52 protein-coding genes and 1 riboswitch (2 of these 53 cut by a window edge) are annotated in these 57,671 nt (G+C 62.4%); of the genes, 14 read left to right on the top strand and 38 right to left on the bottom strand.

The annotated features are described in order from the left end of the window. From hflX to C9990_RS28730, 7 genes are all read right to left on the bottom strand, one after another. On the bottom strand, positions 1-1,219 hold the 5' portion of the coding sequence (hflX, locus tag C9990_RS28700) for a ribosome rescue GTPase HflX (protein ID WP_065900120.1). 83 nt of this gene lie to the left of the window's left edge; only the first 1,219 of its 1,302 coding nucleotides appear in the window; it begins with the start codon at positions 1,217-1,219; the stop codon falls past the left edge of the window. Positions 1,220-1,231: 12 nt separating this feature from the next. Beyond that, positions 1,232-1,492 (bottom strand): RNA chaperone Hfq, encoded by a 261-nt coding sequence (hfq, locus tag C9990_RS28705; RefSeq protein WP_003188059.1) that lies wholly within the window; start codon positions 1,490-1,492, stop codon positions 1,232-1,234. A 93-nt stretch (positions 1,493-1,585) separates the two neighbouring features. Further along, positions 1,586-2,557 carry a tRNA (adenosine(37)-N6)-dimethylallyltransferase MiaA gene (gene miaA, locus C9990_RS28710; RefSeq protein WP_065900118.1) on the bottom strand — a complete coding sequence of 324 codons (972 nt, stop codon included), beginning with the start codon at positions 2,555-2,557 and terminating at the stop codon, positions 1,586-1,588. Then, a complete protein-coding gene (mutL, locus tag C9990_RS28715; RefSeq protein WP_065900116.1) occupies positions 2,557-4,470 on the bottom strand; it encodes a DNA mismatch repair endonuclease MutL in 1,914 nt (637 codons plus the stop codon). Before mutL ends, miaA begins: the two co-directional genes overlap by 1 nt. After that, complete coding sequence (locus C9990_RS28720; protein ID WP_201143427.1) at positions 4,470-5,903, bottom strand: N-acetylmuramoyl-L-alanine amidase; 1,434 nt, start codon at positions 5,901-5,903, stop codon at positions 4,470-4,472. The genes mutL and C9990_RS28720 overlap by 1 nt, the downstream gene beginning before the upstream one ends. A 3-nt stretch (positions 5,904-5,906) precedes the next feature. Then, positions 5,907-6,377, bottom strand: a complete 471-nt coding sequence (tsaE, locus tag C9990_RS28725) for a tRNA (adenosine(37)-N6)-threonylcarbamoyltransferase complex ATPase subunit type 1 TsaE (protein WP_065900112.1) — start codon at positions 6,375-6,377, stop codon at positions 5,907-5,909. After that, on the bottom strand, positions 6,365-7,225 hold the full coding sequence (locus C9990_RS28730; RefSeq protein ID WP_106805319.1) for an NAD(P)H-hydrate dehydratase: 861 nt from the start codon (positions 7,223-7,225) through the stop codon (positions 6,365-6,367). Before C9990_RS28730 ends, tsaE begins: the two co-directional genes overlap by 13 nt. Before the next feature lie 63 nt (positions 7,226-7,288). Between C9990_RS28730 and queG the strand changes: the two genes are divergently transcribed. Beyond that, complete coding sequence (queG, locus tag C9990_RS28735) at positions 7,289-8,353, top strand: tRNA epoxyqueuosine(34) reductase QueG (protein WP_106805320.1); 1,065 nt, start codon at positions 7,289-7,291, stop codon at positions 8,351-8,353. Here queG and C9990_RS28740 read toward each other — a convergent pair. Beyond that, positions 8,350-8,967: a trimeric intracellular cation channel family protein gene (locus C9990_RS28740; RefSeq protein ID WP_174555870.1), complete on the bottom strand. Its 618-nt coding sequence runs from the start codon at positions 8,965-8,967 to the stop codon at positions 8,350-8,352. The two genes, queG and C9990_RS28740, sit on opposite strands and share 4 nt — an antisense overlap. Positions 8,968-9,158: 191 nt before the next feature. Continuing rightward, positions 9,159-9,701, bottom strand: coding sequence for an oligoribonuclease (gene orn, locus C9990_RS28745; RefSeq protein WP_010213620.1), 543 nt, complete (start codon positions 9,699-9,701; stop codon positions 9,159-9,161). A gap of 108 nt (positions 9,702-9,809) precedes the next feature. On the opposite strand from orn, the gene rsgA reads away from it, so the two are divergent. Then, positions 9,810-10,841, top strand: a complete 1,032-nt coding sequence (gene rsgA, locus C9990_RS28750; protein ID WP_065900107.1) for a small ribosomal subunit biogenesis GTPase RsgA — start codon at positions 9,810-9,812, stop codon at positions 10,839-10,841. 600 nt (positions 10,842-11,441) lie between these two features. On the opposite strand, the gene motB is transcribed toward rsgA, so the two are convergent. Together motB and motA are read right to left on the bottom strand one after the other, a co-directional pair. Continuing rightward, positions 11,442-12,464, bottom strand: a complete 1,023-nt coding sequence (motB, locus tag C9990_RS28760; RefSeq protein ID WP_065900105.1) for a flagellar motor protein MotB — start codon at positions 12,462-12,464, stop codon at positions 11,442-11,444. Positions 12,465-12,467: 3 nt separating this feature from the next. Beyond that, positions 12,468-13,319, bottom strand: coding sequence for a flagellar motor stator protein MotA (gene motA / locus C9990_RS28765; RefSeq protein ID WP_065900103.1), 852 nt, complete (start codon positions 13,317-13,319; stop codon positions 12,468-12,470). Between the two features lie 167 nt (positions 13,320-13,486). On the opposite strand from motA, the gene C9990_RS28770 reads away from it, so the two are divergent. From C9990_RS28770 to asd, 3 genes are read left to right on the top strand one after another with little or no spacing between them, the layout of a single operon-like run. Next, positions 13,487-15,022 carry an HDOD domain-containing protein gene (locus C9990_RS28770; RefSeq protein ID WP_106805321.1) on the top strand — a complete coding sequence of 512 codons (1,536 nt, stop codon included), beginning with the start codon at positions 13,487-13,489 and terminating at the stop codon, positions 15,020-15,022. Between the two features lie 57 nt (positions 15,023-15,079). Then, positions 15,080-15,895 carry a rhodanese-like domain-containing protein gene (locus C9990_RS28775; protein WP_065900099.1) on the top strand — a complete coding sequence of 272 codons (816 nt, stop codon included), beginning with the start codon at positions 15,080-15,082 and terminating at the stop codon, positions 15,893-15,895. Positions 15,896-15,911: 16 nt separating this feature from the next. Further along, on the top strand, positions 15,912-16,772 hold the full coding sequence (asd, locus tag C9990_RS28780) for an archaetidylserine decarboxylase (protein ID WP_065900098.1): 861 nt from the start codon (positions 15,912-15,914) through the stop codon (positions 16,770-16,772). 142 nt (positions 16,773-16,914) lie between these two features. Here asd and serB read toward each other — a convergent pair whose 3' ends face one another. Beyond that, positions 16,915-18,129, bottom strand: a complete 1,215-nt coding sequence (serB, locus tag C9990_RS28785) for a phosphoserine phosphatase SerB (protein WP_065900097.1) — start codon at positions 18,127-18,129, stop codon at positions 16,915-16,917. Between the two features lie 133 nt (positions 18,130-18,262). On the opposite strand from serB, the gene C9990_RS28790 reads away from it, so the two are divergent. After that, positions 18,263-19,789 carry an AhpA/YtjB family protein gene (locus tag C9990_RS28790; protein WP_106805322.1) on the top strand — a complete coding sequence of 509 codons (1,527 nt, stop codon included), beginning with the start codon at positions 18,263-18,265 and terminating at the stop codon, positions 19,787-19,789. A 206-nt stretch (positions 19,790-19,995) separates the two neighbouring features. On the opposite strand, the gene C9990_RS28795 is transcribed toward C9990_RS28790, so the two are convergent. From C9990_RS28795 to C9990_RS28830, 8 genes are all read right to left on the bottom strand, one after another. After that, positions 19,996-20,703, bottom strand: coding sequence for a membrane integrity-associated transporter subunit PqiC (locus tag C9990_RS28795; protein ID WP_065900095.1), 708 nt, complete (start codon positions 20,701-20,703; stop codon positions 19,996-19,998). Between the two features lie 177 nt (positions 20,704-20,880). Continuing rightward, complete coding sequence (parC, locus tag C9990_RS28800) at positions 20,881-23,145, bottom strand: DNA topoisomerase IV subunit A (protein WP_106805323.1); 2,265 nt, start codon at positions 23,143-23,145, stop codon at positions 20,881-20,883. Between the two features lie 73 nt (positions 23,146-23,218). Then, a complete protein-coding gene (locus tag C9990_RS28805) occupies positions 23,219-24,214 on the bottom strand; it encodes an esterase-like activity of phytase family protein (RefSeq protein WP_106805324.1) in 996 nt (331 codons plus the stop codon). Beyond that, positions 24,214-26,121, bottom strand: coding sequence for a DNA topoisomerase IV subunit B (gene parE / locus C9990_RS28810; protein WP_065900089.1), 1,908 nt, complete (start codon positions 26,119-26,121; stop codon positions 24,214-24,216). The genes C9990_RS28805 and parE overlap by 1 nt, the downstream gene beginning before the upstream one ends. Before the next feature lie 44 nt (positions 26,122-26,165). Beyond that, entirely contained in the window at positions 26,166-26,774 is a 609-nt protein-coding gene (locus C9990_RS28815) for a YqiA/YcfP family alpha/beta fold hydrolase (RefSeq protein ID WP_065900087.1), read from the bottom strand. A 135-nt stretch (positions 26,775-26,909) separates the two neighbouring features. Then, positions 26,910-27,725: a 3',5'-cyclic-AMP phosphodiesterase gene (gene cpdA / locus C9990_RS28820; protein WP_106805325.1), complete on the bottom strand. Its 816-nt coding sequence runs from the start codon at positions 27,723-27,725 to the stop codon at positions 26,910-26,912. A 98-nt stretch (positions 27,726-27,823) separates the two neighbouring features. Continuing rightward, positions 27,824-28,273 carry a DUF1249 domain-containing protein gene (locus C9990_RS28825; RefSeq protein ID WP_017526444.1) on the bottom strand — a complete coding sequence of 150 codons (450 nt, stop codon included), beginning with the start codon at positions 28,271-28,273 and terminating at the stop codon, positions 27,824-27,826. Next, entirely contained in the window at positions 28,264-28,881 is a 618-nt protein-coding gene (locus tag C9990_RS28830) for an NUDIX domain-containing protein (protein WP_065900083.1), read from the bottom strand. Before C9990_RS28830 ends, C9990_RS28825 begins: the two co-directional genes overlap by 10 nt. 193 nt (positions 28,882-29,074) lie before the next feature. Here C9990_RS28830 and C9990_RS28835 point away from each other — a divergent pair, with 193 nt between their 5' ends. Then, a complete protein-coding gene (locus C9990_RS28835) occupies positions 29,075-29,821 on the top strand; it encodes an RsiV family protein (RefSeq protein ID WP_106805326.1) in 747 nt (248 codons plus the stop codon). Here the strand turns inward: C9990_RS28835 and cytX are convergent. After that, positions 29,790-31,079 (bottom strand): putative hydroxymethylpyrimidine transporter CytX, encoded by a 1,290-nt coding sequence (gene cytX, locus C9990_RS28840; protein ID WP_106805327.1) that lies wholly within the window; start codon positions 31,077-31,079, stop codon positions 29,790-29,792. The genes C9990_RS28835 and cytX overlap by 32 nt on opposite strands. A 165-nt stretch (positions 31,080-31,244) precedes the next feature. Continuing rightward, positions 31,245-33,149, bottom strand: coding sequence for a phosphomethylpyrimidine synthase ThiC (gene thiC / locus C9990_RS28845; protein WP_106805328.1), 1,905 nt, complete (start codon positions 33,147-33,149; stop codon positions 31,245-31,247). 148 nt (positions 33,150-33,297) lie between these two features. Continuing rightward, positions 33,298-33,403, bottom strand: a riboswitch (TPP riboswitch). A gap of 196 nt (positions 33,404-33,599) precedes the next feature. Between thiC and C9990_RS28850 the strand changes: the two genes are divergently transcribed. Further along, the gene (locus C9990_RS28850) at positions 33,600-35,039 is read left to right on the top strand and encodes a TolC family outer membrane protein (RefSeq protein WP_065900078.1); all 1,440 of its coding nucleotides are present in this window, start codon (positions 33,600-33,602) and stop codon (positions 35,037-35,039) included. A gap of 59 nt (positions 35,040-35,098) precedes the next feature. On the opposite strand, the gene waaA is transcribed toward C9990_RS28850, so the two are convergent. Together waaA and C9990_RS28860 are read right to left on the bottom strand one after the other, a co-directional pair. Further along, positions 35,099-36,376 (bottom strand): lipid IV(A) 3-deoxy-D-manno-octulosonic acid transferase, encoded by a 1,278-nt coding sequence (waaA, locus tag C9990_RS28855; protein WP_106805329.1) that lies wholly within the window; start codon positions 36,374-36,376, stop codon positions 35,099-35,101. A gap of 23 nt (positions 36,377-36,399) precedes the next feature. Beyond that, a complete protein-coding gene (locus C9990_RS28860; protein ID WP_106805330.1) occupies positions 36,400-37,290 on the bottom strand; it encodes a LysR family transcriptional regulator in 891 nt (296 codons plus the stop codon). Positions 37,291-37,413: 123 nt separating this feature from the next. Here C9990_RS28860 and C9990_RS28865 point away from each other — a divergent pair, with 123 nt between their 5' ends. From C9990_RS28865 to C9990_RS28880, 4 genes are all read left to right on the top strand, one after another. Then, complete coding sequence (locus C9990_RS28865) at positions 37,414-37,749, top strand: multidrug efflux SMR transporter (protein ID WP_065900074.1); 336 nt, start codon at positions 37,414-37,416, stop codon at positions 37,747-37,749. A gap of 66 nt (positions 37,750-37,815) precedes the next feature. Then, entirely contained in the window at positions 37,816-38,991 is a 1,176-nt protein-coding gene (locus C9990_RS28870) for an FAD-binding oxidoreductase (RefSeq protein ID WP_106805331.1), read from the top strand. After that, complete coding sequence (locus C9990_RS28875) at positions 38,988-39,800, top strand: aldo/keto reductase (protein ID WP_106805332.1); 813 nt, start codon at positions 38,988-38,990, stop codon at positions 39,798-39,800. Before C9990_RS28870 ends, C9990_RS28875 begins: the two co-directional genes overlap by 4 nt. A gap of 41 nt (positions 39,801-39,841) precedes the next feature. Next, a complete protein-coding gene (locus C9990_RS28880; protein ID WP_065900069.1) occupies positions 39,842-40,801 on the top strand; it encodes a metal ABC transporter ATPase in 960 nt (319 codons plus the stop codon). 108 nt (positions 40,802-40,909) lie between these two features. On the opposite strand, the gene C9990_RS28885 is transcribed toward C9990_RS28880, so the two are convergent. From C9990_RS28885 to C9990_RS28910, 6 genes are all read right to left on the bottom strand, one after another. After that, a complete protein-coding gene (locus C9990_RS28885; protein ID WP_106805333.1) occupies positions 40,910-41,845 on the bottom strand; it encodes an NAD-dependent epimerase/dehydratase family protein in 936 nt (311 codons plus the stop codon). Next, on the bottom strand, positions 41,838-43,262 hold the full coding sequence (hldE, locus tag C9990_RS28890) for a bifunctional D-glycero-beta-D-manno-heptose-7-phosphate kinase/D-glycero-beta-D-manno-heptose 1-phosphate adenylyltransferase HldE (RefSeq protein WP_065900067.1): 1,425 nt from the start codon (positions 43,260-43,262) through the stop codon (positions 41,838-41,840). The genes C9990_RS28885 and hldE overlap by 8 nt, the downstream gene beginning before the upstream one ends. Positions 43,263-43,365: 103 nt before the next feature. Continuing rightward, positions 43,366-43,974 carry an adenylyl-sulfate kinase gene (cysC, locus tag C9990_RS28895; protein ID WP_106805334.1) on the bottom strand — a complete coding sequence of 203 codons (609 nt, stop codon included), beginning with the start codon at positions 43,972-43,974 and terminating at the stop codon, positions 43,366-43,368. Then, positions 43,967-44,671, bottom strand: coding sequence for a sulfotransferase family 2 domain-containing protein (locus C9990_RS28900; RefSeq protein ID WP_065900063.1), 705 nt, complete (start codon positions 44,669-44,671; stop codon positions 43,967-43,969). Before C9990_RS28900 ends, cysC begins: the two co-directional genes overlap by 8 nt. 152 nt (positions 44,672-44,823) lie before the next feature. Continuing rightward, entirely contained in the window at positions 44,824-46,632 is a 1,809-nt protein-coding gene (gene msbA, locus C9990_RS28905) for a lipid A export permease/ATP-binding protein MsbA (protein WP_106805335.1), read from the bottom strand. 9 nt (positions 46,633-46,641) lie between these two features. Beyond that, positions 46,642-47,820 carry an O-antigen ligase gene (locus C9990_RS28910; RefSeq protein ID WP_106805336.1) on the bottom strand — a complete coding sequence of 393 codons (1,179 nt, stop codon included), beginning with the start codon at positions 47,818-47,820 and terminating at the stop codon, positions 46,642-46,644. A gap of 149 nt (positions 47,821-47,969) precedes the next feature. Between C9990_RS28910 and C9990_RS28915 the strand changes: the two genes are divergently transcribed. Further along, positions 47,970-48,536 carry a toluene tolerance protein gene (locus C9990_RS28915; protein ID WP_177343918.1) on the top strand — a complete coding sequence of 189 codons (567 nt, stop codon included), beginning with the start codon at positions 47,970-47,972 and terminating at the stop codon, positions 48,534-48,536. On the opposite strand, the gene C9990_RS28920 is transcribed toward C9990_RS28915, so the two are convergent. From C9990_RS28920 to C9990_RS28955, 8 genes are all read right to left on the bottom strand, one after another. After that, a complete protein-coding gene (locus C9990_RS28920; protein ID WP_106805337.1) occupies positions 48,525-49,610 on the bottom strand; it encodes a glycosyltransferase in 1,086 nt (361 codons plus the stop codon). The two genes, C9990_RS28915 and C9990_RS28920, sit on opposite strands and share 12 nt — an antisense overlap. A 43-nt stretch (positions 49,611-49,653) precedes the next feature. Then, positions 49,654-50,418, bottom strand: coding sequence for a glycosyltransferase family 2 protein (locus tag C9990_RS28925; protein WP_106805338.1), 765 nt, complete (start codon positions 50,416-50,418; stop codon positions 49,654-49,656). Positions 50,419-50,469: 51 nt separating this feature from the next. Beyond that, positions 50,470-51,426, bottom strand: coding sequence for a glycosyltransferase (locus C9990_RS28930; protein WP_106805339.1), 957 nt, complete (start codon positions 51,424-51,426; stop codon positions 50,470-50,472). Positions 51,427-51,437: 11 nt separating this feature from the next. Next, a complete protein-coding gene (locus C9990_RS28935) occupies positions 51,438-52,835 on the bottom strand; it encodes a PIG-L deacetylase family protein (RefSeq protein ID WP_106805340.1) in 1,398 nt (465 codons plus the stop codon). Further along, positions 52,832-53,728, bottom strand: coding sequence for an antimicrobial resistance protein Mig-14 (locus C9990_RS28940; RefSeq protein WP_106805341.1), 897 nt, complete (start codon positions 53,726-53,728; stop codon positions 52,832-52,834). The genes C9990_RS28935 and C9990_RS28940 overlap by 4 nt, the downstream gene beginning before the upstream one ends. Next, a complete protein-coding gene (locus C9990_RS28945; protein ID WP_106805342.1) occupies positions 53,728-54,858 on the bottom strand; it encodes a glycosyltransferase in 1,131 nt (376 codons plus the stop codon). The genes C9990_RS28940 and C9990_RS28945 overlap by 1 nt, the downstream gene beginning before the upstream one ends. Then, positions 54,842-56,599, bottom strand: a complete 1,758-nt coding sequence (locus C9990_RS28950; RefSeq protein WP_065900046.1) for a carbamoyltransferase — start codon at positions 56,597-56,599, stop codon at positions 54,842-54,844. Before C9990_RS28950 ends, C9990_RS28945 begins: the two co-directional genes overlap by 17 nt. 142 nt (positions 56,600-56,741) lie before the next feature. After that, complete coding sequence (locus tag C9990_RS28955) at positions 56,742-57,119, bottom strand: YceK/YidQ family lipoprotein (RefSeq protein ID WP_106805343.1); 378 nt, start codon at positions 57,117-57,119, stop codon at positions 56,742-56,744. A gap of 175 nt (positions 57,120-57,294) precedes the next feature. Between C9990_RS28955 and C9990_RS28960 the strand changes: the two genes are divergently transcribed. Next, positions 57,295-57,671 carry the beginning of a TonB-dependent receptor gene (locus C9990_RS28960; protein WP_106805344.1) on the top strand. It continues 1,708 nt past the right edge of the window, so only the first 377 of its 2,085 coding nucleotides appear in the window; its start codon is at positions 57,295-57,297; the stop codon falls past the right edge of the window.

Below are 57,671 nucleotides of genomic sequence, written 5' to 3' on the forward strand. Positions count from 1 at the left end.
ATCGAACGGCCAGCAAGCTGACACCTTCTTCGTCGTGTTCTTCTTTCTGTACCGCGCCCAACTCGAAAAACTGTGCACGCAGTCGAGCAAAACGCTGAGGCAAGCGCAAGGTGCCGACGAACAAATCGCTGCCGAGCAGTTCGGCAATCGCTTGTTCAAGCAGCTCCAGCCCCGTGCCATCTCGCGCCGACAGCCAGACCCGCTGGGGTTTGCCGTTCTCGTCGCGCTGGATTTGTGGCTCTACGCCTTCAAGCAAATCGAGTTTGTTATAGACCTCGAGGATCGGCAAGTCCTGGGCACCAATCTCGCCCAGCACCACCATCACCTGTTCAATCTGCAGCATGCGATCCGGTTCAGCCGCATCGATCACGTGCAACAACAGGTCGGAATTGCTCGACTCTTCGAGCGTAGACCGAAATGCCTCGACCAGCTTGTGGGGCAAGTGACGAATGAACCCCACGGTGTCGGCCAGGACAATCGGCCCCAGGTCGTCCAGGTCCAGACGGCGCAAGGTCGGGTCGAGGGTGGCGAACAGTTGGTCAGCGGCGTACACGTCCGACTTGGTCACGTTGTTGAACAGCGTGGATTTGCCGGCGTTGGTATAGCCCACCAGGGACACGGTAGGGATATCCGCGCGCGAACGGCCACGACGCGATTGCTCGCGCTGGCTACGGACTTTCTCGAGACGCCCCTTGATCTGGCGCAGGCGTACCCGCAACAGGCGTCGGTCGGTTTCCAACTGGGTTTCACCCGGGCCACGCATGCCGATACCCCCCCCTTGACGCTCAAGGTGAGTCCAGCCACGCACCAGGCGGGTGCTCATGTGGTCAAGCTGGGCCAGTTCGACCTGGAGCTTGCCTTCATGGGTACGGGCGCGTTGGGCGAAAATATCGAGAATCAGACCGGTGCGGTCGATCACGCGACACTCGAAGACACGTTCGAGGTTACGTTCCTGACTGGGCGTGAGGGTGTGATTGAAGATCACCAGATCGGCTTCTTCGGCGTGAACCAGGTCGCGCAACTCCTCGACCTTGCCGCTGCCAATCAGGAATTTGGCGGTTGGCCGATGACGCGGTACGTTAAAAAACGCAACGGTCTCGGCGCCGGCCGAATTTGCCAACTCCTGAAACTCCTGCGGATCTTCGCGCGCCTCAGGGTCCTGTCCATCCAAGTGAACGAGGATTACCCGTTCACCACCACCGTGGCGCTCAAAGAACAAAGGAGACTCCTATCAGGCGTTACCTGGCTCAGCGTCACCCTGTTCGTCACCCGCTGCGCTAGGCAGGCGGATCGGACGTACTGGCACTACTGTCGAGATAGCGTGTTTGTAAACCATCTGGCTGACGGTGTTCTTCAGCAGGATCACGAACTGGTCGAACGACTCGATCGTGCCTTGCAGCTTGATACCGTTGACCAGGTAGATGGAAACCCCCACTTTCTCTTTACGTAAAGTATTCAAGTAAGGGTCTTGTAGCGAATGCCCTTTTGACATGTGCCGCACTCCTTTAAGGATCAATAATAAAAATCGGAAAATAGATAGCTCATGGCCGTCACACCCCCAAGGATAGACGGCAATTGCAAGGACTCAGCTCAATATGGAGACCGTTCCCAAGTATTTCAAGGCGCGTGACAGATTGTCGCTGTCCAGGCTGTCCAACCAGTGCAAATCGCTCCAGCTGCGCAGCCAGGTGAACTGGCGCTTCGCCAATTGCCGCGTGGCAATGATGCCGCGCTCCTGCATTTCGGCTGACGTCAGCTTTCCATCCAGATGATCCCAGACTTGGCGGTAGCCTACAGCACGTATCGAAGGCAACCCCGGATGCAGGTCACCTCTGGAACGCAGTGCTACGACCTCCTCTACAAACCCCTGTTCCAACATAATTGTGAATCTTTGTGCAATTCGTTCATGCAGCACCTGGCGATTTGCCGGAGCGATGGCCAGATTCGCCACAGTATAGGGCAATTGTGACTGACCAGATGCGCCTGCATCAGCACTTTGCGCAGTTTGTTTCAGCCGATGTTCAGTCATGGTCTGGCCGCTGACCCTCCAGACTTCCAGCGCGCGAGTGAGCCGCTGGGGGTCATTCGGATGAATGCGCGCCGCCGACACCGGATCCACCGCCGCCAATTGGTCGTGCAGGGCTTGCCAGCCGTGGCGTGCAGCCTCGTCTTCAAGCTCGGCGCGGACCTGGGCGTCGGCGGGCGGCATATCGGCCAGGCCTTCCTGCAAAGCCTTGTAGTAGAGCATCGTACCGCCCACCAGCAGCGGGATATTGCCCCGCGCGGTGATCTCGGCCATGGCCGCCAACGCGTCGGTACGGAAATCTGCCGCCGAATAGCTCATCGCCGGGTCAATAATGTCGATCAACCGATGCGGATACTGTGCCAACAGCGCCTTTGAAGGCTTGGCCGTACCAATGTCCATGTCCCGGTAAACCAGGGCAGAGTCGACACTGATCAGCTCGCACGGCAGCACCTTGGTCAGCTCGATGGCCAGGTCGGTCTTGCCGGCTGCAGTAGGACCCATCAGGAAGATGGCGGGGGGCAAGGCACTCATCAACGGCCGCGCAAAAACAGTTTGTCCAGGTCGTCCAGGCCCATTTGGGTCCAGGTCGGCCGGCCATGGTTGCATTGCCCGCTGCGCTCGGTGTTTTCCATGTCGCGCAGCAAACCGTTCATTTCCGGCAGGGCCAGGCGGCGGTTGGCGCGGATGGCACCGTGGCAGGCCATGGTGCCGAGCAACTCGTTGATGTGCGCCTGGATGCGGTCGCTGGTGCCGTACTCCATCAGGTCAGCGAGTACGTCGGCAACCAGGCGATTGGCCTCGGCCTGCTTGAGCAGCGCGGGAATCTGGCGGATCGCCAGGGTTTCCGGGCCCAGGCGTTGCAGTTCGAAGCCCAGCTTCTGGAACACCGCGTGGTGCTCTTCGGCGCAATCGGCCTCGCGCTGGCTCACGGCCAGGGATTCCGGCACCAGCAACGGCTGGCCGCTGAGGCCTTCGCTGGCCATGGCGATTTTCAGGCGTTCGTACATGATCCGCTCGTGAGCGGCGTGCATGTCCACCAGCACCAGGCCATGGGCGTTTTCCGCGAGGATGTAGATACCCTTGAGCTGTGCCAATGCGTAGCCCAGCGGCGGGATATCTCCTCCCCCTTCCGGCAGGGCAACGGCGCCTGGCTCGGCACCCGGCAGCGGCGCGAAAAACTCGCGATAGGCCGCCTGTGCCTCGGCCACCGGCACCGCGGATTGCGGACGCGGCGTGTATTGATACTGATAACCCGCCCCCGACCCCGCGCCCGGCGCGGTGTAGCTCGGCTGCGGTTGCGACGATTGCAGCAGGTTGCCGGCCAGGCTCATCTCGCCCTGAGGGCCGAACTCCCCGGCTTCCGGTCCGCTTGGCCGTACTACAGCGGTCACAATTGGCGCGGACAGCTGGTCGTCCGGGCGTACATCGCCCAAGGCGCGGTGCAGGGTGCCGTAGAGGAAGTCATGCACCATGCGCCCATCGCGAAAACGCACTTCGTGCTTGGTCGGGTGCACATTGACGTCGACCACCGACGGGTCGACCTCGAAAAACAGCACAAACGTCGGATGACGGCCGTTGAACAACACATCGCGATACGCCTGGCGCACCGCGTGAGCCACCAGCTTGTCGCGTACCGCGCGGCCGTTCACAAAGAAGTACTGCAAGTCCGCCTGGCTGCGGGAGAACGTCGGCAGACCGACCCAGCCCCACAGGCGCAAGCCATTGCGCTCGACTTCGATCGGCAGCGCCTGCTCCAGGAACCCACCACCACACACCGCCGACACCCGCCGGGCGCGCGCGGCGTCGTCATTGGCTTCGTGCAGGCTGAGGATGGTCTTGCCGTTGTGGCGCAAGTGGAACGCCACATCAAAACGCGCTAAAGCCAAGCGCTTGATGACTTCTTGCAGGTGATCGAATTCGGTTTTTTCGGCCTTGAGGAATTTGCGCCGCGCCGGGGTGTTGAAGAACAGGTCACGCACTTCCACCGAAGTGCCCACCGGGTGCGCAGCTGGCTGGACCCGCGGCGCCATGTCACGGCCTTCGGTTTCAACCTGCCAGGCCTGCTCGGCGCCGCGCGTGCGTGAGGTCAGGGTCAGGCGGGCCACCGAGCTGATGGAAGCCAGGGCCTCACCCCGAAACCCCAGGCTCATGACTCGTTCGAGGTCTTCCAGGTCGCGGATCTTGCTGGTGGCGTGACGGGCCAGGGCCAGCGGCAGATCATCCGAGGAGATGCCGCTGCCATCGTCACGCACGCGCAGCAGCTTGACGCCGCCCTGTTCCACGTCGACATCAATGCGCTTGGCGCCGGAGTCGATGCTGTTTTCCAGCAACTCCTTGATCACCGAGGCCGGGCGTTCAACCACCTCGCCCGCCGCAATCTGGTTGGCAAGGCGCGGGCTGAGCAGCTCGATGCGCGAACCACTGTTCAAGACTGATTCGCTCATTACTGTGCCGCCAGTTCAGTGCCGGGGATGGTCAACACCTGGCCGACTTTCAGCTCGTCGGTCTTCAGGTTGTTGGCGCTGCGCAAGGTCGCTGCCGACACCTGGAAGCGCACGGCCAGCATGGCCAGCGTGTCGCCAGGCTGCACGCGATGATCACGCGGGCCCTGGGCGATTTTCCCGGAGTCGCGCAGCCAGGCGATATACGTGCCCGGCGGCGGGTTCTGCTGGAAGAATTGGCGCACGCCGGCGCTGATCGAACGCGCCAGTGCCTGCTGGTGGCTGGCACTGGCCAGCTTCGACGCCTCGTTGGAGTTGGAGATAAACCCGGTTTCCACCAGGATCGACGGGATATCCGGCGACTTCAACACCATGAACCCGGCCTGTTCCACCCGCTGTTTGTGCAGCGAAGTCACCCGGCCGATATTGCTCAAGACCTTCTGCCCGACGTTCAGGCTGGAGGTCAGCGAGGCGGTCATCGACAGGTCGAGCAGCACGCCAGCGAGCATCTTGTCCTTGTCGTCGAGAGACACGTTGCCGGCCCCGCCGATCAAGTCGGAACGGTTTTCGCTGTCGGCCAGCCAACGCGCAGTCTCGGACGTAGCGCCGCGATCCGACAAGGCAAACACCGAGGCGCCGAAGGCCGCCGCTGAAGGGGCGGCGTCGGCGTGGATCGAGACGAACAGGTCGGCGCCCTTCTTGCGTGCGATTTCGGTACGGCCGCGCAACGGGATGAAGTAGTCGCCGGTACGGGTCAATTCAGCGCGATAGCCTTTCATGCCGTTGATCTGGCGCTGCAGCTCACGGGCGATGGCGAGTACCACGTCTTTTTCATGCTGGCCGCGCGAGCCGGAAGCGCCCGGGTCTTCGCCGCCGTGGCCGGCGTCGATCACCACGATAATGTCACGCTTGCCAGCCGGGGCTGGCGGCGGCGGTGGCAGCTTGACCTGCGGTTGCGACGGGTTGACCGGCACCGCCGGCACCGTGGCTACGCTTGGCGTCGGCGCCGGTGGAGGCGCAGCATCGGCGGCGTTGTCGAACAGGTCGACCACCAGTCGGTTCCCGTACTGGGCATTCGGGGCCAGGGAGAAACTTTTAGGCGTCACGACTTTTTTCAGGTCGATGACCACGCGCAGGTCGGTCGGCGTGCGTTGAGCCGAGCGCATGGCGGTAATCGGGGTATTGGCGGTAGAGACTTTCAGCGGCGCGGCCAGGGTCGCTCCGTTGATATCGATCACCAGGCGATCAGGCGACGTCAGGGTAAAGACACTGTGCTGGACCGGGCCAGACAGGTCGAACACCAGTCGCGTGTTATCCGGCGCTCGCCACAGGCGCACACTTTTCACCTGTGAAGCCGCCAGAGCATTGACAGTCATTGCCGCAAGCAACACCCCTACGACACTAACCAACGCGCGAAAGCGCATACCTAACCCCATCAATTATTTGAATTCCAATGCCAAAGCGGCGCACCACGACTGGCCGCGCGCGCTCTGGGGCAACAACTTCAGCTGACGTCCATGCTCATGCGGCGTAATGGTAATGGTCAGGTCCGGCTTTGGCAAAAAGCCTGTGCCTTTATCTGGCCACTCGATCAGGCACAACGCATCTTCATCGAAGTAATCACGGATACCCATGTACTCCAGCTCTTCGGGGTCCACCAGGCGATAGAGATCGAAGTGGAACGCGCGAATCGCGCCGATCTCGTATGGCTCGACCAGGGTGAATGTCGGGCTCTTGACCGCGCCCGTGTGGCCCAGGCCACGAATAATCCCACGCGACAAGGTAGTCTTGCCCGCCCCCAGGTCGCCCTCGAGAAAGATCAACCCGGCCCCGGCCGTGACCTGGGCGATGCGCTGACCGAAAGCAACCATGGCCTCTTCATCGGCCAGGAAAAGGATTACTTCAGACACGGCGACTGTTCCTCCAGCAATTGACGAATGGCAGGGATCAGGTCGCTGGCAGCCAGCCCCCGACCAAAGGTGCCCTGGCGATCCCCCGCCGTGGCATGCAGCCAGACGGCCAGGCAGCTGGCTTCATAAGCCGGCATGCCCTGGGCCAGCAGAGCGCCGACCAGGCCGGCGAGTACATCCCCCAGGCCCGCCGTCGCCATGGCCGGGTGACCTTGATCGCAGCGCGACACACGCCCGTCCGGACTGGCGATCAAACTGCCACCCCCCTTGAGGATAGCCACTGCATTGAATTTCTGGCTCAACGCGCGCGCCACCTTAAGACGATCGGCCTGAACCTCGGCTGTCGAAATGCCCATCAAGCGGGCCGCTTCGCCAGGGTGCGGAGTGATCACGCAGTTGGCCGGCAGGCTGATGCTACCGGTGGCCAGCTGATTGAGCGCATCGGCGTCCCAGACCTGCGGCAGCCGGGCATTCGCCGCGACTGACAACAGGCTTTTGCCCCAGGACGCCTCGCCCAGCCCCGGTCCAATGACGATCACCGAGATTTTTTCCAGCAAGCCCATCAATTGGTTGGCCGAACTGACGCCGACGGTCATGACTTCCGGCAAGCGCGCCAGTGCGGCGGGCACGTGCTCCAGGCGAGTCGCCAGGGACACCATGCCCGCGCCGCTGCGCAGGGCACTTTCGGCGCTCAGCAAGGCAGCGCCGCCAAAACCGCGGTCGCCACCGATCATCAGCAGGTGGCCGAACTGGCCTTTATGGGCGTCAGGGGACCGTGCAGCCAGTTGCGGCAATTGGCCGTGCAACAGCGGCTGAACGTCGGTTATTTCGTGTTTTGTCTGCGGCATGCGTCTTCAAGCTCCGATGTCTGGCAGAATTATACCCATCTAACCCGTGGTTTCCCGTGTCTCATGCCTGCTATTACCTCCGATCTGCCCGCCCTCGCCCAATCGATCAAAGACTGGGGCCGCGAGCTGGGCTTTCAACAAGTCGGCATCAGCGGCCTGGACCTGGCCGAGCATGAGCAGCACCTGCAACGCTGGCTCGACGCGGGCTATCACGGCGAGATGGAGTACATGGCCGCCCATGGCAGCAAACGCTCCCATCCCGATGAACTGGTGCCCGGCACCTTGCGCGTGGTGTCGCTGCGCATGGATTACCTGCCCGGCGACACCCAGATGGCGCAACTGCTGGCCAAGCCGGAAAAAGCCTACATCTCGCGCTACGCCCTGGGCCGCGACTACCACAAGCTGATCCGCAAACGCGTGCAGCAACTGGCCGACCGCATTCAGGCGCAGATCGGCCCGTTCGGCTTTCGCGCCTTTGTCGACAGCGCGCCGGTGCTGGAAAAAGCCATCGCCGAGAAGGCCGGCCTCGGCTGGATCGGCAAGAACACCCTGGTACTCAACCGCAAGGCCGGCAGCTATTTCTTCTTGAGCGAACTGTTTGTCGATCTGCCGCTCCCCGTGGACCCGCCGCACAGCACCGAGCACTGCGGGCGCTGCACGGCGTGCCTGGACATCTGCCCCACCAATGCCTTCGTCGAGCCCTATGTGCTGGACGCCCGGCGGTGCATTTCCTACCTGACCATCGAACTCAAGAGCGCGATCCCTGAGGATCTGCGCCCGCTGATCGGCAACCGGGTATTCGGCTGCGATGACTGTCAGATCGTTTGCCCATGGAATCGTTTCGCCCGCTCCACCGCCGAAAGTGATTTCAAGCCACGGCACAACCTGGACAACGCCGAGCTGGCCGAGCTGTTTATGTGGGATGAAGATAAATTCCTCAGCAGCACCGAAGGCTCGCCGCTACGCCGCGCCGGTTACGAACGCTGGCTGCGCAACCTGGCCGTCGGCCTGGGCAACGCACCGTCGAGCATTCCGGTACTGGAAGCCCTGAAGGCGCGCCGTGACTACCCCTCGGACCTGGTGCGCGAACACGTGGAATGGGCGCTCAAGCAGCACGCCGAGCGCTAGTGCACGTCGTCGTTGTAGACGAACTTGGGCATTTCCCAGTGAAAACGGATCGCCAGCAGGCGCAATAGAAAGCCGCTGAACAGGGTCAGCAGAATCGCCTGCTCGCTCGGCAGCTCCAGGTAGAGGCAGAGCATGTAGAACCAGGCGGCGAGGAACGACACGCTGGCGTACAGCTCCCGGCGGAAGATCAGCGGGATGTCGTTGCAGAAGATATCCCGCAGGATGCCGCCGAACACGCCGGTGATCACCCCGCTGACCGACGCCACCAGCATGCCGTGGCCCATTTCCAGGGCGGTCATGCAGCCAATCAGGGTAAAGGCCACCAGGCCGACGGCATCCAGCGCCAGGAACAGCGAGCGCAGGTGGCGCATCAGCGGCGCGATAAAGATCGTCACCAGTGCGGCGACGGAGGTCAGCACCAGGTATTCGGGATGCTTGACCCAAGTCAGCGGGTAGTGGCCGAGCAGCACATCGCGCACCGAGCCGCCCCCCAGCGCCGTCACGCATGCGATCAACACCACGCCAAACCAGTCCATGCCGCGCCGACCGGCAGACAGCGCACCGGTCATGGCTTCGGCGGTGATGGCGATGAGGTAGAGCATCAGCAGCATGATGGCGATCCTTGCAGAGAGGCCGGCAGTCTAATCATTTGCTGATGGCACCAAAAGAGGGCGCGTGGCGAAAGACCGCGTCGCGCCCTTCGCGAGCAAGCCCGCCCTCACATTTAACCGAGTTCCACCTTTGGAATGCAGTCGAATGTGGGAGCGGGCTTGCTCGCGAAGGCGCCGGGCCAGGCGCCACAGATTCAGGCCTTGATGAAGTGTTTGCGGTAATGCTGCAGCTCGGCGATCGACTCGCGGATATCGTCCAGCGCCAGGTGCGTGCTGCCTTTGTGGAAGCTGTCCTTGACTTCCGGCGCCCAGCGTGCGGCCAACTCTTTCAGGGTCGACACGTCCAGGTTGCGGTAGTGGAAGTAGCTTTCCAGCGCCTTCATGTGGGTATACAGGAAGCGACGATCTTGGCAGATGCTGTTACCGCAGATCGGCGACTTGCCCTTGGGCACCCATTTTTCCAGGAAGGCGATGGTTTCGGCCTCGGCCTCGGCCATGCTGATGCGGCTGTCGCGCACGCGCTGGGTCAGGCCGGAGTTGCCGTGGGTGCGGGTGTTCCATTCATCCATGGTGGCGAGCACGGCATCGCTGTGGTGGATGGCGATCACCGGACCTTCGGCCAAGGTGTTGAGGTTGCTGTCGGTGACAATGGTGGCCATCTCGATGATGACGTCGGTGTCGGGGTTCAGACCGGTCATTTCCAGATCGATCCAAATCAGGTTCTGTGGGTTTTGCATGGCTTGATTCTCTTGGCACCTTGGCGTAGCTGCGCAGTTTAGCAGGCAGGGGCGTGCTAGACTCGCGACCGTTTTACCCAACCTTTGCATTATCGACACGGAACACCAATGGCCAAACGCCAGCTCAATCGTCGCCAAAACTGGCGCATCGAAAAGATTCAAGGCGAACGCGCCGCCCGCGCCGCCAAACGTGAATCCTCCGCCGTGGAAGCGCTCGAGGGCGGCGACCTGGGCCCCGAACAGACAGGCCTGGTGATCGCACACTTTGGCGTGCAGGTCGAAGTCGAGGCGCTGGAAGGCGAACTCGCCGGCCAGGTGTTCCGTTGCCACTTGCGCGCCAACCTGCCTGCGCTGGTGACCGGCGACCAGGTCGTGTGGCGCGCCGGCAACCAGGGCATCGGCGTGATCGTCGCCCAGTTGCCGCGTACCACCGAGCTACGTCGCCCTGACAGCCGTGGCCAGCTCAAGCCGGTGGCGGCCAACGTCGACATGATCGTCATCGTGTTCGCGCCGCTGCCCGAGCCCCATGCCAACCTGATCGACCGTTATCTGGTTGCCGCCGAACACGCCGGCATTCGCCCGCTGTTGCTGCTGAACAAGTTCGACCTGATCGACGAGCAGAACGCGCCTGCGCTCAATGCGCTGCTGGCGGTCTACCGCACCCTGGGTTACCCGGTACTGGAAGTGTCGGCGCATCACGGCGATGGCATGGAACAGCTGCAACAGCAGCTGGACGGCCGCATCAGCGTGTTCGTCGGCCAGTCGGGCGTGGGCAAATCGTCGCTGGTCAACAGCCTGCTGCCGGAAGTCGACACCCGGGTCGGCCCGTTGTCGGAGCTGTCCGGCCAAGGCACCCACACCACCACCACCGCGCGATTGTTCCACTTCCCCGGCGGCGGCGAACTGATCGACTCCCCCGGCATCCGTGAATTCGGCCTCGGCCACGTCAGCCGCAGCGATGTGGAAGCGGGCTTTATCGAATTCAACGACCTGATCGGCACTTGCCGCTTCCGCGATTGCAAGCACGACCGCGAGCCGGGTTGCGCCCTGCTCAAGGCCCTGGAAGATGGGCGCGTGCAGCAGCAAAGAATGAACAGCTATCGGTCGATTATTGCGAGCTTGCCCGAGAGCAGTTATTGAGGGGCCATTTCTTTATACCTATAAATGGCAGCACCAAGCACCCTAGCCCATTGATTTAAAGGGTGCTGGCATCAAGAATCCGTGCAACTGGGTGGCCAATCGATGCAAGCCAGCTTGAATTCGAAATTCCTGATGCCCATCATCGCTCCGTCGCCAGCGCAAGCTGGCAGGAGCCTGGATCCTTTTCGGGGTTGATCCAGCGGCGCAGAAGGGGCGAAGCAAGCTCCACTGCGCGTCGAATGAAGCCGCCTTCGGGCGGCTTTGCTTTTTGTGGGGCATTTACGATTGACTCTCTACTATCACCCCAAGCAAGGCGACGTTCTTCTTTGCGATTTCACACGAGGCTTCGTTGCCCCTGAAATGCTACAAAGAGCTGTGGGTGAAGTGCGACATGATTTACACCGTCAGCTTCGAGCGCCTGGACAAGCTCCATAGAAAGACTCGAGCAAAAGGTCGAGAATATTTCGTGCCCCGGCTGGACACCAACGACATGCGAGGTGTTATCAGTGGAGTCAAAGCCTATCTCCCTCTTTGATAAGAAATGAAAAACGCCCCGATCAATCGGGGCGTTTTTCATTGTTGAGGTGGGCTGCTTGCAGCCTAGGAGCCCGTTGCAGGCGCCGTAGGATCCTTCACCCCGCCATCATCGAACAGGTTCAACTTCTGGCGCAGCTCATGCGCCGGCAACGGCTCCTGGCCGGGCGGGATGGCGTTCGGGTCGGCCGGTACTTCACCGGGCGCACCGTCGCCTGGGGTCGGAACCGGTGGCGCGGCGTGCTGGTCGCCTTCGATCGCACGCTGGGCCTTCTTGGTCAGCACGACGATGTCGATGCGGCGGTTGATCGGGTTGAACGGGTCCTTGGGATCAAACAGCTGCGAGGAGGCAAACCCCACCACGCGCGCCACTTGCGGGTCCGGATAGCTGCCGGCGACCAGGGCGCGACGCGCCGCGTTGGCACGGTTGGCCGAGAGTTCCCAGTTGCCGAAGTCACCCTGGCCCGCGTACGGCTTGGCGTCGGTATGACCGCTGATGCTGATCTTGTTCGGTACCGCCTTGATGGTGTCGGCCATCGCCAGCAGGATGTCTTCAAAGTACGGCTTCAACCGCGCGCTGCCCGAGTCGAACATCGGCCGATTGGCCGCGTCGGTGATCTGGATGCGCAAACCGTCCGGCGTAATCTCGAACGAAATCTGATCCTTGAATTTGAGCAACTGCGGGTTTTCCTCGACCTTGGTCTGCAGTTCTTGCAGCAACAGCTCAAGGCGTTCCTGCTCGACTTGCTCAGCCATGGCCTCGACGGTATCGCGCTCGATCGGGATTTTTTCCTGAGGCGATTCGGTCTTGATTTCCGGGTTGATGGTGCGCTCCGGCGCCAACTGCGGCGAGCCGCCCAGGTCGATCACGAAGGGCGTACCGCTTTCCGAGAAACCAATGGGGTCCTTGAAGTAGCCGGCGATGGCGATCTTCTGTTCGGGCGTGGCGGTGGACATCAGCCACAGCACCAGGAAGAACGCCATCATCGCCGTCGCGAAGTCGGCGAAGGCGATTTTCCAGGCGCCGCCATGGTGCCCCGCAGCGAAGCGCTTGACGCGCTTGATGATTATCGGCTGGTTGTTTTCCATGGCTTAGCGACCGCGAACCGCTTGTTCCAACTCGGCGAAACTTGGGCGATGTTTCGGGTACAGCACCTTGCGACCGAACTCCACCGCCAACGACGGCGGCATGCCCGACGCCGAAGCCACCAGGCACGCCTTGATCGCTTCGTAGAGGTTCACCTCTTCCTTGGCATCGTGGGCCAGGGAGGTAGCCAGCGGGCCGAAGAAACCGTAGGCCGCGAGAATACCGAAGAAGGTACCGACCAGGGCCGCACCCACGTGCATGCCGATGGCCTTCTGGTCGCCTTCGCCGAGGGACGCCATGGTCACCACGATACCGAGTACCGCCGCGACAATACCGAAACCGGGCATGCCGTCGGCGATGCCGGTCACGGCGTGGGAAGGATGTTCCAGCTCTTCCTTGAGGCTGAACAGCTCCATGTCGAACAGGCCTTCCAGCTCATGGGGCGCCATGTTGCCGGAGGACATGATGCGCAGGTAATCGCAGATGTAGGCGGTCATGCGCTCGTCTTTGAGCACGGCCGGGTACTTGGCGAAAATCGGGCTGGCCGCAGCGTCTTCGATGTCGGCTTCGATGGCCATCATGCCTTCGCGGCGGCTCTTGTTGAGGATCTCGTAGACCAGGCCCAGCACGTCCAGATAGAAAGAGTGGGTGAAGCGCGAGCCGAACATGCCCAGCGACTTCTTGATCACGTGCAGGGTCATGTAGCCGGGGTTGGCCTGCAGGAAGGCGCCAAACGCTGCACCGCCGATAATCAGCACTTCGAAAGGCTGGATCAGCGCGGCAATTTTACCGTGGGAGAGGACGTACCCGCCGAGCACACTTGCGATGACGACGATGATGCCGATAATTTTAGCCATAGGAGATGAGTACTTGCGCCGTCAGGTTCATGGACATATTTGGAGGAACTGAAAAACTCTTGTTCTACTTATCGGCAAAACTGCGCCAGACTATAGCCCGTTAAGGCGAAAAGCCAGTTCGGCCCGTTCCGGGCGTGTTGACCGCAAGTGATGATCGCGCCCCAATCATGGCTAATGAAACGACAGTCCCAACTGCAAAACCCAACTCCCTCGCTGCTTGGATCAAGCGCCTGGACGACGTGCTGCTGCCTGTTCCCCAGGCCAGCCACGAACGCGTGTGCAAAGCCATCCGCGATAGCCGCAGTTCGTTGCGAGACATTGCCGAACTGATGCAGAACAGCCCGGCCCTCGTGCTCAGCGTGATGCGCGAGGCTAATAGCCACACACATGGCAGCATGACGGCACCGGCGGAAAACCTTGAAGTGGCGCTCAATCGCCTGGGCCTCAAGCGCGCCGAAGAGTTGCTGGCACGCCTGCCCTCGGTCCCCGCCCAAGAGATTCCGGTGGCGTTGCGCCAATTGCTGCTGGTCAGCCAGCACGCCTCGCAGCAAGCCAACGGCTTGTTCGGCAGCCGCCTGGCGCGGTTGTGGCAAGACATTCACTGGGGCAGCCTGCTATTCCTGTCGCCGCTGTGGCCGATGGCGGTGGCCTACCCCAAGCTCCTCGAAGAGTGGGAGCTGCGGGTTATCCACAAAGGCCAATCGGCGCGTGCAGTCGAGCAGGAATTGTTCGGCGTGCGCCTGCTGGACCTGTGCCTCGGCCTGACCGAAACGTGGCACCTGCCGATCTGGGTATCCCAGGGCTATACCCTGCTGCGGAACGAGCAACGCCTGCTGGTCAAGGCGTTGCATATCGCCCGCGAAGATGACCCGTTGCGCCACCAGCAATTGCTGGATGCCGACCCCAACCTGCGGCGCTGGCTGAATCAGCCGGCCAATACGGTACTGCTGGCCAACGGCCTGGCGATGTCGGCCCAGGAGTCCTGGACCTGTCCGCACACCCTGCGCTGGCAATACCTGACCGCGCTGTACCTGCAACAGCCTTTGGGCGACGTGCAGCAACAGGTGCACCAGCAAGCCGTCACCAGTGCGCGCACTACCTTGATGCCGGACCTCTGGCACCCGGCGCTGTCGCTGATCTGGCCATGGCATGTGCAGAAGATCCACCGCGGCCTCCTGCCGGCCCCGCCGCCGACCGCCGAGGCCCTGGCGGTGTGGCGCAAGCGCTGCACCGAATTGCTGGTGGAACCGAGCCGCTTCGCCAACGCCATGCACCTGACCACCTGCGCCAAGGAGGCCCTGTCGGCCAGCGGCATGCAGCGGGTCATGCTGCTGATGACCGACCGCGCCCAGAGCACCTTGCGTGTGCACCAGGTCGACGGCCTGCCCAAGGACGCCGCCAACCTGAGCCTCGATGTGGTCCACAGCACGCTGCTGCAGCGCTTGCTGGAAAAGTCCGCCCAGGTGCGCCTCACGCCTGACAACCACGCGCAATTCTCGGCTCTGCTGCCGCCGATCCTGCGGCGCCTGTTCACCGGCGAGCACCTGCTGCTGCGCTCCCTGAGCTGCAATGGCAAGGTCGTGATGCTGATGGTCGCCGACCAGGGCGGTGGGCCGTTCTCGGAAACCACCGTGCAGGCCTTCGGCAAAACCGCCCAATGCATCGAGAAAGCGCTGCACAGCTTTACCAACCGCAGCGTCTGATGCTTGCGCTACAATCGCCCTCTTTTATCGCCAACATTTGTGCCCAGGAGACCTCACATGCCTGACTTCTCTGGCTTGCCGCTGGTGATCGAGTCCAGCGACCTGCTCGGTCGACTGGATGCCGAACAGCTGATTCTGGTGGACCTCACCAGTGCCGCCCGCTACGCCGAAGGGCACATCCCCGGCGCGCATTTCGTTGACCCCAAGCGCACCCAGCTGGGCCAGCCGCCGGCGCCCGGCCTGCTGCCCCACAAGGCCGACCTGGAAAAACTCTTCGGCGAACTGGGCCACACCCCGGACGCCACCTACGTGGTCTATGACGACGAAGGCGGCGGTTGGGCCGGACGCTTTATCTGGATGCTCGACGTGATCGGCCATCAGAAATATCACTACCTGGACGGCGGCCTGCTGGCGTGGCTGGCGGAACAACACCCGCTGTCGACCGAGGTCCCGCCAGCGGTCGGCGGCCCGGTCAGCCTCACGCTGCACGAGGGCCCCACCGCCACCCGCGAATACCTGCAAAGCCGCCTCGGCGCGGCCGACCTGGGGATCTGGGATGCGCGCGGCCCGCTGGAATACTCCGGCGAAAAAGTGCTCGCGGCCAAAGGCGGGCACATCCCCGGCGCGGTGAATTTCGAATGGACGGCCGGCATGGACAAGGCGCGCAACCTGCGGATCCGCCGCGACATGCCGCAGATCCTCGAAGACCTCGGGCTGACCAGAGATAAAGAGATCATCACCCATTGCCAGACTCACCACCGCTCTGGCTTCACCTACCTGGTGGCCAAGGCGCTCGGTTATCCGCGAGTCAAAGGTTATGCCGGTTCCTGGGGCGAATGGGGCAACCACCCCGACACCCCCGTCGAGATTTAAGAGTTAAGGACAGTTAATGAAAAAGCAGTTGTTTATCCTCAGCCAGTACCTGCTGCCGCACCACCTGCTGTCGCGGTTGGCCGGCTGCATCGCCGAATGCCGCGTGCGCTGGTTCAAGAATGCCTTCACCCGCTGGTTCGCCAAGCGCTATCAAGTGGACATGTCCCAGGCCCTGGTGGAAGACGTGACTGCTTATGAGCATTTCAACGCCTTCTTCACCCGCGCCTTGAAAGATGGCGCGCGCCCGCTGGATCAAACCCCAGGCGCAGTGCTGAGCCCTGCCGATGGCGCGGTCAGCCAACTGGGTCCGATTGAGCACGGCCGTGTGTTCCAGGCCAAGGGCCACAGCTTCAGCGTGCTGGAACTGCTGGGCGGAGATGCAGCCGTGGCGGCGCCGTTCATGGGCGGTGATTTCGCCACCATCTACCTGTCGCCGAAAGACTACCACCGCGTGCACATGCCACTGGCCGGCACCCTGCGGGAAATGGTCTACGTGCCGGGGCGGATTTTCTCGGTCAACCAGACCACCGCCGAAAACGTGCCGGAGCTGTTTGCGCGCAACGAGCGTGTTGTCTGCCTGTTCGATACCGAGCGTGGCCCGATGGCCGTGGTACTGGTGGGCGCGATGATCGTGGCATCGATTGAAACCGTGTGGGCCGGCCTGGTCACGCCGCCGAAGCGCGAGCTGAAAACCTTCCGCTACGACGAAGCCGCACGGGCGCCGATCCACCTGGAAAAAGGCGCGGAATTGGGTCGCTTCAAGCTGGGCTCCACCGCGATCGTGCTGTTCGGGCCGGATCAGGTGAAGTGGGCAGAAGAACTGGTGGCAGGTTCGCCGGTGCAGATGGGCCAGGGTATCGCACTGCCGAAAGCCTGATCTGAATCTGACGAAAATCAACATGCAGGAGCCGGGCTTGCCCGCGATGGCGGTGTTTCAGTCAACCCATCTGTGACTGAAGTACCGCCATCGCGGGCAAGCCCGGCTCCCACAGTGACCGCATTCCTGCAGTTGAATCAGCTTATAGCTGACCGTCGCGATCACGGAAACCCAACAGGTACAGCACCCCGTCCAGCCCCAGCGTCGAGATCGCCTGCTTGGCCGATTGCTTGACCAACGGCTTGGCCCGGAACGCCACACCCAGGCCGGCAATCGCCAGCATCGGCAAGTCATTGGCGCCGTCGCCGACCGCAATGGTCTGCTCCAGGCGCAAACCTTCCTTGTGAGCCAATTCCTTCAGCAGATCGGCCTTGCGCTGCGCGTCGACAATCGGCTCCACCGCCACGCCAGTCACCTTGCCATCCACCACTTCCAGCTCGTTGGCGAACACATAGTCGATGCCCAGCTTGGCCTGCAATTGCTTGGCGAAGTAGGTGAAGCCGCCGGACAGGATCGCGGTTTTGTAGCCCAGGCGCTTGAGCTCGGCGAACAGGGTTTCGGCGCCTTCAGTCAGGCGCAGCGATGCACCGATGGCGTCCAGCACGCTCACATCCAGGCCCTTGAGCAGCGCCAGGCGCTCCTTGAAGCTGGCACGAAAATCCAGCTCGCCGGCCATGGCCCGCTCGGTGATCGCGGATACTTGCTCGCCGACGCCGGCCGCCTTGGCCAGTTCGTCGATGACTTCAGCTTCGATCAGCGTGGAATCCATGTCGAACACCGCCAGGCGGCGGTTGCGCCGGAACAGCGAGTCTTCCTGGAAGGCGATATCGACATTCAGCTCCTGGGCGACGCTAAGAAATTCGGCGCGCAGGGCCTGCGGATCGGCCGGCTCGCCGCGCACGGAGAACTCGATGCAGCCCTTGCCCTGGTCGGCTGGGGTGTCCAATGGCATGCGACCCGACAGACGGTCGATATGGTCGATATTCAAGCCGTACTGCGCGGTGATGGAGCTGACACGCTGCAATTGCTCGGCCGTGACCTTGCGGGTCAGCAGGGTAACGATGTGGCGTTTCTTACCCTGGCCGGCCACCCAGTGCTGGTAATCGGCTTCGGACACCGGGGTAAAACGCACCTGCTGATCGAGCTTATAGGCCGTAAACAGGATGTCCTTGAGCACCGAGGACGCCTGTTCATTGCTCGGGATCTCCACCAGGATGCCGAACGACAAAGTGTCGTGGATCACCGCCTGGCCGATGTCGAGAATGTTCACACCACCCTGGGCCAGAACACCGGTAATGGCTGCGGTGAGACCCGGTCGGTCTTCACCGGTGATGTTTATCAGGACAATTTCGCGCAAGGCGCACCCCCAGGCTGGAAAAAAACCGCATTCTACCCACTTTCAGTGACCATCGGGCACAGCCAGCGCTTTGCCGGTCTTGGGCCTGTCGCTATACTGCGCGTCAACTTCACGGACCAAGAGCCGAGCTCAAGTGAACCGGCCCACGCCAGTAAAAACCGACAACTTCTTCCTGCTGATCTTCCGGGCACTGCGCCACCGCCGTGTACCGATCGCATTACGCATCGCCAGCCATAACGTGATCCTGGTCGCTCTGGCCCTGGTGATCTACGCCTGCGTGATGGGTTTGCAGTTCAAGCAGGCCATGCACGAGCAAGCCGACGCCCTGGGCGAAAGCTTGACCACCCAGACCGCCACCTCGGCGACTGAGCTGCTGGTGTCCAACGACATCCTCAGCCTCAACGTGCTGCTCAACAACCTGACCAAGAACCCGCTGGTGGCCCACGCCGCCATCTACAGCGTGGACAACCGGATCATGGCCGAAGCCGGGCAACGCCCGAAGAACGGCCTGCTGGGTGAAGCGGAAGGCCTGTACCAGAGCAATATTACCTTTCAGGATGTGAAGGCCGGCCAACTGCGCATCAGCCTCGACATGCAACAGTTCCAGCAGCCGATGACCATCAGCCTGCAGAGCATGGGTATCCTCAGCGCGATCCTGCTGGCATTGGCCCTGGCCTTGAGCCTGCGCCTGGGTCGGCATATCTCCACGCCGCTGATGCAACTGCGTATCTGGCTGCGGGATATCGACGAACACACCCCGGCCACCGACCGCCAGGACGAAATCGGCGACCTCGCCCGCCAACTGCACGCCAGCTTCGCCCCGGAACCGGTGGTACCCGAGGTCGAGCCCGAGCCGGAATACGACGACACCGACTACGACGACGAACCCGAGTTCGAAGTGCGCGACCTGCGTGACCCAGGCTTTGACGAAAGCGCCCCGGTAGCGGGCTTGAAGCCGGCGACACGCCAGGCCTTCAAGGCCGAAGAAGACGAACTGGACGACGAAGACCCGTTCGCCGACCTGCGCGATACCACCTCGGCCACCACCGCGCTCAAGCCGGCGCCGGTGCGCAGCAGCGAACCCCAATACAGCGCCGTACTGGCCGTGCAACTGGGCGCCCAGGACCAACTGCGTCGCCTCCCCCGCGCTCGCCTGACCGAGTTGCTGGAACGCTACCGCGACTGCCTGGACCAGGCCGCCTCGCTGTACCAGAGCGAACTGCACACCCTGAACGATGGCAGCACGCTGATGCTGTTCCACAGCGAAGACAGCGGCGAAGACTACCTGACCAACGCCATTTGCTGCGGCGAGCTGCTGCGCGCCCTCGGCCATGAGTTGCAGATCGAAGTGGCTGACAGCGGCATCACCCTGCAACTGCAGCTGGGCCTGACTGTCGGCGATGATCTGTTCGGCATGAGCCAGATCGACCTGCTGCTGACAGAAATCGCCCAGGACGCACTGGCCCTGTCCCAGCACAGCCGCAACCTGCTGCTGGTGGAACGCAAGATCAGCGAAGACACGCTGATCCGTCAGCGCGCGCGCATCCGTCCGATTGCCAGCCCTGAAGGGGCAAGCTGTGTGGAGCGCTTGATGGAGCCGTATCCGTCGATGCTGGAGCGGCAGTTGGCACGGATGCATGAGACCCGCGCGAAGGGCTGAAGAACAGCGCTTGGCCGACTGTAGGAACGGGGCTGTGTGGGAGCGGGCTTGCTCGCGAATGCAAAGGATCAGCCAATCAATTCGTTGACTGACACACCGCTTTCGCGAGCAAGCCCGCTCCCACATTGAGTCCACGGCGTGACTCAAATCGCAGACAAAAAAAAGGCCCGCTGAATCAGCGGGCCTTTTTTTGTCTGCGGTTCAGATCAGAACCTGAACACTTCCATATCCGTACGAATCGGCGTAGCCATCGGCATCTTCGGTTTTTCCGGCGCTGCCGGCTTGGCCTGTACCGGGGCTTGCTTGCGCGGGGCCTCGGCAATCGGCGGCTGGTTGGCCAATGGCTTGAGGGCCACCGACAACTGCTGTGCCAGATGCTGCAGCAACACGCCCTGGGCCTGGACCTGGGACGCGGTGGTGCCGGTGTGCTCTTCCTGCAGGTGCACGATGCGGTTATCGCGCACCTGGCCACGACGGTCGATCAAGCGCCATTGCGCATCGAGGATCGCCGGCTGCGAAGCGCCGGAGTCGAGCCGGGTGATGGTCAGCAGGACCTGCACATCCGGGGTGAAGCCGGTTGGCGCGGGCGCGAGCACCACACGCTGGCTGTCCAGGTGACCCGCGACCTGGCGCAACATGAGCTGGTTGATATCGGAGGACAAACTGCCCGCCCAACGACCATCGGTGGAACCTTGCAGGCTGCCGTCGTTCTGACGTTGCAGCAGGGTTTCACGTTGCAGGTAGTCAGCCACGACCACCGGACCCAGCAAAACCGCCATGCCAGCGGTTTGCGCTGGCTGCGCCGGACTTCCGCTGTCCAGCTGGTACAGCGACACCGGCTGGTGTGTGCTGCAACCCGCCAGCCCCAAAAGGCCAGCGAGCATGAAAATAAAAGGAAGGCGTGGAGCAGTCATCATCCCATCCAGGTGGCTGCCACAAGGCGAACCACAATGTAATACTTAAAAATAACCTAAACACGCTCGGCCACGCCGGCGCTGGAAAGGCCATATCATCCGTGAATATGCGCCATGACTCCAGCGCCAAAGCGTCGATCTACGCGTTAAATCGTAGATCGAGGGCTCTAAACCACCTTAAACAGGTGTTTCCACCAACAAAGCATCCACCCGCTGGAAGCCACGCGGCAGTTTGTTGCCACGACGGCCACGCTCGCCCTTGTAATGCTCGAGGTCGTCTGGGCGCAATGACAATGTGCGCTTGCCGGCCTGGAGGACCAGGGTGGCACCTTCCGGGATCACCGCGATGTCGGTCACGTACTCTTCGCGACTGGCCACCCGCTCACCGGGAATACCAATGATCTTGTTGCCCTTGCCTTTGCCCAACTGCGGCAGATCGCTGATCTTGAACACCAGCAGGCGCCCTTCGGTGGTCACCGACGCCAGCCAATTGCTCTCGCGGTCGTCCACCGGCCGCGGCAGGATCACCTTGGCGTTGTTCGGCAGGCTCAACAGTGCCTTGCCCGCCTTGTTCTTGGCCTGCAGGTCTTCACCCTTGACCACGAAGCCATAACCCGCGTCGGAGGCGATCACGTACAGCGCATCGTCGTCCGGCAGCAGCACACACTCGAAATTCGCCCCTGGCGGCGGCGTCAGCCGGCCGGTCAACGGCTCGCCCTGTCCGCGCGCCGATGGCAAGGTGTGGGCCGGCACCGAGTAACTGCGCCCGGTGGAGTCGATAAACACCGCAAACTGGTTGGAACGCCCGGCAGCGGCGGTCTTGAAGCCATCGCCGGCCTTGTACGACAAGCCAGTGGCGTCAATATCATGCCCTTTGGCGGAGCGAACCCAACCCTTTTCCGACAGAACGACGGTAATTTTCTCGTTCGGCAGCAGCTCTGTTTCGGTCAGGGCCTTGGCTTCAGCGCGCTCGACAATCGGCGAGCGGCGGTCGTCGCCATAGGTTTCGGCATCCTTGATCAGCTCGCTGCGCACCAGCTTCTTGAGCTTGGCTTCGCTGCCCAGCAGGGCCTGCAGCTTGGCTTGTTCCTTGAGCAGCGCGTCCTGTTCGTCGCGCAGCTTCATTTCTTCCAGCCGCGCCAACTGACGCAGGCGGGTATCGAGGATGTAGTCAGCCTGGATCTCACTCAGCTCGAAACGCGCGATCAGCTCGGCTTTCGGGTGCTCGGCGGTGCGGATGATGTGGATCACTTCATCCAGGTTGAGGTAGGCAATCAGCAAACCGTCCAACAGGTGCAGGCGGCGCTCGACCTTGTCCAGGCGGAATTGCAGGCGGCGACGCACGGTCTGGATACGGAACTCCAGCCACTCCACCAGCAGGTTGCGCAGGTTTTTCAGCTGCGGCTTGCCGTCCAGGCCAATGATGTTGACGTTGACCCGGTAGCTGGACTCCAGGTCAGTACTGGCGAACAGGTGCTGCATCAGCACTTCGTGGTCGACCCGGCTGTTGGTCGGGATGATCACGATGCGGCAGGGGTTTTCGTGGTCGGACTCGTCACGCAGATCGGCGACCTGCGGCAATTTCGACGGCTTGGCCTGCATCAGCGCGGCGATCTGCTCCAGCACCTTGGCGCCGGACACCTGGTGCGGCAGCGCGGTAACAATAATGTCGCCATCTTCGATGTGGTACACCGCGCGCATGCGCACCGAGCCCTTGCCGGTCTCGTACATCTTCAGCAAGTCGGCGCGGGGGGTGATGATTTCCGCTTCGGTCGGGTAGTCCGGCCCCTGGATATGCTCGCAGAGCTGCTCCACGGTGGCCTTGGGCTCATCCAGCAAACGGACGCAGGCGGTGGCGACTTCGCGCAGGTTATGCGGCGGTACGTCGGTGGCCATGCCGACCGCAATACCGGTGGTGCCATTGAGCAGGATGTTCGGCAAACGTGCTGGCAACACCAGTGGCTCGTCGAGTGTACCGTCGAAGTTCGGGCCCCAGTTCGCGGTACCCTGGCCCAGCTCGCTGAGCAGCACTTCCGAATAACGCGACAGGCGCGCTTCGGTGTAACGCATGGCCGCAAAGGATTTCGGATCATCCGGCGCACCCCAGTTACCCTGGCCGTCCACCAGCGTGTAGCGATAGCTAAACGGCTGGGCCATCAGCACCATGGCTTCGTAGCACGCCGAGTCGCCGTGGGGGTGGAATTTACCGAGCACGTCACCGACGGTACGCGCCGACTTCTTGTGCTTGGAATCGGCGTCCAGGCCCAACTCACTCATGGCGTAGATGATGCGCCGCTGTACTGGCTTCAGGCCGTCGCCGATATGCGGCAAGGCACGGTCCATGATCACGTACATGGAGTAGTTGAGGTAGGCATTTTCGGTGAAGTCAGCCAGCGACCGGCGTTCTACGCCATCTAAGCTGTCTGCGAGGATGTCACTCATGCGGGCCTCATCATTATTGGGTAAGGCGCAGCGGAACTGCCGCTGCGCTGATTCGATTCAAAAAGGGCGTGGCTCATGGCTGGGCGCTCCAGCCACCGGCCGGGGCGGCAAAACGATAGACCACCGGGCGCTTTTCACCATCGGCGCGAGGGCCGAAATTGTTGTCGATGCCGATCCACGCACCGTCCGCGTCCACCACCAGGGCTTCGGCCAGGCCGTAAGGCTGGGCATAGCGGCGCTCGGGCGTCAGGGTCTCGTCGGCGAACGACCAGCACAGCTCGACTTTGGCCGTGACCGCATCGCGCCGGCAAATCTGGAACGCGTTGCGCTCCAGGGTAAACAGCTTGCCGTTGAACAGGGCCAGGTCGGCAAAATCCTTCGAAACGGCCTTGGCATTGGTGAACTGCGCCGGCTGCACTTCCTGCCCGGCCTCGCTCAACAGCACACAAGGGCCATCACAGTCCCACAGGCTTTGCGGGCGCTTGATGGAAATCAGGCCGCGCCGCTCACGCTCGGCAGCCAGCCAGATCTGGTTGCCCTCGGGGTTCACCGCCAAGCCTTCAAACAAGGCATTGAAGTGCAGCAACATGCCACTGGCGCGGGCTTCACGGACCATGCCCGGGGCAATTTTCAGCCACTCAGGCGCACCGTCCACCGGCACTTGCAGCACAGCGGCATGGGCTTCGCTGACAATGTAGCGATTGCCCGCGGCATCGCAGCTGATGCCCTCAAAATCCAGGTCGCCACCACGAATGAACGAAGCAGCCTTGGTGCGCGAACGCAAGCCCCAGGGCAACCCGGACTCCGGCACCGGCGGCACCTCGATCTTGACGGTTTCGGCCTGCCAGGTCGGCGCGCTGATATCCAGGCGATAGATCTGGTCGTCGTCGCGGTCGGAAACCGTCCACAGCGCCTTGCCACACAGCGCCAACCCCGACAGGTTACCGCCGCGCATGCCGTCCACCGCGTGTTCGGACACCAGTTTCAGCTCTGCCACGGGCGCGGCGATCACCGGAGTGGCCGCCAACCCGCTCAATATCAGGCTCGCCAGGGCGAAACCTGTGCGCATCAGCCCAGAACCTCGGCCAGGTTGCCTTTGGATTCCAGCCAGGACTTGCGGTCCGGCGCGCGTTTTTTCGCCAGCAGCATGTCCATCATTTCCGAGGTTTCGGCGAAGTCTTCGCCCAGCGTCAACTGCACCAGGCGCCGAGTGTTCGGGTCCATGGTGGTTTCGCGCAGTTGCGGTGGGTTCATTTCACCCAGGCCTTTGAATCGCGTGACCTGTGGCTTGCCGCGTTTCTTCTCGGCGACCAGGCGGTCGAGAATGCCATCGCGCTCGGCCTCGTCGAGGGCGTAGTAGATTTCCTTGCCCAGGTCGATACGGTACAGCGGCGGCATGGCGACATAGACGTGACCGGCGTCGACCAGCGGGCGGAAGTGCTGCACGAACAGCGCGCACAGCAAGGTCGCGATGTGCAGGCCGTCGGAGTCGGCGTCGGCGAGGATGCAGATCTTGCCGTAGCGCAGCTGGCTCATGTCTGCAGCGCCCGGATCGACACCGATGGCGACGGCAATGTTGTGCACTTCCTGGCTGGCCAGCACTTCGCTGCCATCGACTTCCCAGGTGTTGAGGATCTTGCCGCGCAACGGCAGGATCGCCTGGAACTCCTTGTCCCGCGCTTGCTTGGCGGAACCACCGGCGGAGTCACCCTCGACCAGGAACAGTTCGGACCGCATCGGGTCCTGCCCGGCGCAATCGGCGAGCTTGCCAGGCAGCGCCGGGCCTTGGGTGATGCGCTTGCGCTCGACCTTCTTGCTGGCCTTCAGACGGCGGCCGGCGTTGTTGATCGCCAGTTCGGCCAGGGCCAGGCCCAGTTCCGGGTGTTCGTTGAGCCACAGGCTGAAGGCGTCCTTGACCACGCCGGAGACAAACGCCGCCGCCTCGCGGGACGACAGCCGCTCTTTGGTCTGGCCGGAGAACTGCGGCTCCTGCATCTTCATCGACAGCACGAACGCGATGCGCTCCCACACGTCTTCCGGCGCCAGCTTCACGCCGCGCGGCAACAGGCTGCGGTATTCGCAGAACTCGCGCATGGCATCCAGCAGGCCCTGGCGCAAACCGTTGACGTGGGTACCGCCCTGGGCGGTCGGGATCAGGTTGACATAGCTTTCCTGCACGCTGTCGCCGCCTTCCGGCAACCACAGCAGCGCCCAGTCGACGGCTTCTTTGTTACCGGCCAGGCTGCCGCAGAACGGCTCGTTGGGCAGGCGTTCGAACTCGCTGACTGAATCTTCCAGGTAGGAGCGCAGACCGTCTTCGTAGTGCCACTCGACCTTCTCGCCGGTGCCTTTGTCTTCAAAGGTGACCAGCAGGCCCGGGCACAGCACGGCCTTGGCCTTGAGCACGTGTTTGAGGCGGCTGATGGAGAATTTTGGCGAATCGAAGTATTTCGGGTCCGGGGCGAAGTACACGCTGGTACCGGTGTTGCGCTTGCCCACGGTGCCGATCACAGCCAGGTCGGTGGCTTTATAGCCATCGGCGAAGGTCATTTCGTATTCGTTGCCGTCGCGCTTGACCTTGACCCGCACCAGGGTCGACAGGGCGTTGACCACCGAAATACCCACACCGTGCAAGCCACCGGAGAACTGGTAGTTCTTGTTGGAGAACTTGCCGCCGGCGTGCAGCTTGGTGAGGATCAGCTCGACGCCCGAGACGCCCTCTTCCGGGTGAATATCCACGGGCATGCCGCGACCATCGTCGGACACTTCCAGGGAGTGGTCAGCGTGGAGAATGACATGCACCGACTTGGCGTGGCCGGCCAAGGCTTCGTCGACGCTGTTGTCTATGACTTCCTGGGCAAGGTGGTTCGGCCGGCTGGTGTCGGTGTACATGCCGGGGCGTTTGCGCACCGGGTCGAGGCCCGAGAGGACTTCGATGGCGTCGGCGTTATAAGAGCTAGCGCTGGGAGTGGCCATGGGGTCTCGTCGTGAGTCGTTCGATTAAAAAGTGACCTGCGACTTTACAGTGCTGCAAAGTCGAAGGATTGATACTGATCTGCGCCAATGCCGGCAAAGCTGAGCAGCGCCGGCAATTGCTGGGCGAAGCCCTGGTAACCATGGTCGCCACCGGCCTGGATGCGCAAGGCACAGGCTCGGTAATACTGCTGGGCGAGGCGATAATCCAGTGTTTCATCGCCGGTCTGCAACCACACCTGATACCGCGCGGCATCCTGGGGCGCCGGTACTTCCAGCTCGGCCAGCGCCGCGACATGGTCATGGGTCAATTCCCAGGTTTCATCGGTGTAGAGGTTCTTCTGGGTGCCCAGGTAACCGTCGAACATCCGGTGGGGACTGACCGCCGGGTTGACCAGCAGCGCCTTCAGGCCATGGCGTTCGGCAAGATGGGTTGCATAGTAGCCGCCGAGTGAGCTGCCGACCAGCAGTGGCCGCCCCAGCAGGGCAATGGCTTCCTCCAATTGAGGAATTGCCTGACGGGGATGGTGATGCAGGGCCGGCACACGCAGCTGGTCGCCCAGGCCAAGGTTGTCCATCACGGTCACTAACTGGCGGGCCTTGTTGGATGCGGGCGCGCTGTTGAAACCGTGGATATACAGGATCGAAGCGGACATGCCGGGCTCTCCATGCTTGCGCCAAAAAAGGCGCAGTTTACAGGGATCGGGGTGGCATGTGAGTCCCTCTATCTGAAGGACACAGAAGATCCACTGCGGGCGCTGGCTTGCCGGTGATGGCGGTGTTTACCGCCGTTAATAGCCGTTGCTGCCGTAATCGATGGTAAAGGCGAAGCCTTCGACGCGCTCTACCCCGGTCTCCAACCGTCCGTCGGCATGCAGGCGCAGCCAGCGGTAGCCCGGCGCTTGCTCGCTGACCTGGAAATCCTCACTGCCCGGCGCGAACTGGATGCAGGTCGACGGTGAGGCCAGCAGGCGTACGCCATTGCGCTCGCGGTCGATCTCCTGGTGCACGTGACCCCAGAGCACCGCCCTGACCTGCGGGAAACGGTCGAGCACGGCAAACAAAGCCTCGGGGTTGCGCAAGCCGATGGGCTCCATCCACGCGCAACCGATGGACACCGGGTGATGGTGAAAGCACACCAGATGATGGCGGTTCGGGGCTTCGCTCAAGGCCTGAGCCAGCAGTTGCAGCTGCTGGTCCTGCAGGTAACCCGGCACAGAGCCAGGTACCGCGGAGTCCAGCAAGGTAATGCGCCAATGGCCGACATCCACTACCGGCTCCAGCAGCGCGCTGCCCGTGGCCGCCTGAGCCATGATCTGCGGCTCATCGTGATTGCCCGGAATCCACCGCGCCGGAGCGCTGATCTGCGCGCTGAGGTCGCGAAACTGCTGGTAAGACTCCAATGTGCCGTCCTGGGACAGGTCACCGGTGGCCAGCAGCAAATCGATCTGCGGCTGCTGCTGGCGCACCAACTCGATCACCCGTTGCAGGCTTTCACGGGTGTTCATGCCCAGCAGCGTACCGTCGGCCTCGGCAAACAGGTGGCTGTCGGACAGTTGCACCAGCAACGCCGGCGCATCAGGGTTCAAGGTGGATACGCTCGGCAAGGCGCTCTCCCAAGGCAATCACAGGAATGGAGGGTTGGCGTGATTATGCTGGGGCAGGACGCAAAGAGGAAACCTAAGGAAGCTGACGCAGTTCACATCTACCGCACAACTTCAAACTCATGGCCCAGGGCCAGGCAGTGGCTCAACCATTCGCCGAGGAACACATTCAGTTGTGCCTTCTCATCGGGCTGGTGCATGAACACGTTGGGGTAAGGATAGATGCTGCGAAAGCGTCGTGCATGTTCCGCGCTGATCACTTCGGCCATTCGCGCGTCGTGGTACACCTGCACTTCCAGCTGTGGCACCGGCAGCCAGGGCAGGCTGTGCTCCTGGCGCACCCGCAGGGTGGTGGTGTACGGACAGTTGACGATGACTTCCAGCGCCAGCACGCCGAGCATCTGGTCCCCATGGGTGACACCGATGCGCCGCGCCTCTGGCGTGTGGCGCATGTCGGGAAGCAGGCGCATCAGCCGCGCGTAATTAGCCTCGCAGGCGGCTTGCAACCCGATCAGGTCGACTCGATAGCGTTCACGTGCCTTTACTGCCATAACCCCCTCACTTCCGCGCGATTAAGCGCAAGCCACTGCAGGGCAATGATGCTGGCTGCATTGGAAATTCTGCCGTCGCGCACCGCCTGCAGGGCATCTTCGAAGGCCCAGGTGGTGACGCGGATGTCTTCAGCTTCTTCTTCCAATCCATGGACGCCACCTACACCGGCGCTGTTGCAGCGGCCCAGGTACAAGTGCACATATTCAGTACTGCCGCCGGGCGACGGGAAATATCGCGTGATCGGCCACAGCGCCGAGAATGTCAGCCCAGCTTCCTCCTCGCCCTCGCGGTGCGCAACCTCCTCGGGTTGCTCGTCCTTGTCGATCAGGCCGGCGACCATCTCGATCAGCCACGGGTTGTCGGTACGGCCCAGGGCGCCGACGCGAAACTGCTCGTTCAGCACCACTTCGTCGCGCTGTGGATCGTAGGGCAGCACACACACGGCGTCGTGGCGAACGAAGACTTCGCGGTTGATCACCCGGCTCATGCTGCCGTCGAACTTCTCGTGGCGCAGTTGCATGTGATCGAGCTTGTAGAAGCCCTTGTGGAGATTATCGTGCTGAACAATTTCGATTTTGCTCGGCTTCGATTTTGCAAAGTCCGTCATGTCCCATCCTCGTTAAGCCTGCGCAATTGGCGCCATCCTAACGCGCTCATGCCCGTTGGTGCAGCCCCTTTCCGGTTGCCGGGATAGACGGCGAGCGTCAAACACACTCTAATCAGCTTAGTGGCGAACTGACTGCCCTGCCGGTAGTCGAAGCTCCACAAATTTCGCTCTTATCGATAGACGAAGGACATCCATGTCGCTTTTAAAAATCGCCTCCGTGGCCTGCATCGCATTGACCCTTGGTGCCTGCCAAAGCCTGTTCCAACCCAGCTATCGTGCCCCCCTGGAAGCCACTCGCGACGCCACCGAGCAAAGCAAGCCAGGCTGCGCCAGCACCGACTGCCCGCTGGTGAATATCGACACCGTGCACTTTGCCAAGGAGCCCAAGCTGGACGCGTTGATCGAACAACGCCTGCTGGAAATGACCCGCACCACCCCGAGCGACCCGCTGCCGACCAGCCTGGAAACGTATCGCGAGCAGTTCCTCAAGACCGCCGCGCCACGCAACAGCATGTACTTGCAGGCCAAGGTACGCGAACAGCATGACGGCTTGGTGATCATCGAACTGTCCAGCTACCTGGATCAGGGCGCGACTCACGGCGAGCCCGGCCGCGCGTTCATCAACTATTCGCGCCAGCAGCAAAAAGCGCTGTCGCTGACCGACATGCTGCTGCCCGGCAAGGAAGAGGCTTTCTGGAAATCCGCCCAGGTCGCGCACAACAGCTGGCTGATCAGCACGCGCCTGAGCCTGGAGCCGGAGTATGTGAAAACCTACCCCTTCCAGAAAACCCCGAACGTGGCGCTGACCTACGGTGGCGTGATCCTCAAGTACCCGACCAACACCATTGCGCCGTATGCCCTGGGCCACGTCGAGTTGCAGATTCCGTACTCGCGCCTGGACGGCATCATCAAGCCTGAGCTGGTGCCTGTGCGCCACTGAAGGCCCGGCCCAAAATAAACTGCAACAGCCCTGCCAGCACCAGTGCCGGCAGCGTCGCGCCGATGTCCGGGTAAAGGTTGGCCAGCACGTGATAGGTCGCAATGCCGCCAAGCCACGCCAACAGCGCCGGCCAACGCAGGTTGGCCAGCGCACCCTGGCCACGACGGCGCAGGATGAAGTGATCCACCAGCACCACGCCGAACAGCGGCGCGAACACCGAGCCGATCAGCAACAGGAAGTTCTGGTACTGGGCCAACGGCGCAAAACAGGCGATCAGGGTGCAGATCACACCGATGGCCAGCGCCAGGTGCTCGACCTTCACACGCAGCAGCATCCCGCTGGACACCGCCGCCGAATGGATATCGGCGAAGGCGTTTTCCGACTCGTCCAACAGGATCAGCAGCAGCGGAATCCCCAGCCCAGCACCGGCCAATGCCAGCAACAGCGCATTCACTTCGCCGCTCGGCGCAAACGCCAGGGTGTAGGCCACGCCCAGGCTCATCAGCCAGAAATTGCCGATAAAGAAGCCCAGGGCCGTGCCGCCGAATACGCTTTTTGCACGCTTGCCGAATCGCGAGTAGTCGGCAATCAGCGGCAACCACGACAACGGCATGGCGATCGCAATATCAAAACCCACTGCAAACGGCATCGACCCGTCGCCAGCCTGGGCCCAGAGTGTGGCGAGGTCGGCCTTGACGAACAGGTTCCAGGTCAGCCACAGGCAGGCGGCGAGCAGCAGCCAGATGCCCCACTTGCGCAGGATCTGCCGTACGAACGTCAGCGGCCCGCTGACCGCGAGCAAAGTCGCCAAACCACCGAAAAACAGCGTCCACAGCAAAGGGCTGGCCAACAGGCTGCCGTCGCTGAACGCCCGCGCGCCCAACAGGCTGGCGGCATCGCGCATCACAATGATTTCGAACGAACCCCAGCCGATCAACTGCAGCAGGTTAAGCAGCGCGGGCAGGCTGGCGCCCTTGGCCCCCAGGCTGAGCTTTAGCGCCGCCATTGCCGACAGGCCGGTGTCGCTGCCGATCACGCCGACGGCGGCCAGCAACAGCACGCCGACCAGGGTACCGAGGAAAATCGCCAGCAACGAGCCGGACAAGCCCAGGCCGGGTGCGAGCAACGCGCCGGTCTGCAGGACCATCAGGCCGATGCCGAGGGAAAACCACAGTGAGAACAGGTCGCGGGCGCCGAAGACGCGCTTGTCAGCAGGCACTGCAATGTCGGGGGAGTAGGTGCTGGGTTGAATACTCAAGGGGGTTATCTCTGAGGAACCTGTGTTGTTTGGGGGATCGCTATCGCGGGCAAGCCCGGCTCCCACAGGGGACCGGCTGTAGACACAAAAGCTGTGTACAACGCGATCAACTGTGGGAGCCGGGCTTGCCCGCGATGACGGCGGTGCAGGCACCGCCGCCTCGGATCAGACCTTTTTGTAAAGCTGACTGCCTTCCTGCTTGAACCGCTCCGCCTGCTCGGCCAAGCCTTTGGCCACGTCCACATCCACCGCTTCGATGCGCTGGTTGGCCGCGTACTCACGCACTTCCTGGGTGATTTTCATCGAGCAGAACTTCGGCCCGCACATCGAGCAGAAATGCGCGACCTTGGCCGAGTCCTTCGGCAGGGTTTCATCGTGATACGAACGCGCGGTGTCCGGGTCGAGGCCGAGGTTGAACTGGTCTTCCCAACGGAACTCGAAGCGCGCCTTGCTCAAGGCGTTGTCGCGGATCTGCGCGCCGGGGTGGCCTTTTGCGAGGTCGGCCGCATGCGCAGCGATCTTGTAGGTGATGATCCCGGTTTTCACGTCGTCCTTGTTCGGCAGGCCCAGGTGCTCCTTGGGCGTGACGTAGCAGAGCATGGCGCAGCCGAACCAGCCGATCATCGCCGCACCGATGCCCGAGGTGATGTGGTCATAGCCGGGCGCGATATCGGTGGTCAGCGGGCCGAGGGTGTAGAACGGCGCCTCGTCGCAGCACTCCAGCTGCTTGTCCATGTTCTCCTTGATCAGTTGCATCGGCACGTGGCCGGGGCCTTCGATCATGGTTTGCACGTCGTGCTTCCAGGCGGTCTTGGTCAGCTCGCCGAGGGTTTCCAGCTCGCCGAATTGCGCGGCGTCGTTGGCATCCGCGATCGAGCCAGGGCGCAGGCCATCGCCGAGGGAGAAGCTGACGTCATAGGCCTTCATGATTTCGCAGATTTCGTCGAAATGCGTGTAGGTGAAGTTCTCTTTGTGGTGCGCCAGGCACCACTTGGCCATGATCGAGCCGCCACGCGAGACAATCCCGGTGACGCGCTTGGCGGTCAGCGGCACATAGCGCAGCAGTACGCCGGCGTGGATGGTGAAGTAGTCCACGCCCTGCTCGGCCTGTTCGATCAAGGTGTCGCGGAACAGCTCCCAGGTCAGGTCTTCGGCGGCGCCGCCGACTTTCTCCAGGGCCTGGTAGATCGGCACGGTACCGATCGGCACCGGCGAGTTGCGGATGATCCACTCGCGGGTTTCGTGGATGTGCTTGCCGGTGGACAGGTCCATCACCGTGTCCGAGCCCCAGCGAATGCCCCAGGTGAGTTTCGCCACTTCTTCTTCGATGGACGAACCCAGCGCGCTGTTGCCGATGTTGCCGTTGATCTTCACCAGGAAGTTACGGCCGATGATCATCGGTTCCAGTTCGGTGTGGTTGATGTTGGCCGGGATGATCGCGCGGCCACGGGCGATTTCTTCGCGCACAAATTCCGGGGTGATGATTTTCGGCACGCTGGCGCCGAAGCTGTGGCCGGCGTGTTGCTGGTCGAGCAGGCCGCTGGCGCGGGCCTCTTCGAGCTTCATGTTTTCGCGGATGGCGACGTATTCCATCTCGGCAGTGATGATGCCTTTGCGCGCGTAGTGCATCTGGGTGACGTTGGCGCCGGCCTTGGCGCGGCGCGGGTTCTTCACGTGGGCAAAGCGCAGCGCGGTCAATTCGGCATCGCTGAGGCGCTGTTGGCCGAAGTGCGAGCTGAGGCCGGACAGGCGCTCGGTGTCGCCACGCACTTCGATCCACGGCGAACGCACATCGCCCAGGCCTCTGCGCACGTCGATGATGACGTTGGGGTCGGTGTAGGGGCCGGACGTGTCGTACACCACCACGGGCGCGTTGATTTCACCGCCGAAATCGGTGGGGGTCACGTCCAGGCTGATTTCACGCATCGGCACACGAATGTCCGGGCGGGTGCCTTGCACGTAGATTTTCTTCGAGCGGGTAAACGGCTGCACGGAGCCGGAGTCGACCTTGGCCGATTCACTCAAGTGCACGGTGTTTTTCAATTTTGTACTTTTTATTTCTGTGCTCATCACGGGCTCTCCAACTATCCAGGTGGTGGATTTTTGTCGGAGCGAACCTGTGACGAATGGACGCACTGAAACCAGTGCTGTGCTTGGCGCACAAGAGCTGTTCGATTGTCGAACAACATCCCGGACGAAGCACAAGAGGACTCGCCGGGTGACGAGAAATCTTGTTCCCTACGCAGGCGTTAACCTGATCAGGTTCAACGGGATCCGGTATTTACCGATCTCAGCCTTCCAACAAGGCACCCCGACAAGAACGCGGCCAGTCTAGACCATGCCGTGGGCAAATTGCCAATAGCGGTGCATTCAGCGTGATGAATGGCGTGATTGCGGGATTGTTGCGCCGTGTCACCCCCACTACACTCGATTGCCGCCACAGTGCTTGACGCCAGGAATGGCCAGCCTTAGCCTTGGGCGCTAAATTATCACCGTAATATTTATTCTAGGGATCGCCTCATGCTGCGCAAACTCTCACTGGCTCTCGCCGTGTCTTGTGCGACCAACGGAATGGTCTGGGCAGCTGAAGCGCCCTTGTCCGCCAAAACCGATCTGGTCAGCGTCTACCAGGAAGCCGTGGATAACAACGCCGACCTGGCCGCCGCCCGCGCCCAATACGGCGCGCAAAAAGAAGTCGTGCCCCAGGCACGCGCAGGCTTGCTGCCGAACCTGTCGGGCGGTGCCGATATCAATAACGTGCGCACCCAGATCGACACGCCCGCCGCCACCGCCAACCGCGACGCGCACTCCTGGCGCGCGACCCTGAGCCAGCCGCTGTTCCGCGCCGACCGCTGGTTCCAGCTGCAAGCGGCCGAGGCCACGAATGAACAGGCCGCCCTGCAACTGTCGGCCACCGAACAGAACCTGATCCTGCAAAGTGCCGAAAGTTATTTCGCGGTGCTGCGCGCCCAGGACAACCTGGCCTCGACCAAAGCCGAGGAAAACGCCTTCAAGCGCCAGCTGGATCAATCCAACGAACGCTTCGATGTCGGCCTCTCGGACAAGACCGACGTGCTGCAATCCCAGGCCAGCTACGACACTGCACGGGCCAACCGGATTGTCGCGCAGCGCCAGGTGGACGATGCATTCGAAGCACTGATCACCCTGACCAATCGCCAGTACAACTCGATCCAGGGCATTGTCCACACCTTGCCCGTGCTGCCGCCGCTGCCGAATGACGCCAAGTCGTGGGTGGAAACGGCCGGTCGCCAGAACCTGAACCTGCTGGCCAGCAACTACGCGGTCACCGCCGCCGAAGAAACCCTCAAGCAGCGCAAGGCCGGGCATGCGCCGACCCTGGATGCCGTGGCCCAATACGAGAAAGGCGACAACGACGCCCTCGGTTTCAGCAACCCGAATGCCTTCGGCACGCCGTACCGTGGCGATGTGGAGCAGCGCACCATCGGCCTGCGCCTGAACATCCCGATCTACAGCGGCGGCCTGACCAGCTCGCAAGTGCGTGAGTCCTACTCGCGCCTGGGCCAGACCGAGCAGCAACGCGAAGGCCTGCGCCGCCAGGTGGTGGAAAACACGCGCAACCTGCACCGCGCGGTGAATACCGATGTCGAACAGGTGCAGGCGCGCCGCCAGTCGATCATCTCCAACCAGAGCGCGGTGGAAGCCACGGAAATCGGTTACCAGGTGGGCACGCGCAACATCGTCGATGTGCTGGACTCACAGCGCCAGCTGTATTCGTCGGTGCGCAACTACAACAACAGCCGCTACGACTACATCCTCGACAACCTGCGCCTGAAGCAGGCGGCGGGCACCTTGAACCCCGGGGATCTGCAGGACCTGGCGCGCTACCTCAAGGCTGACTACAACCCCGATCGCGACTTCCTGCCACCGGACCTGGCCAAGGCCGCCGCCGAACAGCTCAAGGCCCGCCCTGGCTATTAACCACACCGCATAACCCATGCAGGCGCTGGCTTGGCTGCGCCTGCATTTGAGTTGTGTGGTCAGTGGTTCAGGAGTTTGCCCAAGCCATCCAGCAAGCGCTGCAGCGCGCCCTGGTTGGCCTGCATCACCTTGAGTCCCGCCTGCGCCATCTTGCGGGCATCCTGCGGCAGTTCGAACAACTGGCGCACGGCTTCGGCCAGGCCTTCGGCGTCATCCACCTCTCGCAACGCCCCGGCTTCGCGCATCATTGCGGTGATTTCGAGGAAGTTGAACACATGTGGCCCCATGATCACCGGCTTGGCCAATGCCGCCGGCTCCAGCGGGTTGTGTCCACCGGTCGCGACCAGGCTGCCGCCGACAAACGCACTGTCGGCCAGGGCATAGAGGAACAACAACTCACCCATGGTATCGCCAAGCAATACCGAGGTTTGCGCGGTCACCGGCGCGCCGCTGGAACGGCGCACCGTGACGAAGCCCTGCTGCTCACACAGCTCGAACATCGGTCCGAAGCGCTCCTGATGGCGTGGCACCAGGATCAACAGCGCATTCGGATAGCTGTCGAGCAACTGGCGATGGGCAGCCAGCACCACTTCATCTTCGCCTTCATGGGTACTGGCCGCGATCCACACCGGACGCTCGCTGGCGCCCCATTGCTCGCGCAGCGCAGCAGCACGCAGCGGCAGCTGGGGGTCGATGGTCAGGTCGAACTTGATCGAGCCGGTGACCTCGACGGTGTCCGGCCGCGCGCCGAGGCTCAGGAAACGCTGGGCCTCGGTCTCGGTCTGCACCGCGAACAAGCTCATTTGCGACAGCATCGGCGCCGTCAGCTTGGCAAATTTTGCATAGCCCTTGGCAGAACGTGCCGACAACCGCGCATTCGCCAACGCCACCGGGATCCCGCGCTGGGCGCAGGCATGAATATGATTGGGCCACAGCTCGGTTTCCATGATCACCGCCAGCTTCGGCTGCACCCGGTCAAGGAAACGCTTGGCCGCGCACGGCAAGTCATAGGGCAGGTAGCAGTGCTGCACGCGCGGCTCATTGGCGAACAGCGCCTGGATACGCTCGGAACCGGTCGGCGTCATGCAGGTGACGGTGATCGGCAGGGTCGGATAACGCGCCAGCAGCCCGCGCACCATCGGCGCGGCGGCAATACTTTCGCCCACCGACACGGCATGCACCCAGATTCCGCCCGGCTGCAGCACCGGCAAGCCATAGGATAACCGCTCGCCGATGCGCTTGGCATAGGCAGGCGCCTTGCGCGCACGCAGCCACAGACGTAAAGCCACCAACGGCAGCGCCAGGTAAAACAGACAGCTGTAGAGAGTTCTATTCATGGCGGCGGAGTTTATCGGCTTTTTCAGTCGATCGCCTGCAAGCGCTCGGCAAAACGTTCGGCAAGGAAGCGCGCAGCGGGACCCAGGTGCTCATCGCGACGCCAGACCAGCTCCACCACCAGCGCCGGCGGCGTCCATTCGCTGTGCAGTTCCACCATCTGCTGCTGGTAGGTCGGGTATTGCACGATATGTCGGGGCAGCCAGGCCCAGCCCAGGCCACTCATCAGCCACTCGGCCAATACGTAGAAGCTGTCGGCGCGCCACACCAGCGGGCTGGCGGCTTCGCTGCCGGGGTAGACGCTGGTCTGGGTCGACATCAGCAACTGGCGAAACTGCGCCAGGCGCTGGCATGTCACGTAGTTTTCCGCAGCCAGCGGGTGGTTCACGCCGCACACAGTGACCATTTCCACACTGCCGACCACACGCCGCTCCAGAGCCTCGGGGATCTGGTCGTGATAGAACAACAGGCCCAGGTCGGCCTTGCGCTCCACCAACTTGCGCGCCACATCGCCCTGGGCGGCGCTGGACAGTTGCACCTCCAGCAGCGGGTACTGCCCCGCCAGCGCCTCGAGGCTATCGAGTATCGGTTGGAACAACATGGCTTCGTCCTGGGCCAGGCGCAGGCAGGCTTCTTCCCCGCGGGTCAACGACAGCGCACGGCCGTTGAGCCGCTCACACTGGCGCAAGACTTCACGCGCTTCCTCCAGCAACACACTGCCCGCCTCGGTCAGGCGTGGCTGACGGCCACTGCTACGCTCAAACAGGCTCAGGCCCAGGTCCGCCTCCAGCAAGGCAATCGCACTGCTCACCGCCGATTGCGCCTTGCGCTGGTCGCGCGCCACGGCCGAAAACGAGCGCTGTTCGGCGACACTGACAAACAGGCGCATCTGCTCCAGATTCCACTGCACGCTCATGGCTCAACCCATCTTTATTTCGGATAGGTAATGACTTTACCCCATCTGCCAGGCGTCTAGAATGCCAGCCCTGTAGAAGCCGGACTCCTACACATCAGAACTCATCTCCGAGGAATACCCCCCATGAATGCCGCCTACCTCTACCTGGCTATTGCCATCTGCTCGGAAGTGATCGCGACCGTCTCCATGAAAGCCGTCAAGGGTTGGAGCACCCCCCTGCCGCTCGCACTGGTGATCGTCGGCTACGGCATCGCATTCTGGATGCTGACTTTGGTGGTGCGCACCGTGCCGGTGGGCGTGGCGTATGCGGTGTGGGCAGGCATGGGCATCGTGATGGTCAGTGTCGCGGCGCTGTTTATCTACGGGCAGAAGCTCGACGTTCCGGCCATGCTGGGGATGGGCTTGATTGTGCTGGGCGTGGTGGTGATTCAGCTATTCTCGAAAACCGCCGGGCACTGACACCCATCATCGCTGCATTTCGATCCCTGTATACTGCGCCTCTTGTCTTGAACACTGAGGTCGCCCATGCCATCCGTTATTTCCACCGACGTGCTGATTGTCGGCGCCGGAGTTGCCGGCCTCTGGCTGAATGCGCGCCTGCGCCGCCAGGGGTTTTCCACGGTGCTGGTGGAAAGCGCCACCTTGGGTGGCGGACAAAGCGTGAAGTCCCAGGGAATCATCCACGGCGGGGCTAAATACGCCCTGCACGGCGCCCTCACCGGCGCCTCCGAAGCGATTGCCGATATGCCGCGCCGCTGGCGCGAGGCCTTGGCCGGCAGCGGTGAGCTGGACCTGTCCGGCGTGCGCCTACTGTCCGAAGCGCATTATCTGTGGTCCCCCGGCACGATCGCCGGCAACCTCACCAGCTTCTTCGCCAGCAAGGCCGTGCGCGGCCGTGTCGACCAGGTCAAGGGTGATGAGCTACCGCCGGCCCTGCAGGACCGCCGCTTCAAGGGCAAGGTCTATCGCCTGGCCGAGCTGGTCATCGACGTACCGAGCCTGATCGAACGCCTGGCGCAACTGGCCGGTGACGGCTTGCTCGCCGGGCAACACATCGAGCCATTGCTGGAAGGCGACACCCTGGTGGGCCTGAAGGTCGATGGCCGCGAGATCCGCGCCCAGCGCATCGTGCTGAGCGCCGGCAAAGGCACTGCCGACCTGCTGGCCGACCTCGGCCTGAGCCAGCCGGCCATGCAAACACGTCCGCTGCACATGATCATCGCCAAAGGCCCCGGCTTGAAGCCGCTGTATGCCCACTGCCTGGGCGGCGGCACCAAGCCGCGCATCACCGTCACCACTCACCCCGCTGCCGACGGCAACTGGGTGTGGTACATGGGCGGCGATATTGCCGAAGCCGATGGAGTGGCGCGCACACCTGAAGAGCAGATCGCCACTGCGCAAAAAGAACTCGCGCAATTGCTGCCATGGATCGACATGCACCAGACCCGCTGGGCGACCCTGCGTGTCGACCGTGCCGAGCCGCTGCAATCAGGCCTCACACGCCCCGACAATGCCTTCGTCGCCGAACAGGGCCGCCTGCTGGTGGGCTGGCCGACCAAGCTGGCGCTGGCGCCGGACTTCGCCGATCGGGTGATCAACAGCCTCGAACGCGACGGCATCCACCCAAGCGCCTCCGAACCCCTGCCTGAGCTGCCTAAACCCGCCATCGGCGTACCCGCCTGGGAGCAACTGTTGCCATGAGCCTGCCGACCCTGCACGACCTGCATCGCCCTCTCGGCAGCACCGGCCTGTTGGTTTCGCCACTGGGCCTGGGCACCGTCAAGCTCGGCCGCGACCAAGGGGTGAAGTACCCCAGCGGGTTCACGATTCCCGATGATGACGCTGCGCGGATGCTGCTGCGCCAGGCCCGCCAGCTGGGCATCAACCTCATCGATACCGCGCCGGCCTACGGGCGCAGCGAAGAACGCCTGGGGCCGCTGCTGCGCGGCCAGCGCAAGGACTGGGTGATCGTCAGCAAGGTCGGTGAAGAGTTTGCCGAGGGCGTGTCCCATCACGACTTCAGCGCCGCCCATACCCGGATGTCGATCGAGCGCAGCTTGAAAAGACTTGAAACGGATTTTATCGACCTGGTGCTGGTGCATTCCGACGGCAATGACCTGCATATCCTCAATGACTGCGAGGTCTACCAGACCCTGGCGGCGTTGAAAAAAGAAGGCAAGATCCGCGGTTTCGGGTTCTCCGGCAAAACCGTCCAGGGCGGCGTAAAGGCTCTGGAACAAGGTGATTGCGCGATGGTCACCTACAATCTGAACGAACAGGCCGAGAAAGCCGTCATTGATTATGCAGCGGCCCATGGCAAAGGCATCCTGGTGAAAAAAGCCCTGGCCAGCGGCCACGTGTGCCTGGAACCTGGAGTGGATCCAATTCGGGCGAGTTTCACGTTGTTGTTTGCGCAAACGGGCGTCGCCAGTGCTATTGTCGGGACCATCAATCCGCTGCACCTGGCCCATAACGTGGCGACCGCTGCCCAAGTCATTCGTCAACTCTGATGCCGCCGACGCGGCCGACCCCGTCGCAAGAAGGAGCCGACATGCCGCGAACGCTCATAAGAAAAAACCCCAGCAACTTCAAAACACTGCCGCTGCACGTCGAAGCCACACCCGAAGGCCTGAGCTACCAGAGCGTGGGCATGCCGCTCAACTTTGCCCAGACCCTGCAACGCCGCAAGCCGGTAGACGTTCCGGACGCCGAGCGTTTCGCCCTTGAGCTGGCCAACCTCGGCGTGTCGGTGCGCCTGACCCTGCACTGGCAAAACAAGGATTACTGGGTGCTGGTGCGCCAGCGCCGCCAGGACCGGGGCGACGTAGTGCTCAAGCTGATCTCCGGCTATGTCCCCGCCCATGAACTGAACCTGCCGCTGCACACCGCCATCCAGGAAATTGCCGAAGAGTGCCTGCTGGAAACACCCGAAGGCTGGCTCAGCGGGCGCTTCAACGACACCTGGCTGCCGGCGCCCTACTCTGCCGCGCTGCATTATCGCGAGGCGCTGCCGTTTCGCTTGAGCCCCCTGTCCGGCGCCGCGCGCCCGGTGCGGTGTGCGACAACCCAACTGATCGAGCGGCCACGGGCCTATGTGCACTTGCCGACCGCGTCGCTGCAGTTGATTTACGACTTGCGCCTCGAAGTGCCCAAAGAGGCCAAGTCCCTGAGCCTGTTCCATGTGGATGAGCGCCTCGAAGGCGACCAACTGGTGGCACGCCTGGACCGCCAGCGCCCGGATTTGTACCTGATGCCTTTAAAGGACGGCCAGCCGCTCGCCGAGCTGTACACCGTCAAGAAAGATCAGCTGTACCCCGCCAGCACCCGTGGTTTGTACCTGGCCGAAAGCTTCGCCCAGCAGGAAGGCTGGCTGGTGCGCGAGGAGCGGATTCGCTGGAAGGATTGGCTCAGGCAGCAGGGCCTGGCGGAGCCGGAGAAGGAGTCGAAATTGAAGCGCCTGGCACGGCGCGTGCTGCGCAAGATCGTGCCAAAGAAAAAAGCCAAGGGTTAACGCAAACCCAATGTAGGCGCCGGCTTGCCTGCGATGGCATCACCTCGGTGCACATGATGTACCCAGGCGCCTGCATCGCCGGCAAGCCGGCGTCCACATTGATTGCATTCAGCCGTGGAGCAAGCGCTTCAACCCAACCTTCAACGGGGTCGGCTCGGGCAGTTCGAAACTGGCCAGCAAGCGCTGGTTATTTGCCCGCGAGTGCCGAATGTCGCCGGAGCGCGCCGGCCCGTAAGTCACGACGGGCAGCTTGCCCACCGCTTCTTCCAGCGCCTGCAGCACTTGCTTGAGGGTGGTGGTGCGATTCCAGCCCACGTTGATCGCACCCAAGGGCGCGCCCGGGGCTTCGATGGCCTGCACCAGCACGTCCACCAGGTCTTCCACGTACATGAAATCGCGGGTTTGCTCGCCATCGCCGAACACGGCAATCGGCAAGCCCTGCTGGACACGCTCGCTGAAGATACTGATGACGCCGGAGTACGGCGACGATGGGTCCTGGCGCGGCCCGAAGATATTGAAGAAGCGGAAAATCACCGGCTCCAGGCCATGCTGGCGACGGTAGAAATCAAAGTAATGCTCGCCGGCCAACTTGTCGGACGCGTAGGGCGTCAATGGCGCCTTGGTGGTCTCTTCGTCGATCGAAGCGCCCTCGCCGTTGTTGCCATACACCGCCGCGCTGGAAGCGAAGACCACACGCTTCACGCCCGCCTGGCGCATCGCTTCGCAGACATTCAGGCTGCCGACAAAATTGCTCTGGTGCGTGCTCACCGGGTCATCCACCGAAGCCTGCACCGACGCTACCGCGGCCAGGTGCACCACCGCCGTGGTGCCGATGGCGGCACGCGCCACCAGCGCAGCATCGGCGACGTCGCCTTCCAGCAGCTCGACGCGCGGGTTGTCCAGCGGCAGGTTGCTGCGCTTGCCGGTGGACAGGTCATCCAGCACCCGCACTGCATAGCCTTTGGCAAGCAGCGCATCGACCAGATGCGAGCCAATGAAACCGGCACCGCCGGTGATCAGGACCCGCTTATCAGCGTTACTCATTGTTGCGGATCTTCTCGACAATGGCCGTGGTCGAGCTGTTCTCGACCAAGCCAAGCACTTTGACCTTGCCGCCGTAGGCACTGACGATATCGGCGCCCACAACCTGGTCGACGGAGTAATCGCCGCCCTTGACCAGCACGTCCGGCTTGACCTGGGCCAGCAGGTTTTCCGGGGTGCCTTCAGGGAAGCTGATCACCCAGTCCACCGCGCCCAGGCCGGCCAATACCGCCATGCGTCGGTCGACACTGTTGATCGGACGGCCCGGGCCCTTGAGGCGGCTGACCGACGCGTCATCGTTGACCGCGACAATCAGGCGATCACCCTGGGCGCGAGCCTGCTCCAGATAGGTCACATGGCCAGCGTGGAGGATGTCGAAGCAACCGTTGGTGAACACAATGCTTTCGTTGTGGGCACGTGCATCGTCAATTGCCAGCAGCAATTGCTCGATGGTCAGCACGCCACGTTCGGAGCCTTCGGAACGCTGGATCGCGCGGCGCAGCTCGGGCGCGCTGATGGCAGCCGTACCCAGCTTGCCGACCACGATGCCCGCCGCCAGGTTGGCAAGTGCCACCGCGTGGGGCAGCTCTTCGCCGGCGGCGATGGAGGCGGCCAGGGTGGAAATCACGGTGTCACCGGCGCCGGTGACGTCGAACACTTCACGGGCCCGCGCCGGCAGGTGCATCGCCGGGTGGCCAGGACGCAGCAAGGTCATGCCGTGCTCGCCACGGGTCACCAGCAAGGCGCCGAGGTCGAGATCAGCCATCAGCGCCGCGCCCTTGGTCACGAGGTCGTGCTCATCGACGCAACCGCCGACGATGGCTTCGAACTCGCTGAGGTTCGGCGTGATCAGGCTGGCTCCGCGATAAATCGAGAAGTCCTTGCCCTTGGGATCAGCCAGTACCGGGATATTGCGCGCCTTGGCGGCCTGGATCAGCATCTGGTGGTTCTTCAACGCACCTTTGCCGTAGTCGGACAACACCAGCACCTTGATGCCTTCGAGCAACTCGTCGACCTGGCCACTCAAGGCCAGGGCGTCCGTGGCGAAGGGTTCTTCGAAATCGATACGCAGCAATTGCTGGTGCCGGCTCATGACCCGCAGCTTGACGATGGTCGGCTGGTGGGCAATGCGCTGGAACTGCGCACGCACGCCAGCACCGCGCAGGCTGTTGGCCAGGCTGTCGGCGGCTTCGTCGTCGCCGGTCACACCCACCAGGGAGGCCGGGGCGCCGAGCGCGGCAATGTTAAGGGCAACGTTGGCAGCGCCACCCGGGCGGTCTTCGATTTGCTCGACCTTGACTACCGGTACCGGCGCCTCAGGGGAAATCCGTGAGGTACCGCCATGCCAGTAACGGTCGAGCATGACATCGCCGACCACCAAGACAGGGGCTTGATCGAATCGCGGCATGGACAACTTCATGGAGCAACCCACATACAAAATGAACAGGGGCGCGATATTAGCACAGGGTGAGCGCCGCCTAGTTCGAGAGCTTTATCGGCAATGCATCATGCGCGAAAACTGATCATTTTTTGAACAAGGCCGCGAGAACCTGCTCCACGGCGTCAGCCAACTCGACCTCATCGGTATTGATTTCGCAGTCGGCGGCACGCGGCGCTTCATAAGGGCTGTCCAGGCCGGTGAACGCCTTGATCCGCCCTTCCAGCGCCGCGCGGTAGAGGCCTTTGGGATCGCGCCGCGCGCACACAGCGAATGGCGTGCTGATATACACCTCAAAAAACTGCCCCGGCCCGAACAGTGCCTTGGCAGCGGCCCGGTCGGCGCTGAACGGCGAAATCGCCGAGACGATCACGATCAACCCCGCGTCCACCATCAACCGCGCCACTTCACAAATGCGCCGGATGTTTTCCTTGCGGGCCGCATCACTCATGCCCAGGTCGTTGCACAGGCCGGTGCGCAAATTATCGCCATCGAGCACAAAGGTGTGTCGCCCCTGCTCGTTGAGCTGGACCTCCAAAGCATTCGCCAGCGTCGACTTGCCCGAGCCGGACAACCCGGTCAGCCATACGCAACAAGGCTGCTGGTGCTTGAGCGCCGCCCGTGCGGCCACCGACAGCGACAAGGCAAAGGGGCGGATCGATGCAGAACCATGGGACAGCGACTGGCTATTCATAACCCAGGACCTCGTAATCACGTTGATAGGCGCGCCGGACCAGGCGGCGCGTGCGCAAGGAGCAGAACTCCCTGACCGGCTCGCTGCGCCGCCCGAGTGAAACATTCAGATGGGGCAGCGAGGTCGCCACGCCGAGGTGTTCGCACAGGTGCTGGAAGTCTTGCTCCAGCGACTCCTGGCGCCCGAGAAAGTCCATCGCCATTTGCCCCATGTGATCGACCAGGAAGTCGGTCTGGGGCGCGAAATGCAGTTGGCGACGCAGGTTGTCCGGGTGCAGCCAGCCGGCAATGAAATGGTCGAAGTCGCGGTAGCTGGACACCAGCGCCTGGGCCTGCAGATCACGCGCGCCCATGTGATTGCTGCGCAAATAGGTATAGGCCGAGTAGGCGCGCTCCAGCGGGTCACGCACGAAGGCGAACTTGAAACTGCGCTCGCAGTGCTCGGGAAATTGCTGCTGGTACCAGTAATACGGCAAATGCCCCGGCCAGCGCCCATCCAGCAGCGCCGAACAGACGCTGCTGCCGGCGCATTTGGGCACGTGGATAAACACGCAGTTGTGTCGCTCGAAGGCAGGGGGAAGGACGGTCACCGCCGACAGGGATTTGTTCACTGCCTGGCGATCCACCACCGACAAACGCCCCAGCAGAAACGCCCGCTGGGGCTTGGGAAGCAGTTTCCACAACAGACGTTGCAACATTCCATTACCCACGCAAGAAGGTTAGCCCTCTCGTTCGTCATTCGAATCGAGAAGGCCAACATAACAAACGATAGGCAGCGAATTATTTGGCTTTGGTCAAGCGTGTATGGGGCTTGATACAAAAAACGGGGCGCATTGCGCGCCCCGGTGTGTCAGGTGATGTTCGCCGTCGCCGGCTCGTCCAGGCCCATGGCGTGCAGGCGCGAGTAATAGCCGCCCATGGCCAGCAGTTCGAGATGCGTACCACGCTCGACAATTTCACCGTGGTCCATCACCAGAATCAGGTCGGCTTTCTCGATGGTGGACAAACGGTGCGCGATGACCAGGGTGGTGCGGCCTTTCATGACCTTGTCCAGCGCCGCCTGGATGTGGCGCTCCGACTCGGTATCCAGCGCCGATGTCGCTTCATCCAGAATCAGCAACGGGGCGTTTTTCAGCAGGGCCCGAGCGATTGCCAGGCGTTGACGCTGGCCACCGGAAAGCAACACGCCGTTTTCCCCGACTTCGGTGTCCAGGCCTTTTGGCAGCTCGGAGATGAAGTCCATGGCGTAGGCATCCGCCGCTGCTTTTTCAATGTCTTCGCGCGGCGCATCCGCCAGGTCGCCGTAGGCAATGTTATTGGCCACGGTGTCGTTGAACAGCGTGACGTGCTGGGTCACCTGGGCGACATGTCGGCGCAGGTTGCGCAGGCGGTAATCTTCGATCTCCACCTCGTCCAGCAGGATCTCGCCGGTCTCGTGATGGTAGAAGCGCGGGATCAGGCTCGCCAGGGTCGACTTGCCACTGCCCGAGCGCCCGACCAGTGCAATCATCTGCCCCGGCGCGGCACTGAAGCTGATGTTCTTCAGCACTTCGCGATCGGTACCGGGGTACGTGAAGCTCAGGTTGCGCACGTCCAGGCGACCGCTGACACGGTCACGCTCGACGGTGCCGCTGTCGACTTCAGGCACTTCATCCAGTTGCTCGAAGATGCTCTCGGCACCTGCCACGCCTTTCTGGATCGTCGAGCTGACTTCCGACAGCTGGCGGATCGGCTTGGGCAGCAGGCCCGCGGCGGTAATGTAGGCCACCAGGTCACCTGCCGTGGCGTCACCGCGCAGCAACAGGACCAGGAACATCAGCGCAGCCATGGCGGTGTAGATCACCAATTGCAGCATCGGCGTATAGACCGCGCCGGTCTTGTTCATGCGCAGTTGCTTGTCGGTGTTGCCCTGGCTGGCGGCGGCAAAGCGGCGCTCCTCGTAGCTTTCGCCACCGAAGCTGCGCACCACGCGGTAGCCCTGGATGGTTTCGGAGGCCACGTGCGTCACGTCGCCCATCGCCACCTGGATCTTCTTGCTCTGCTTGCGGAATTTCTTGCTGGTGCTGCCGACCATGACGGCAATCAGCGGCAGGATCGCCAGCATCACCAGGGTCAGCTTCCAGTTCATCCACAGCAGGTAACCGAACAGGAACACCACCGTCAGGCCTTCGCGGATCACGACTTTGATCGCATCCGTGGCAGCCCCGGTGACCATGGTCACGTTGAAGGTGATGCGCGAAATCAGGTGCCCGGAGTTGTGCGTGTCAAAATAACGGTTGGGCAGCACCAGCAGCTTGTTGAACAGCTGGACGCGCAGGTCATGCACCAGCCCCAGGGAAACCTTGGCCAGGTAGTAGTTGCCCAGGAACGAGCCGAGGCCCTGCCACGCCGCGATCAGAATGATCAGCAGCGGCACGGCCATCAGCAGCTTCAAGTCCTTGAACAACGGGATCTTGGGCAGGAACACCACGTCGGGGTTGCTCAGGCCATCCACGAAGTACTTGAGGATCCCGGCGAGCATGGGCTGGGTGGACGCAAAGATCACGAAGCCCACGATACTCAGCAGGAACATGCCCAGGTACGGTTTCACATAGCCCAGCAGCCTGAAATAAATTTTCAGGCTGGATTCCTGGTCCGCTTTGGGCGGTGCGTCACTCATGTGTCGAGCTCACTGATTGGGTAGGACGCGAACTTTATCACAAGCGTCGGGTTTGGCCCGAGCCCAGACCAACACACTGGCCAGCGCAATCGGCAGCCACGAGATGAACCACTCGGCGCGGGGCGTGCCCGTCAGGCTCGCAGCATCGAACTGCATGGCCAGGAACGAAAACACCCACATGCCGATGATGCCCTTGCCGTAGAGCGTGTCGCGGGCCTTCCAGGCTTGCCACAACACGCCGAACCACAGCCCGCACCAGAGCAGCAGGCCCGGCAGGCCCAGCTCGATGGTGACATGCGTGAACAGGTTGTGGGCGTGATCGAAATAGAGGTTATCGGCAAAGACCTTGTAGTCCCCACCCAGGCCCAGGCCGGTCCACGGATGCTCGCCGATCATGTGCAAAGAGGCCATGAAGATCTGCGGCCGATAGGAAACACCACGGGCCAGCATCAGCGACTCCATGGCGAAGAACACCGCCACCGCCGCCACGACCGCAGCGATAGCAATCACGGTGCTACGTCGGTCCCGGCACCAGGCCGGCATGGCGACCACGGTCAGCAACAGCGCCAATGCCGCGCCACGGCTCTGGCTCAACACCACGAAGAGCCCCAGCAATCCGATGGACAGCACCCACGCCACTTGCATCCAGCGGCCACGCGGCAGCCAATGCAGCAACCAGATCGCCGCCAGGCCGATCACGTAGGCGCCCAGGATCGGGTGAGCCAATTGCCCCAGCCCTTCGAGGCGGGCAGACCAGGCGTTATGCTCGACCCCATAAAACTTGATGATCGCCACCAGCGACGACACCGCCAGCCCGAAACCACCCCACTGCATCACGCGAATGATGCGATCGCTCTGACCACAGGCCAGCACCGGGAAAAACAGCAGGAACACGCCGATATACAGCAGGCGCTTGGCCTCGCGCGATGGGTCCTCGGCATTGGTCCACGTCAGGCTGATCGCGCCCCAGATCGCCAGCGCCGCGATCATCAGGCACATCCAGCGCTGCTCGCGCCAGACCTCCTTGAGACGCTCACGCGCCGACCAGGCGAACACCATGGCCGGCAACCAGAGAAACAGCGTCAACCCTTGTTGGTAAATCTTGTTGGTTGGCGCAAAGGCAATCGCCAGCAGAAACCAAAGCAACCCGAAAATCATCCATACCTGCGCCCAACGACTTGCTTGCATCACCCGCTCCTGAATACGTTCAACCTGCCAACCCGGCATGGTTAAAACCCAAAACTTTCGGCATTATTACCGATCACTGTGCCCGCGACTCCCCACAAGGCTTTCCAACGATGCAATGTTCAAGGCTTGCCCAAGCCGATTTAAACACGATGATTGAAGGCGCCAGAGTCCTGGAGAAGGACAGCTACGGGCCCAAAGTCTACCTGCTGTCTGACGGAAATATCCTTAAACTGTTTCGTCGTAAACGCTTGTTTTCATCTGCACTGTTTCGTCCGTACTCCAAGCGTTTCATCGACAACGTGGCGCAATTGCAGCAGCGCGGCATCCCGACCTTGACTGTGCTGGCGTACTTCCAACTGGCCGCGCCCGGCATGACCGCCGTGCTGTATCGCCCGTTGCCGGGGGAAACACTGCGGCAGATTTCCAATAAAGAAGGTTTTGACTGGCAATCGAATCTCGATCCGCTGGTGGCACTGATCCGCCGCCTGCACGCTGCCGGCATTTACTTCCGCTCCCTGCACCTGGGCAATATCGTGGTGACGCCGGAGAATGAAATGGGGCTTATCGACGTGGCCGACATGCGCTTCTTGCGCGCCCCGCTGAACCCGGAACTCGCACGACGCAACTTGCAGCACTTCGCGCGCTATATTGCACGCGAGAAGCTGAACGATTGCTTTCCAATGCATGCACTGGAGCAAGCGCTGCTAGCGGCATGAGAACAGCCGCCGGGAGGTTTCACTGAAGTCTTTCCAGGCTTGCTCCGGCGCCAACGCCTGCGACTGAGCCTCGACCACCGCCGTGGCAGAGGCCGCGAATGCCCGCGCCATCAGGCCGGCCCAGGCCTCTGCATCTTCCGAAGGTGCATACCAGCCGGCATCCGCCACCTGCTCGCGGAACACCGCCAGCTCGCTGGTCAACACCGGCACGCCGGCCATCACAGCCTCTTGCAGGATCAACCCGAGGCCTTCCTGGGTGGAGGGAATAGCCACCCAGTCGAACGCACGGTAAAGCGTCGCCGCGTCAGGCAGATGTCCTGGCAGTGACACTTTGCCCTGCAAGGCAAGCTGCTCGATACGGGCTTCAAGGGCAGGCCGGGCCGGGCCCTCGCCGAGAATCACCAGGCGCGCGCCAGGCTGCTTGGCCGACACGTTGGCAAATGCCTCCAGCAAACAGCCAAAGCCTTTGCCATCCACCAGCCGGCCTACCGCACCCAATACCGGCGCGTCTTCCAACGGCAGGCCCAGGCGCGAACGCGCCTCTTCCCGCGAAAGCGCCGCAGCGCGGAAAGCAACCGGGTCAAAAGCACTGCGCAACACCGCCACCGGCCGCTGCAGATAGCGCTCAAGTGAGTCCGCCAGGGTTTGCGACACCGCCGCCAGCGTCAATTGCGTGGCCGGGAATTGCTCGAACAGTTGCTGGTCAGCCCGTCGCAGGCGCGTGGCGCCATGAAACACCACGACTGCACGCACCTGCGGCAGACGCTTGAGCACAGGCAATATCACCCGGGCCACGCCAATCCCATCCAGCAGCACCACCTCTACCCCGTCGGGCAGGGCCTTCTCAAAGCGCGCGCGCATCCAGGGCATCATGAGCTTCCATACATGCCGCCCCTTGAGCCGGGCGGAGGAAAGCTTCCACTCGCGGGCCGGTTCACCGCCGTCCGCACTGCCTTGAAGCAGCCAGGTGTCAATCGGTGCACGGCTGAGCGCGTGCGACAAAATCTGTTGATGAACCTTCTGCACTGAGGCAAATGCAGAGCCACCGGCCCACATGATGTTGAGGATACTCATCGAAAAAAAAGACCTTATGCGGCGTTGTGGTGGCTTGTTGCACTCAACTATTGATCAACCAACCGATACCGACACCCAGTATCAGCATGAGAGCCAGCTTGATCCGCTCTCGCCGCTTGCGCTTGGCCTTGGTCGAGCGCTCTCCCGCCGTTGCCACGTGCAAACCGAAACCGGTGTGCAGGACCGCATCGCCCTCGAGGGTAACCGCTGGCAGATTCAACTCTGCGTAACGCCTGGAAAGCCCTTTCTCGCCTTCGAACCCTGAAAAGGGTGCGCACAATTGGTACTCCTTGAGTCGCCGCAGGCCCGGGTTCAGCGAAAATCCTTGCCACTCGGGCTTATCCGACAGCAAGGGATAACACGGCACCCCGCCAATCACTTCGCGCGACCCCAGGTGGATATAGGGGCTGTGCACCTGCAAGTCGTAAACATAGTTGCGCAACCAGACTTGAAGAATGTCCGGGCGCTGCTCCAGTACTACCTTGGAATCCTCGACAAACCCGGGTCGATAAAACGCCCAATCATCCTCGCAATGGAATATATAGGGGGTCTTGACCGACGCGTAGGCCAGGTCGATGGATGCCAACTGCCCAAGCTTCGGGCGATTGATCAAGAAGGTGCAATGTCCGCGCCAATGCTCGGGAATCGCCTGGCGTACGGCTTCGTCACCGGAGTCTTCGGTGATGAAGACTTCGCGTATTGCCGCCGTATTGAACAGATCGAAGCTCTCGAGTGTGCGCCTCAACAAATCGAAGCGACCACAACTAGTCACTACAAGCGTTATGTCGCTTTGATCGGAGAATTGCATTCAAGCCTCGATAGTATCATATAGCCATCATTTGTGGCTATTTGGCCACTTTCAAACGCCCAGTGTCAGACGCAACCTCTCCAGCAAATTCAGCGGCGCACGTGGCCGCAGGGGTGGCTGGAGCGCTTCGACAATGCGCTGGCCGATCCGGGCGAAACTGAATTGACTGACGGCCAGGTCCTGCCCGTTGCGCGCAATGTCTGCCGCCAGCTGCGGGTCGGCCCGCAAGACGGCGAGTTTTTCCTGCAACTGCGGGATGTCCTTGTAGAACACCACATTGATCATGTCCTTGAAACCAAGCGCCTGGTTTTCCTCGGCGCCCTGATCAAATGCCAGCAGTACGCAACCGCAGGCCATGGCCTCGAAATTCTTGATCATGTACTCGCCCATGCCGACGTCGGCACTGACGAAAAAACGAATGCGGTTGAGGGTCGCGCAGTATTCCTCACCAGATTTGGTGCGCGTCACCACCAAAGGTTCAACCCGCGCCAGTTCATCCAGCAATGCCTTGCGGCCGGTGTAGGCCACACTGTTGGTACTGCCGACAAACGCCAGCTCGATGTCGCGTTCGCGCCCTTGCGCCTGCAACAGCGCCTGATCATAGCCCTTTGGCACGAACACGGCGTCAAAGCCCTCCGCACGCAGGCGCTCAGTGACCATATGCCCGGAACTGATCACCCGCGCCCACGGCAGGCGGCGGTAGTGGGCGCTGAACTTGCCGGTATATTTACAGGGAATGTAGTTCTGGTAGGCGTCGTGCTCAAGGATCACCAGGTTGGGGATCGTGCGGATAAACCCGGCCTGGCGGATTTCCTGCTTGAAGCGCAGGAAGAACACGATGCGATCGTAACGGGTCACATCGACTTCGCGGCGGAAATAACCACGCAGGTTGCGCTGCTCATCGCTGCTCAGCCAACGGATATCACACTCGCAGTGCTCGGCCACGCCCTCGTAAAGACGGTCGAGGATAGCGCGCTGCTCTTTCTGCACCAGAAACAAAACTTTCATGACTTTCCCTTTCACAAACGCCAGAACAACTCATGCCGTCGTACGGCCTTGCGGAAAAATTCGTTCTCACCATACGGCGACCGCGCACGGCCCGCCAACACACGTTGCAACCAGCGTCGCACCCGGCGCTTGAACGGCGGCGCGGGCTGCAGGTCATGCATCATGCCCAGTGCCATGGCCTTGTCGCGCTGCTGCACCAGCGACAGCGACAGGCTGCACGGCCACAACTGCAGCGCGTCATCGAACAGCGGCGGCAGCGCAATCCCGGCACCCGCGTCACCCATGGGCCAGCGGTCGTTGTCGTGCAGGTGATTGGCGTAGCCCAGCACGGTGGTCGGCTGCCACTCCAGGCCTTGCAGGGCCTCGAGCACCGCTTGCTGCGCGCAGATGTGATCCGGGTGCGGGTCGAGGACCGGGTGAGGCAGCACAATCACTTGCGGACGTGCGGTCAGCAGCAACTGGCGCAGATCAGCCAGCAAATTATTCCAGGTCGGCAAGCCGTCCTGATCCGCCGGCAGCGGGAACGCGTTGAACTGGCGAAACAGGCGGATATCTTCCAGCTCGGCCTCGCGCGAAGCGACAGGCTGATCGGGCGTGGCGCGCATCGCCTGCAATTGCAGGCAGAAATAGCCCAACTGCACGCAATGCGCCTCTGGCACACCGGCCCAACGCGGCACGGCGATGCTGTCCCAGGCGCGCAAACGCCCCTTGATCCGTGCAGCTTCAGCCGGGTCCAGGCCCATCTGCTGATAGTGCTCGGCTTCGATTTCACCCGCCGTGAGGGTCACGATCCATGGGTTCTCGGCCTGGCTGTACAGCCCGAAGGCGGCCAGCTCGGCATCGTCGGCATGCGGCGCGATGACCATCACGCGTTGCGCCGAGTAGTCCGGCGTAGCCCAGGCCCACAGGCGGGGCGCGCCCTGCAGCGTGCAAAAGCGCCCGCGCAGGCGCAGCTCACCGGCCATCAGGGCCGGGGCCAAACCACTCAGATTCAGATAACGCAGGCCATTCACACCGCGCTCGAAGGCTTGCCGGTCGACGCTGTCAGCGCCGTAAATCTCAATCGCCGGGTCGAGAAAACGCCCCAGCCAGCCGCTCTTGAGCTTGATGGCCAACACCAGCGTCGCATTGGCTTCCAGCGGCCCATCCACCCGCAGCCGGCCACCCTCGAAACTAACCCCGGCCACCGCGGCATCCGCCGAAAAACGGTACTGGTAATCTTCGTTGGGCGCATAGAACAAATGGTCGGCAAACCAGGCTTCATGAGCCGCCCAGGCCAGCACGCCCAGTACCAGCGGCAGCCACCAGGCGACGCCGACACCGATCGCCACCAGCAGCACCAGGCCGATCAGCACGCCGATGCGTTTGTTGCGCCGATGGCGCTTGAGCAATTGCTGTTTGCGGCTCATACGGTCAGCACCGGCACAGGGTTGCACCAACGGTCCTTGTATTCCCGGTCGGCCCGCCCGAACGAAAACCGCAGCGGCTTGCCGGCTTCACGGGCGTGCTCCCAGGCACTCTGGGTGTTGAGGAAACTGAGCACACTGCCCGGGCTGAAAGCGCGGGTTTGCGGATCGACACCACCGTTGACGTACTCCACGCTGATCCACTCGGGCGACTCGACCCGGTACACCAGCTGGACCGCAATCGGCGCGTCGTTGAGGAAAATCACCGAGCCGATCAGCCATTCACGCAGCAGCTCGATCACCTCGGCCATGCGCTCGGCACCCGTAGCGACAAAGCCCCAGCGCCGCAGAAACAAATCGCAGTAGATCACTGCCAGTTCCTGGCTGGAAAACTCGCTCACCGGCCGCACGACACCACCGGCCTCGTCCAGCAGGCGCAGCTCGCGGCGCTGGTTGTAGCGAAATTTCTTCGACAGTTCCTCGGGCGTGCGGGCCATGGCCAATTGCTCGGCCTGTGGCTTGAGCCCACTGAAGCGGCCTTCGTTCAGCGCCGACAGGTAGCGCGCGCGGTGGCGCAAGGGGGCCTGGGTGTCAGGCGCGGCAGGCAGGATCAGCTCGGCGTTGCCCAGGTCGAACAGGCCCTTTTTGCCGCGCTGCTTGAGCACGTCCTTGGACAAGGCCAGGTCGCGCCCCCAGGTGGCGATGCACGCCTGCAATTTGCCGCCCTGCTCCCAGGCCAAATAGCGCACCGGGATGTCAGCCAGGCCGGCCAGGCGTTCGATCACCTGCGGATGAGTGGCGACACTGCCGCCAAAACGCTGCCAGGCGTCGCTGTAGACGGGCGCGTCGACGACGGACCAGCCCCGCTCGCGCCAGCCTTGGAATCGATTGAGCATCAGGCCCCCGCGGTCAGTTCAATAACGTGCGGCAGTTGCCAGAAGGTAGCGCGTACCGCCTGATCCGAGAAACGCTCGCGCAGACGCTCCAGCATCATCTCGGCGCACTGCCGTTGCTGGTGTTGATCCATCGCCGCCAGGTGCCGCAGCCCCTGCGCGAGGTGTTCGGCATCGCCGAAGGGAAACAGGATCCCGACCCCCTCGACCACTTCCTTCGCCCCGCCACAGGCCGTGGCCAGCAACGGTACGCCGGCCGCCATGGCCTCCAGCAGTACCATCCCGAAGGGTTCATGATCGGAGCTCAGTGCAAACACATCGAATGCGCGGAAATACCGGCGCGCATCCGGCACTTGGCCGAGGAACAGCACCTTGTCGGCAATCCCCAGTTCCCGGGCGAGTTCCTTGAGGTCTTGCTCCAGGCGCCCGCTGCCGAGGATCGCCAGGCGGCTCTCGACGGGCAAGTGCGCCAGTGCCAGGGCAAAGCCCTTGAGCAGCGTGGCCTGGTCCTTGTCCGGGTGCAGGCGACCGACATTGCCGATCACCCATTCGTCCGGCGACAACCCCAGCGCATCACGGGCCTCATGCACCGGCACCTGAATAGCCTGCAAGGCGTCGACATCGATACGGTTGTACAAGGTCTGGATACGTGCGGCAGGCCAGGCTGGCAGGCAGCGGCGCATGTCGTCACGCACGGCATCGGACACCCCGAGCAGGCTCAGGCGCTTGCGGAAAAACCCGGCAAACAGCTTGCGGCTGCGACGCTGGTAGTCACCAAAGGCGTGATGCACGCCAATCACCGGCAGCCGCGTCGCCAGCAAGGCCACGTAGATCGGCTTGAAACGGTGGGCAATACAGAAACTGAAACTGCGCGAGGCGGCAATCTTGCGCAACTGCGCAATGGCCGCCAGCTTCAGGCCGCGCACGGCCTTGGAGCTGAACTCCATGAACAACACTTCATCGCTGGCACACCCGGCGGCCACCTCGGGGTCGGCGACCCCGGTGAGGAACACCGTGGTCACCTTATAGCCAGAGCCTGCGAACAGACTGGCGTACTGCCGGGCGCAGTCCAGGAACGGCCCGTCATAGCCGTGGCAGAACTGCAGGACGTGGCGTTCAGCCGAGCGCGTCATAAGGGTCCACGCCGTCTTTGACGACCAGGATGTCTTCCATGATCAGGTACTGCAGGTCCGAGCCGAAGAACATGTTCAACGCGTCGGTCGGCGAACAGATCATCGCTTCGCCACGACGGTTGAGCGAGGTGTTCAGCGATACGCCGTTACCGGTCAGTACTTCCAGCTCTTTCATCATGTCGTAGTAGCGCGGGTTGTACTCGCGCTTGAGCACCTGGGCACGGGAGGTGCCATCTTCATGGACCACTTCCGGCACGCGGGTCTTCCACTCTTCCGCCACTTCAAAGGTGAAGGTCATGAACGGCGCAGGGTGATCGACCTTGATCATCTGCGGAGCCACGGTGTCGAGCATCGACGGGCAGAAAGGCCTCCAGCGCTCGCGGAACTTGATCTGGTGGTTGATGCGGTCCGCCACGCCGGTGGCGCTTGGGCAGCCGATGATCGAACGACCACCGAGGGCACGCGGGCCGAACTCCATGCGGCCCTGGAACCAGGCCACCGGGTTGCCGTCGACCATGATCTTGGCGATGCGCTGCGGCATGTTCTCGATCTTGCGCCAGTTCGGCTTGCTCTCGTGCCTGGCGCACGCGGCGATCACGTCTTCGTTGCTGTAGGACGGGCCGAGGTAGACGTGCTCCATCTTCTCCACCGGTACGCCACGAGCATGGGACACGTAGGCCGCTGCACCGACGGCAGTGCCGGCATCGCCCGACGCCGGCTGCACGAACAGCTCCTTGACGTCGTCACGGGCAATGATCTTCTGGTTCAGCTTCACGTTCAGCGCACAGCCGCCGGCGAAGGCCAGCTTGCCGGTGTCTTTGAGGATGTCGCCCAGGTAGTGGTCGATCATCTGCAGGGCCAGCTTCTCGAACAGTGCCTGCATGCTGGCGGCGTAGTGGATGTACGGCTCGTCGGCGATGTCGCCTTCGCGCTTGGGACCCAGCCACTCGATCAGTTTCGGCGAGAAGTAGAAGCCCTTGCCCTTCTCTTTATAGCGGCGCAGGCCGATGACGTTGGCGTAGTCGGTGTTGATCACCAGCTCGCCGTTCTCGAAGGAGGCCAGGCGCGAGAAATCGTACTTGCTGGCGTCGCCATACGGCGCCATGCCCATGACCTTGAACTCGCCGTCGAGCATCTCGAAACCGAGGAACTCGGTGATCGCGCCGTACAGGCCGCCGAGGGAGTCCGGATCGTAGAATTCCTTGATCTTGTGGATCTTGCCGTTTTCGCCGTAGCCGAAGAAGGTGGTAGCGTACTCGCCCTTGCCGTCGATCCCGAGGATCGCGGTCTTCTCCTGGAAGCCCGAGCAGTGGTAGGCGCTGGAGGCGTGGGCCAGGTGGTGTTCAACCGGTTCGATCTTGATTTTCTTCGGATCGAAGCCCAGTTGCTCCAGGCACCAGACGATCTTGTTGCGATAACGCTTATAGCGACGGTTGCCCATCAGGATCGCGTCGAGCGCGCGATCCGGGGCATACCAGTAACGCTTGGCATAGTGCCAGCGCGCCTCGCCGAACAGGCTGATCGGGGCGAACGGGATCGCCACCACATCAACGTCGGAAGGCTTGATGCCGGCCTGTTCCAGGCAGAACTTCGCCGATTCGTAGGGCATGCGGTTCTTTGCATGTTTGTCGCGTACGAAGCGCTCTTCTTCGGCGGCCGCGATCAGCTTGCCGTCGATATACAAGGCTGCGGAAGGATCATGGCTAAGGGCGCCGGACAGGCCAAGAATCGTCAATGCCACAGGGGTCTAGCCTCTTTTAGTCTGCATGCAGGCGGGTTGCGCCTGAAAAAAGTGTGCTTCCCACCTGGGCAGGAAACAGCTAAAGGGCGGGATTATAGCTCAAAAGCAGTGGGAAGCTGTTAGCGGCGAGCGGCAAGAGGGACTAGCGGAAGATCTCGATGCTGCCGTCCTTGTTCTGGCGGTAGATCGTATAGGGCAGTACCAACGTGTCCAGTACGCCGGAGGCGGCGAATTCGATGGCGATGACCGGGAAGGCATTGCCGGCGGCGTCGGACACGCTTTGGTCCTTGAGGCTTTTTTCAGGCCTGGGCTCGCCATTGAGCGAACAAAACCCGTAGATCACCCCGCTGTAGATGCGCGGAACGTTCTCGCAGTGGCTGCGCGAATCCTTGAGGTTCTGGCTGGCCACGGCGTCCGGGCGGAACACGGTATTGATCGTTCCGCAACCGGCCAGCGCCAGCACCGCTGCCAGGCACACGACTATCGACGTACTCCTCACGTACAACTCCTTTTGACCCATCGGCCATTGTCATGGGCGGGGCTGACCACGCTAACATCGGGCCGTGTGTGAGCCCAGCGCCAACGCTCCGACGGGTTCCGTAGGCCGATTCCTAAATGAAATAAATCGCCCGAGTCACTAAACTCGCGCCCTTTTGCGCGTTTACACCCTAAGCGCCACGGATTCCGGCTGAACCATGACCCCGCTCACTCGCTTCACCCTGTTGCTGCCCGGCCTGCTCGCCCTGTGTGACACCGCCCGTGCAGACGACACCGCCCTGATCCTCGACCCCAGCGTCGTCACCGGCTCACGCAGCGCCAGCCCGACGTTCGACCTGCCGTACTCGGTGGACGGCATCAGCCGCGAGCAGATCAGCGACGGGCAATTGGGCATCAATGCCTCTGAAGCCCTGTCCCGCGTGCCTGGCCTGGTGGTGCAAAACCGCCAGAACTATGCGCAGGACCTGCAGATTTCTTCCCGCGGCTTCGGCGCGCGCTCGGCGTTCGGCGTGCGTGGCATCAAGCTGATTGCCGACGGCATTCCCGCCAGCACTCCGGACGGCCAGGGCCAGGC

This window comes from Pseudomonas sp. S5D5 (assembly GCF_003013355.1).
In the GTDB taxonomy this organism is placed as follows: domain Bacteria; phylum Pseudomonadota; class Gammaproteobacteria; order Pseudomonadales; family Pseudomonadaceae; genus Aquipseudomonas; species Aquipseudomonas aylmerensis.

Excerpts from the sequence above, each read along its gene's own strand:
- hfq (WP_003188059.1), bottom strand. The coding sequence starts at position 1,492 with ATGTCAAAAGGGCATTCGCTACAAGACCCTTACTTGAATACTTTACGT.
- miaA (WP_065900118.1), bottom strand. The coding sequence starts at position 2,557 with ATGAGTGCCTTGCCCCCCGCCATCTTCCTGATGGGTCCTACTGCAGCC.
- mutL (WP_065900116.1), bottom strand. The coding sequence starts at position 4,470 with ATGAGCGAATCAGTCTTGAACAGTGGTTCGCGCATCGAGCTGCTCAGC.
- C9990_RS28720 (WP_201143427.1), bottom strand. The coding sequence starts at position 5,903 with ATGGGGTTAGGTATGCGCTTTCGCGCGTTGGTTAGTGTCGTAGGGGTG.
- C9990_RS28730 (WP_106805319.1), bottom strand. The coding sequence starts at position 7,225 with ATGCCGCAGACAAAACACGAAATAACCGACGTTCAGCCGCTGTTGCAC.
- queG (WP_106805320.1), top strand. The coding sequence starts at position 7,289 with ATGCCTGCTATTACCTCCGATCTGCCCGCCCTCGCCCAATCGATCAAA.
- orn (WP_010213620.1), bottom strand. The coding sequence starts at position 9,701 with ATGCAAAACCCACAGAACCTGATTTGGATCGATCTGGAAATGACCGGT.
- rsgA (WP_065900107.1), top strand. The coding sequence starts at position 9,810 with ATGGCCAAACGCCAGCTCAATCGTCGCCAAAACTGGCGCATCGAAAAG.
- motB (WP_065900105.1), bottom strand. The coding sequence starts at position 12,464 with ATGGAAAACAACCAGCCGATAATCATCAAGCGCGTCAAGCGCTTCGCT.
- motA (WP_065900103.1), bottom strand. The coding sequence starts at position 13,319 with ATGGCTAAAATTATCGGCATCATCGTCGTCATCGCAAGTGTGCTCGGC.
- C9990_RS28770 (WP_106805321.1), top strand. The coding sequence starts at position 13,487 with ATGGCTAATGAAACGACAGTCCCAACTGCAAAACCCAACTCCCTCGCT.
- C9990_RS28775 (WP_065900099.1), top strand. The coding sequence starts at position 15,080 with ATGCCTGACTTCTCTGGCTTGCCGCTGGTGATCGAGTCCAGCGACCTG.
- asd (WP_065900098.1), top strand. The coding sequence starts at position 15,912 with ATGAAAAAGCAGTTGTTTATCCTCAGCCAGTACCTGCTGCCGCACCAC.
- C9990_RS28795 (WP_065900095.1), bottom strand. The coding sequence starts at position 20,703 with ATGACTGCTCCACGCCTTCCTTTTATTTTCATGCTCGCTGGCCTTTTG.
- parC (WP_106805323.1), bottom strand. The coding sequence starts at position 23,145 with ATGAGTGACATCCTCGCAGACAGCTTAGATGGCGTAGAACGCCGGTCG.
- C9990_RS28805 (WP_106805324.1), bottom strand. The coding sequence starts at position 24,214 with ATGCGCACAGGTTTCGCCCTGGCGAGCCTGATATTGAGCGGGTTGGCG.
- parE (WP_065900089.1), bottom strand. The coding sequence starts at position 26,121 with ATGGCCACTCCCAGCGCTAGCTCTTATAACGCCGACGCCATCGAAGTC.
- C9990_RS28815 (WP_065900087.1), bottom strand. The coding sequence starts at position 26,774 with ATGTCCGCTTCGATCCTGTATATCCACGGTTTCAACAGCGCGCCCGCA.
- C9990_RS28825 (WP_017526444.1), bottom strand. The coding sequence starts at position 28,273 with ATGGCAGTAAAGGCACGTGAACGCTATCGAGTCGACCTGATCGGGTTG.
- C9990_RS28830 (WP_065900083.1), bottom strand. The coding sequence starts at position 28,881 with ATGACGGACTTTGCAAAATCGAAGCCGAGCAAAATCGAAATTGTTCAG.
- C9990_RS28835 (WP_106805326.1), top strand. The coding sequence starts at position 29,075 with ATGTCGCTTTTAAAAATCGCCTCCGTGGCCTGCATCGCATTGACCCTT.
- thiC (WP_106805328.1), bottom strand. The coding sequence starts at position 33,149 with ATGAGCACAGAAATAAAAAGTACAAAATTGAAAAACACCGTGCACTTG.
- C9990_RS28850 (WP_065900078.1), top strand. The coding sequence starts at position 33,600 with ATGCTGCGCAAACTCTCACTGGCTCTCGCCGTGTCTTGTGCGACCAAC.
- waaA (WP_106805329.1), bottom strand. The coding sequence starts at position 36,376 with ATGAATAGAACTCTCTACAGCTGTCTGTTTTACCTGGCGCTGCCGTTG.
- C9990_RS28860 (WP_106805330.1), bottom strand. The coding sequence starts at position 37,290 with ATGAGCGTGCAGTGGAATCTGGAGCAGATGCGCCTGTTTGTCAGTGTC.
- C9990_RS28865 (WP_065900074.1), top strand. The coding sequence starts at position 37,414 with ATGAATGCCGCCTACCTCTACCTGGCTATTGCCATCTGCTCGGAAGTG.
- C9990_RS28870 (WP_106805331.1), top strand. The coding sequence starts at position 37,816 with ATGCCATCCGTTATTTCCACCGACGTGCTGATTGTCGGCGCCGGAGTT.
- C9990_RS28875 (WP_106805332.1), top strand. The coding sequence starts at position 38,988 with ATGAGCCTGCCGACCCTGCACGACCTGCATCGCCCTCTCGGCAGCACC.
- C9990_RS28880 (WP_065900069.1), top strand. The coding sequence starts at position 39,842 with ATGCCGCGAACGCTCATAAGAAAAAACCCCAGCAACTTCAAAACACTG.
- C9990_RS28885 (WP_106805333.1), bottom strand. The coding sequence starts at position 41,845 with ATGAGTAACGCTGATAAGCGGGTCCTGATCACCGGCGGTGCCGGTTTC.
- hldE (WP_065900067.1), bottom strand. The coding sequence starts at position 43,262 with ATGAAGTTGTCCATGCCGCGATTCGATCAAGCCCCTGTCTTGGTGGTC.
- cysC (WP_106805334.1), bottom strand. The coding sequence starts at position 43,974 with ATGAATAGCCAGTCGCTGTCCCATGGTTCTGCATCGATCCGCCCCTTT.
- C9990_RS28900 (WP_065900063.1), bottom strand. The coding sequence starts at position 44,671 with ATGTTGCAACGTCTGTTGTGGAAACTGCTTCCCAAGCCCCAGCGGGCG.
- msbA (WP_106805335.1), bottom strand. The coding sequence starts at position 46,632 with ATGAGTGACGCACCGCCCAAAGCGGACCAGGAATCCAGCCTGAAAATT.
- C9990_RS28910 (WP_106805336.1), bottom strand. The coding sequence starts at position 47,820 with ATGCAAGCAAGTCGTTGGGCGCAGGTATGGATGATTTTCGGGTTGCTT.
- C9990_RS28915 (WP_177343918.1), top strand. The coding sequence starts at position 47,970 with ATGATTGAAGGCGCCAGAGTCCTGGAGAAGGACAGCTACGGGCCCAAA.
- C9990_RS28920 (WP_106805337.1), bottom strand. The coding sequence starts at position 49,610 with ATGAGTATCCTCAACATCATGTGGGCCGGTGGCTCTGCATTTGCCTCA.
- C9990_RS28925 (WP_106805338.1), bottom strand. The coding sequence starts at position 50,418 with ATGCAATTCTCCGATCAAAGCGACATAACGCTTGTAGTGACTAGTTGT.
- C9990_RS28930 (WP_106805339.1), bottom strand. The coding sequence starts at position 51,426 with ATGAAAGTTTTGTTTCTGGTGCAGAAAGAGCAGCGCGCTATCCTCGAC.
- C9990_RS28935 (WP_106805340.1), bottom strand. The coding sequence starts at position 52,835 with ATGAGCCGCAAACAGCAATTGCTCAAGCGCCATCGGCGCAACAAACGC.
- C9990_RS28940 (WP_106805341.1), bottom strand. The coding sequence starts at position 53,728 with ATGCTCAATCGATTCCAAGGCTGGCGCGAGCGGGGCTGGTCCGTCGTC.
- C9990_RS28945 (WP_106805342.1), bottom strand. The coding sequence starts at position 54,858 with ATGACGCGCTCGGCTGAACGCCACGTCCTGCAGTTCTGCCACGGCTAT.
- C9990_RS28955 (WP_106805343.1), bottom strand. The coding sequence starts at position 57,119 with ATGGGTCAAAAGGAGTTGTACGTGAGGAGTACGTCGATAGTCGTGTGC.